The sequence below is a fragment of the Klebsiella sp. RIT-PI-d genome (assembly GCF_001187865.1).
GTDB lineage: Bacteria > Pseudomonadota > Gammaproteobacteria > Enterobacterales > Enterobacteriaceae > Superficieibacter.
This window is the reverse complement of record NZ_LGIT01000009.1, coordinates 1,556,881-1,613,050: the sequence shown is the minus strand read 5'-3', so window position 1 is coordinate 1,613,050 and position 56,170 is coordinate 1,556,881. Positions and strand designations below refer to the sequence as shown.

The 56,170-nt window shown below is 52.2% G+C and carries 62 protein-coding genes, 3 tRNA genes and 1 pseudogene (2 of these 66 running past the window's edge); 35 read left to right on the top strand and 31 right to left on the bottom strand.

The genetic code is table 11. From position 1 onward, the window contains the following. Positions 1-114 carry the 3' portion of a cellulose biosynthesis regulator diguanylate cyclase DgcQ gene (gene dgcQ, locus AC791_RS14075; RefSeq protein ID WP_049841041.1) on the top strand. Its footprint begins 1,548 nt before the window's first position, so only the last 114 of its 1,662 coding nucleotides appear in the window; its start codon lies beyond the left edge, outside the window; it ends in the stop codon at positions 112-114. On the opposite strand, the gene AC791_RS14070 is transcribed toward dgcQ, so the two are convergent. Further along, positions 99-926 carry a mannosyl-3-phosphoglycerate phosphatase-related protein gene (locus AC791_RS14070; RefSeq protein ID WP_049841040.1) on the bottom strand — a complete coding sequence of 276 codons (828 nt, stop codon included), beginning with the start codon at positions 924-926 and terminating at the stop codon, positions 99-101. The two genes, dgcQ and AC791_RS14070, sit on opposite strands and share 16 nt — an antisense overlap. 303 nt (positions 927-1,229) lie before the next feature. Further along, positions 1,230-1,460 (bottom strand): YodD family peroxide/acid resistance protein, encoded by a 231-nt coding sequence (yodD, locus tag AC791_RS14065; RefSeq protein ID WP_049841039.1) that lies wholly within the window; start codon positions 1,458-1,460, stop codon positions 1,230-1,232. A 131-nt stretch (positions 1,461-1,591) separates the two neighbouring features. Here yodD and dsrB point away from each other — a divergent pair, with 131 nt between their 5' ends. After that, positions 1,592-1,783 carry a protein DsrB gene (dsrB, locus tag AC791_RS14060; protein WP_049841038.1) on the top strand — a complete coding sequence of 64 codons (192 nt, stop codon included), beginning with the start codon at positions 1,592-1,594 and terminating at the stop codon, positions 1,781-1,783. 39 nt (positions 1,784-1,822) lie between these two features. Here dsrB and rcsA read toward each other — a convergent pair whose 3' ends face one another. From rcsA to fliF, 14 genes are all read right to left on the bottom strand, one after another. Next, positions 1,823-2,446, bottom strand: a complete 624-nt coding sequence (rcsA, locus tag AC791_RS14055; RefSeq protein ID WP_049841037.1) for a transcriptional regulator RcsA — start codon at positions 2,444-2,446, stop codon at positions 1,823-1,825. 277 nt (positions 2,447-2,723) lie between these two features. After that, positions 2,724-3,518 carry a flagellar biosynthetic protein FliR gene (gene fliR, locus AC791_RS14050; protein ID WP_049841036.1) on the bottom strand — a complete coding sequence of 265 codons (795 nt, stop codon included), beginning with the start codon at positions 3,516-3,518 and terminating at the stop codon, positions 2,724-2,726. A 7-nt stretch (positions 3,519-3,525) separates the two neighbouring features. Then, positions 3,526-3,795, bottom strand: coding sequence for a flagellar biosynthesis protein FliQ (gene fliQ, locus AC791_RS14045; RefSeq protein ID WP_049841035.1), 270 nt, complete (start codon positions 3,793-3,795; stop codon positions 3,526-3,528). 9 nt (positions 3,796-3,804) lie between these two features. After that, positions 3,805-4,542, bottom strand: a complete 738-nt coding sequence (fliP, locus tag AC791_RS14040) for a flagellar type III secretion system pore protein FliP (protein WP_049841034.1) — start codon at positions 4,540-4,542, stop codon at positions 3,805-3,807. Further along, positions 4,542-4,916, bottom strand: coding sequence for a flagellar biosynthetic protein FliO (fliO, locus tag AC791_RS14035; protein WP_049841033.1), 375 nt, complete (start codon positions 4,914-4,916; stop codon positions 4,542-4,544). The genes fliP and fliO overlap by 1 nt, the downstream gene beginning before the upstream one ends. After that, positions 4,917-5,330 (bottom strand): flagellar motor switch protein FliN, encoded by a 414-nt coding sequence (gene fliN, locus AC791_RS14030; protein ID WP_049841032.1) that lies wholly within the window; start codon positions 5,328-5,330, stop codon positions 4,917-4,919. Further along, the gene (gene fliM / locus AC791_RS14025) at positions 5,330-6,331 is read right to left on the bottom strand and encodes a flagellar motor switch protein FliM (protein WP_049841031.1); all 1,002 of its coding nucleotides are present in this window, start codon (positions 6,329-6,331) and stop codon (positions 5,330-5,332) included. The genes fliN and fliM overlap by 1 nt, the downstream gene beginning before the upstream one ends. Positions 6,332-6,335: 4 nt before the next feature. After that, positions 6,336-6,806, bottom strand: a complete 471-nt coding sequence (fliL, locus tag AC791_RS14020) for a flagellar basal body-associated protein FliL (RefSeq protein WP_049841030.1) — start codon at positions 6,804-6,806, stop codon at positions 6,336-6,338. 105 nt (positions 6,807-6,911) lie between these two features. Further along, on the bottom strand, positions 6,912-8,045 hold the full coding sequence (locus tag AC791_RS14015) for a flagellar hook-length control protein FliK (RefSeq protein ID WP_049841029.1): 1,134 nt from the start codon (positions 8,043-8,045) through the stop codon (positions 6,912-6,914). Then, positions 8,042-8,485 (bottom strand): flagellar export protein FliJ, encoded by a 444-nt coding sequence (gene fliJ / locus AC791_RS14010; protein WP_049841028.1) that lies wholly within the window; start codon positions 8,483-8,485, stop codon positions 8,042-8,044. Before fliJ ends, AC791_RS14015 begins: the two co-directional genes overlap by 4 nt. Positions 8,486-8,503: 18 nt before the next feature. Then, on the bottom strand, positions 8,504-9,874 hold the full coding sequence (fliI, locus tag AC791_RS14005) for a flagellar protein export ATPase FliI (RefSeq protein ID WP_049841027.1): 1,371 nt from the start codon (positions 9,872-9,874) through the stop codon (positions 8,504-8,506). Further along, entirely contained in the window at positions 9,874-10,575 is a 702-nt protein-coding gene (fliH, locus tag AC791_RS14000) for a flagellar assembly protein FliH (RefSeq protein ID WP_049841026.1), read from the bottom strand. Before fliH ends, fliI begins: the two co-directional genes overlap by 1 nt. After that, positions 10,568-11,563, bottom strand: a complete 996-nt coding sequence (fliG, locus tag AC791_RS13995; protein WP_049841025.1) for a flagellar motor switch protein FliG — start codon at positions 11,561-11,563, stop codon at positions 10,568-10,570. Before fliG ends, fliH begins: the two co-directional genes overlap by 8 nt. Then, on the bottom strand, positions 11,556-13,253 hold the full coding sequence (fliF, locus tag AC791_RS13990) for a flagellar basal-body MS-ring/collar protein FliF (RefSeq protein WP_049841024.1): 1,698 nt from the start codon (positions 13,251-13,253) through the stop codon (positions 11,556-11,558). Before fliF ends, fliG begins: the two co-directional genes overlap by 8 nt. Positions 13,254-13,467: 214 nt before the next feature. Between fliF and fliE the strand changes: the two genes are divergently transcribed. Beyond that, positions 13,468-13,779, top strand: a complete 312-nt coding sequence (gene fliE / locus AC791_RS13985; protein ID WP_049841023.1) for a flagellar hook-basal body complex protein FliE — start codon at positions 13,468-13,470, stop codon at positions 13,777-13,779. Between the two features lie 62 nt (positions 13,780-13,841). Here the strand turns inward: fliE and yedF are convergent, their stop codons facing one another. Both yedF and yedE read right to left on the bottom strand, forming a co-directional pair. Continuing rightward, the gene (gene yedF / locus AC791_RS13980) at positions 13,842-14,075 is read right to left on the bottom strand and encodes a sulfurtransferase-like selenium metabolism protein YedF (RefSeq protein ID WP_049841022.1); all 234 of its coding nucleotides are present in this window, start codon (positions 14,073-14,075) and stop codon (positions 13,842-13,844) included. Next, a complete protein-coding gene (gene yedE, locus AC791_RS13975) occupies positions 14,072-15,283 on the bottom strand; it encodes a selenium metabolism membrane protein YedE/FdhT (protein WP_049841021.1) in 1,212 nt (403 codons plus the stop codon). Before yedE ends, yedF begins: the two co-directional genes overlap by 4 nt. Positions 15,284-15,486: 203 nt before the next feature. Here yedE and yedD point away from each other — a divergent pair. Next, positions 15,487-15,882, top strand: a pseudogene (gene yedD / locus AC791_RS13970) (lipoprotein YedD); the annotation flags it as partial. A gap of 252 nt (positions 15,883-16,134) precedes the next feature. Here yedD and amyA read toward each other — a convergent pair. From amyA to fliD, 4 genes are all read right to left on the bottom strand, one after another. After that, positions 16,135-17,622 (bottom strand): alpha-amylase, encoded by a 1,488-nt coding sequence (amyA, locus tag AC791_RS13965; RefSeq protein ID WP_049841020.1) that lies wholly within the window; start codon positions 17,620-17,622, stop codon positions 16,135-16,137. A 110-nt stretch (positions 17,623-17,732) separates the two neighbouring features. After that, the gene (gene fliT, locus AC791_RS13960; RefSeq protein ID WP_049841019.1) at positions 17,733-18,107 is read right to left on the bottom strand and encodes a flagella biosynthesis regulatory protein FliT; all 375 of its coding nucleotides are present in this window, start codon (positions 18,105-18,107) and stop codon (positions 17,733-17,735) included. Further along, a complete protein-coding gene (fliS, locus tag AC791_RS13955) occupies positions 18,107-18,517 on the bottom strand; it encodes a flagellar export chaperone FliS (RefSeq protein ID WP_049841018.1) in 411 nt (136 codons plus the stop codon). The genes fliT and fliS overlap by 1 nt, the downstream gene beginning before the upstream one ends. 17 nt (positions 18,518-18,534) lie before the next feature. After that, entirely contained in the window at positions 18,535-19,944 is a 1,410-nt protein-coding gene (gene fliD, locus AC791_RS13950; RefSeq protein ID WP_049841017.1) for a flagellar filament capping protein FliD, read from the bottom strand. 267 nt (positions 19,945-20,211) lie between these two features. On the opposite strand from fliD, the gene AC791_RS13945 reads away from it, so the two are divergent. The 8 genes from AC791_RS13945 (at position 20,212) to sdiA (ending at position 27,407) form a co-directional block, all read left to right on the top strand. Then, complete coding sequence (locus tag AC791_RS13945) at positions 20,212-21,492, top strand: FliC/FljB family flagellin (RefSeq protein ID WP_049841016.1); 1,281 nt, start codon at positions 20,212-20,214, stop codon at positions 21,490-21,492. Between the two features lie 164 nt (positions 21,493-21,656). Next, entirely contained in the window at positions 21,657-22,376 is a 720-nt protein-coding gene (locus AC791_RS13940) for an RNA polymerase sigma factor FliA (RefSeq protein ID WP_049841015.1), read from the top strand. A 62-nt stretch (positions 22,377-22,438) separates the two neighbouring features. Continuing rightward, on the top strand, positions 22,439-22,990 hold the full coding sequence (gene fliZ / locus AC791_RS13935) for a flagella biosynthesis regulatory protein FliZ (RefSeq protein WP_049841014.1): 552 nt from the start codon (positions 22,439-22,441) through the stop codon (positions 22,988-22,990). An 85-nt stretch (positions 22,991-23,075) separates the two neighbouring features. Further along, positions 23,076-23,876 carry a cystine ABC transporter substrate-binding protein gene (gene tcyJ / locus AC791_RS13930; protein WP_049841013.1) on the top strand — a complete coding sequence of 267 codons (801 nt, stop codon included), beginning with the start codon at positions 23,076-23,078 and terminating at the stop codon, positions 23,874-23,876. A gap of 94 nt (positions 23,877-23,970) precedes the next feature. Further along, positions 23,971-24,957, top strand: coding sequence for a D-cysteine desulfhydrase (dcyD, locus tag AC791_RS13925; RefSeq protein ID WP_049841012.1), 987 nt, complete (start codon positions 23,971-23,973; stop codon positions 24,955-24,957). Between the two features lie 18 nt (positions 24,958-24,975). After that, a complete protein-coding gene (gene tcyL, locus AC791_RS13920) occupies positions 24,976-25,644 on the top strand; it encodes a cystine ABC transporter permease (RefSeq protein WP_049841011.1) in 669 nt (222 codons plus the stop codon). Further along, entirely contained in the window at positions 25,641-26,393 is a 753-nt protein-coding gene (gene tcyN, locus AC791_RS13915) for an L-cystine ABC transporter ATP-binding protein TcyN (RefSeq protein ID WP_049841010.1), read from the top strand. Before tcyL ends, tcyN begins: the two co-directional genes overlap by 4 nt. A 291-nt stretch (positions 26,394-26,684) precedes the next feature. Next, entirely contained in the window at positions 26,685-27,407 is a 723-nt protein-coding gene (sdiA, locus tag AC791_RS13910; protein ID WP_049841009.1) for a transcriptional regulator SdiA, read from the top strand. A gap of 67 nt (positions 27,408-27,474) precedes the next feature. Here sdiA and AC791_RS13905 read toward each other — a convergent pair whose 3' ends face one another. Continuing rightward, positions 27,475-27,699, bottom strand: a complete 225-nt coding sequence (locus AC791_RS13905) for a DUF2594 family protein (RefSeq protein WP_049841008.1) — start codon at positions 27,697-27,699, stop codon at positions 27,475-27,477. A 432-nt stretch (positions 27,700-28,131) separates the two neighbouring features. On the opposite strand from AC791_RS13905, the gene uvrY reads away from it, so the two are divergent. The 8 genes from uvrY (at position 28,132) to AC791_RS13865 (ending at position 33,296) form a co-directional block, all read left to right on the top strand. Continuing rightward, complete coding sequence (gene uvrY, locus AC791_RS13900; protein WP_049841007.1) at positions 28,132-28,788, top strand: UvrY/SirA/GacA family response regulator transcription factor; 657 nt, start codon at positions 28,132-28,134, stop codon at positions 28,786-28,788. Further along, positions 28,785-30,617, top strand: coding sequence for an excinuclease ABC subunit UvrC (gene uvrC, locus AC791_RS13895; protein WP_049841006.1), 1,833 nt, complete (start codon positions 28,785-28,787; stop codon positions 30,615-30,617). The genes uvrY and uvrC overlap by 4 nt, the downstream gene beginning before the upstream one ends. 57 nt (positions 30,618-30,674) lie before the next feature. Beyond that, positions 30,675-31,223, top strand: coding sequence for a CDP-diacylglycerol--glycerol-3-phosphate 3-phosphatidyltransferase (gene pgsA / locus AC791_RS13890; RefSeq protein ID WP_049841005.1), 549 nt, complete (start codon positions 30,675-30,677; stop codon positions 31,221-31,223). 146 nt (positions 31,224-31,369) lie between these two features. After that, positions 31,370-31,445: transfer RNA gene (locus tag AC791_RS13885), tRNA-Gly, on the top strand. A gap of 40 nt (positions 31,446-31,485) precedes the next feature. Beyond that, a tRNA-Cys gene (locus AC791_RS13880) sits at positions 31,486-31,559 on the top strand. A 12-nt stretch (positions 31,560-31,571) separates the two neighbouring features. Continuing rightward, positions 31,572-31,658, top strand: a tRNA-Leu gene (locus AC791_RS13875). A 369-nt stretch (positions 31,659-32,027) separates the two neighbouring features. Then, positions 32,028-32,561, top strand: coding sequence for an NUDIX hydrolase (locus AC791_RS13870; protein WP_322842784.1), 534 nt, complete (start codon positions 32,028-32,030; stop codon positions 32,559-32,561). 60 nt (positions 32,562-32,621) lie between these two features. Beyond that, positions 32,622-33,296: a YecA family protein gene (locus AC791_RS13865; RefSeq protein WP_049841003.1), complete on the top strand. Its 675-nt coding sequence runs from the start codon at positions 32,622-32,624 to the stop codon at positions 33,294-33,296. A 124-nt stretch (positions 33,297-33,420) separates the two neighbouring features. On the opposite strand, the gene tyrP is transcribed toward AC791_RS13865, so the two are convergent. Further along, positions 33,421-34,632: a tyrosine transporter TyrP gene (tyrP, locus tag AC791_RS13860; protein ID WP_049841002.1), complete on the bottom strand. Its 1,212-nt coding sequence runs from the start codon at positions 34,630-34,632 to the stop codon at positions 33,421-33,423. Between the two features lie 199 nt (positions 34,633-34,831). Between tyrP and AC791_RS13855 the strand changes: the two genes are divergently transcribed. Further along, positions 34,832-35,071, top strand: a complete 240-nt coding sequence (locus AC791_RS13855; RefSeq protein ID WP_049841641.1) for a YecH family metal-binding protein — start codon at positions 34,832-34,834, stop codon at positions 35,069-35,071. A gap of 32 nt (positions 35,072-35,103) precedes the next feature. On the opposite strand, the gene ftnA is transcribed toward AC791_RS13855, so the two are convergent. The 3 genes from ftnA to AC791_RS13840 all read right to left on the bottom strand — a co-directional run bounded on the left by ftnA (position 35,104) and on the right by AC791_RS13840 (position 38,452). Beyond that, positions 35,104-35,601 (bottom strand): non-heme ferritin, encoded by a 498-nt coding sequence (gene ftnA, locus AC791_RS13850; protein WP_049841001.1) that lies wholly within the window; start codon positions 35,599-35,601, stop codon positions 35,104-35,106. A 216-nt stretch (positions 35,602-35,817) separates the two neighbouring features. Further along, positions 35,818-36,156: a YecR family lipoprotein gene (yecR, locus tag AC791_RS13845; protein ID WP_049841000.1), complete on the bottom strand. Its 339-nt coding sequence runs from the start codon at positions 36,154-36,156 to the stop codon at positions 35,818-35,820. Between the two features lie 106 nt (positions 36,157-36,262). Continuing rightward, positions 36,263-38,452, bottom strand: a complete 2,190-nt coding sequence (locus AC791_RS13840) for an HD domain-containing phosphohydrolase (RefSeq protein WP_228136900.1) — start codon at positions 38,450-38,452, stop codon at positions 36,263-36,265. Between the two features lie 243 nt (positions 38,453-38,695). Between AC791_RS13840 and AC791_RS13835 the strand changes: the two genes are divergently transcribed. After that, positions 38,696-39,334, top strand: a complete 639-nt coding sequence (locus AC791_RS13835) for an RpiB/LacA/LacB family sugar-phosphate isomerase (protein WP_049840999.1) — start codon at positions 38,696-38,698, stop codon at positions 39,332-39,334. A 75-nt stretch (positions 39,335-39,409) separates the two neighbouring features. On the opposite strand, the gene AC791_RS13830 is transcribed toward AC791_RS13835, so the two are convergent. Then, positions 39,410-40,831 carry an MFS transporter gene (locus AC791_RS13830; protein ID WP_049840998.1) on the bottom strand — a complete coding sequence of 474 codons (1,422 nt, stop codon included), beginning with the start codon at positions 40,829-40,831 and terminating at the stop codon, positions 39,410-39,412. 199 nt (positions 40,832-41,030) lie between these two features. Here AC791_RS13830 and azuC point away from each other — a divergent pair, with 199 nt between their 5' ends. Continuing rightward, on the top strand, positions 41,031-41,114 hold the full coding sequence (gene azuC, locus AC791_RS20415) for a stress response protein AzuC (RefSeq protein ID WP_103676150.1): 84 nt from the start codon (positions 41,031-41,033) through the stop codon (positions 41,112-41,114). 101 nt (positions 41,115-41,215) lie between these two features. Then, positions 41,216-41,467, top strand: a complete 252-nt coding sequence (locus AC791_RS13825; protein ID WP_049840997.1) for a DUF2766 family protein — start codon at positions 41,216-41,218, stop codon at positions 41,465-41,467. Positions 41,468-41,513: 46 nt separating this feature from the next. Here the strand turns inward: AC791_RS13825 and AC791_RS13820 are convergent, their stop codons facing one another. Continuing rightward, positions 41,514-42,857, bottom strand: a complete 1,344-nt coding sequence (locus tag AC791_RS13820) for an anaerobic C4-dicarboxylate transporter (protein WP_049840996.1) — start codon at positions 42,855-42,857, stop codon at positions 41,514-41,516. A 208-nt stretch (positions 42,858-43,065) separates the two neighbouring features. After that, a complete protein-coding gene (locus tag AC791_RS13815; RefSeq protein WP_049840995.1) occupies positions 43,066-43,569 on the bottom strand; it encodes a non-heme ferritin-like protein in 504 nt (167 codons plus the stop codon). Between the two features lie 546 nt (positions 43,570-44,115). On the opposite strand from AC791_RS13815, the gene AC791_RS13810 reads away from it, so the two are divergent. The 6 genes from AC791_RS13810 (at position 44,116) to otsA (ending at position 50,928) form a co-directional block, all read left to right on the top strand. Then, positions 44,116-44,673 (top strand): DJ-1/PfpI family protein, encoded by a 558-nt coding sequence (locus tag AC791_RS13810; RefSeq protein ID WP_049840994.1) that lies wholly within the window; start codon positions 44,116-44,118, stop codon positions 44,671-44,673. A 313-nt stretch (positions 44,674-44,986) separates the two neighbouring features. Beyond that, the gene (locus AC791_RS13805) at positions 44,987-45,967 is read left to right on the top strand and encodes an arabinose ABC transporter substrate-binding protein (protein WP_049840993.1); all 981 of its coding nucleotides are present in this window, start codon (positions 44,987-44,989) and stop codon (positions 45,965-45,967) included. Between the two features lie 81 nt (positions 45,968-46,048). Then, positions 46,049-47,563 (top strand): L-arabinose ABC transporter ATP-binding protein AraG, encoded by a 1,515-nt coding sequence (araG, locus tag AC791_RS13800; protein ID WP_049840992.1) that lies wholly within the window; start codon positions 46,049-46,051, stop codon positions 47,561-47,563. Between the two features lie 13 nt (positions 47,564-47,576). Further along, the gene (gene araH, locus AC791_RS13795; protein WP_049840991.1) at positions 47,577-48,557 is read left to right on the top strand and encodes an L-arabinose ABC transporter permease AraH; all 981 of its coding nucleotides are present in this window, start codon (positions 47,577-47,579) and stop codon (positions 48,555-48,557) included. Positions 48,558-48,722: 165 nt separating this feature from the next. Further along, on the top strand, positions 48,723-49,529 hold the full coding sequence (gene otsB / locus AC791_RS13790; protein ID WP_049840990.1) for a trehalose-phosphatase: 807 nt from the start codon (positions 48,723-48,725) through the stop codon (positions 49,527-49,529). Beyond that, positions 49,504-50,928, top strand: a complete 1,425-nt coding sequence (gene otsA, locus AC791_RS13785; RefSeq protein WP_049840989.1) for an alpha,alpha-trehalose-phosphate synthase — start codon at positions 49,504-49,506, stop codon at positions 50,926-50,928. Before otsB ends, otsA begins: the two co-directional genes overlap by 26 nt. A gap of 47 nt (positions 50,929-50,975) precedes the next feature. Here the strand turns inward: otsA and uspC are convergent, their stop codons facing one another. Beyond that, entirely contained in the window at positions 50,976-51,398 is a 423-nt protein-coding gene (gene uspC / locus AC791_RS13780; RefSeq protein WP_049840988.1) for a universal stress protein UspC, read from the bottom strand. Between the two features lie 876 nt (positions 51,399-52,274). Between uspC and flhD the strand changes: the two genes are divergently transcribed. The 5 genes from flhD to cheA form a co-directional block, all read left to right on the top strand. Beyond that, positions 52,275-52,622 carry a flagellar transcriptional regulator FlhD gene (flhD, locus tag AC791_RS13775; RefSeq protein WP_049840987.1) on the top strand — a complete coding sequence of 116 codons (348 nt, stop codon included), beginning with the start codon at positions 52,275-52,277 and terminating at the stop codon, positions 52,620-52,622. Continuing rightward, positions 52,619-53,206 (top strand): flagellar transcriptional regulator FlhC, encoded by a 588-nt coding sequence (gene flhC / locus AC791_RS13770; protein WP_148677801.1) that lies wholly within the window; start codon positions 52,619-52,621, stop codon positions 53,204-53,206. Before flhD ends, flhC begins: the two co-directional genes overlap by 4 nt. 121 nt (positions 53,207-53,327) lie before the next feature. Next, entirely contained in the window at positions 53,328-54,218 is an 891-nt protein-coding gene (motA, locus tag AC791_RS13765) for a flagellar motor stator protein MotA (RefSeq protein ID WP_049840985.1), read from the top strand. Beyond that, positions 54,215-55,147: a flagellar motor protein MotB gene (motB, locus tag AC791_RS13760; protein WP_049840984.1), complete on the top strand. Its 933-nt coding sequence runs from the start codon at positions 54,215-54,217 to the stop codon at positions 55,145-55,147. Before motA ends, motB begins: the two co-directional genes overlap by 4 nt. A gap of 4 nt (positions 55,148-55,151) precedes the next feature. Further along, positions 55,152-56,170, top strand: partial view of a chemotaxis protein CheA gene (gene cheA, locus AC791_RS13755; RefSeq protein ID WP_049840983.1) — the 5' portion only. The gene runs 979 nt beyond the window's last position; only the first 1,019 of its 1,998 coding nucleotides appear in the window; the start codon lies at positions 55,152-55,154; its stop codon lies off the right edge, out of view.

Genomic DNA, 56,170 nt, shown 5'->3' with positions numbered 1-56,170 from the left:
AGCAGCACAGAGGAAGACGGACGCTATGAGTTTGAATATCTGCAATCCATTGCCGATCGCCGCCTGTACCTGGCAAAACAGAACGGACGTAATCGCGTTTATTCAGAGGGCTGATGAGAGGGAAAGAAATGCGCCATTCCTTCGCTCCAGCCTGCCGGGCCTTCCTGAACCGTCCGGTACACTCGCTGCGGGTCGTTACGCCTGAGCCTGACGCCTTCACGGTTTAAACCTTTCACCACTATCGCGTAGTCAACCACATCCAGAAGCGGAGCATCGTTCGGCCCGTCACCCAGTCCCAGAGTGGTACGTCGCTTACCTTCGCGTTGCTGATACTTATTCAGTAAAAAAATCGCCGCCTGCGCCTTATCACCACGCTGGTCGAGAACGTGCCAGAAGCGTGCGCCCTGTATAAAGAGTAAACCCTGAGCACCTAACCTGGCCGCGAAGTCGGACATGCGAGCGTCGCTGTCGCGCCAGATTAATGTTTCAGACGCTTCCTGCTGGCGGGCAAGAGTGGCGTGGGCGTTGTTAAGCCCGGTCCAGTCGCTGATTGTATGTTCATCAACGTCAGAAAAAGTCGTAAATTTAAATCCCTCAGCTTCCCGCAGCTGGGCCAGAATCTGCATGATTTCCTGCTGAGGCGTGCCGGCAATCAGCCGGGGGAAATGCGCATCATCCTGCCAGGCAGCATCAAGCTGGATGACCGCGCCGTTCTCAGCAATAAACGGCAGCCCTTCCAGACCAATTTCCTTCTGAATTTGCACCATTTCGGCCGCTGTTTTACTGCTGCATAAGATAACAGGTGCGCCGGCTTCATTAAGTCGCTCAAGCCAGGGTATTGCAGGCTGCCAGTCGTAAGTATGACTTTCGAGCAGCGTACCTTCGAGGTCAGTCAATATCAGCAGCGGTTCGCGCAGGTCTGGCATGATTTTCTCCTGTTAAGTGGCAATGGCGGGTCTGAGATAATTCTTAAATAACAGGTTTTCTCCTGCCGATTTTCCTCGGCAATAAACCCGAAAAGCGAGACGTGATGCCAGCTGACATAACGTCAACGTCTTTAACAACACTTTTTCATAATATTCATATAACTAATACACCTTGTCAGACAAAAAAATTGCGGATATGTTTAGTCCCGCATCAGATTTCCTGGTGTAACGAATTTTAAAGTGCTTCTTGCATTCGCAAGTTTCAACCCGACCCTGATAAGGGCCGGGTTTTTTTTATACCTGCTAACGGTTGATCTCCGATACGCTGAAATCGTGGATATCCAGCTCAAACGCTTCGGCCAGTTCGCGCCAGGTATGATAGTCATGCCCATTAACGCTGGCATGATGTGGGTCGCCGTTCTCCGCCCGGGTGACCTCACTCTCACAGATTTCATTAATAGCCGCCAGGAGAGCATCTACATCAATACTGACGTCCGGGGGCACTGTATCGTCATCCTGTTTTGCGGTTTTCATCATCAACTCCTCATAAAGTTGCCGCGTCCCCTAAGTATAGACCGTCCACAAAAGCAGCATTCGTCATACCAGACGCAGCCAGCACGCGCGTTTTGATCTACACTGGCACAAAAACATGAGGAGGTGACACTATGCAAATTAACGATCGCGTAACGGTTAAAACGGATGGTGGACCGCGTCGGCCGGGCGTTGTCCTGGCGATTGAAGCGTTTAGTGAGGGCACAATGTATCTGGTGTCGCTGGAGGATTATCCGCTGGGGATCTGGTTTTTTAATGAACTGGGCCACGATGATGGCATTTTCGTCGAAAAGGTCGAAGCCTGATTCAGACTGACTGGCGGAGCGTTCCGCCAGTCATGTTTTCTAACGCATATTGACATAAATTCCGCTAGTAACGTTGTCTGTCAATCGGACAACATGATAAATAACTTGTTTATTATGCGTTTTAATCTTTCTTTTTATATTACCCTTGTGCGACGAAACGGTCTTGGCTTTGATATTCATCCGATCTGAAATTTGAATCGTACCTTGTCCTGACATCCACATTCGCAGCATAAAAGATTCAGTCCGACTTAATGATAACGTCGGCATATTAATTGCGCTAAAATGTTCACTACCTTTTTTCAGACAATCACCCAAAATATCATCCAGTGATTCGGGTTTAATCGATTTAGAACTAATTAACAGATTTTTCCGTACCAGTAAATATTCATCAAAATGGAGGTTAGCAATCGCCATAAAAACGATGAATAATGTGTCGGGGTGTTGATTAATGATCTGCCTGATTTGTTGACTACTTTCAGGGTCGTGGATGAAACAGTCTTCATTAATAAACACCACGTCAGGATGGCCTTCTCTGCAGGCCACCTCCAGGGCTGCTGCATCCTTTGCATCCCCTATATCACGTCGCTTAACCCCCCGACTTGCCAGGTATCCGATTAATCCTAATCGGGTATAGCTGCACAAGTCCATAATAATCGTTGACATGGCGTACCCTCACTCAACGCATAATGATAATTAACCCATTGCCTTGCTGATTTAACAGTGTCTTGTGGTAGTAATTTTTTAGATTAATAAGACAGACAGAGTTTTTAGGCCTCAGCACTATCCCGTAAACTTACGTATAAGTTGCCAGGAATCTTCTTAAACTAAATTGCAGATAAGTTTATGTGATGGGAATTAAAACAACGATTGGCCATTATATATATCATTGCGAGCCTGCGGCGTGATTTATTTTAGGATTATCCTCAGGAGCAGGAATTAATTATTTTGCGGTTATTTTGGGTAATTCACTCATTATGTCAGCGAGTAAATTAAAAATTTCACTGAATAAATGTTCACAAAAAGGCGCAATCAGTGGCATGAGTACTGACATCAATAGAATGCCCACGCTCAGGGTTAACGGAAAGCCAATAACAAAGACAGAAAGCTGGGGGGCCATCCTGTTGAGCATCCCGAGCGCCAGATTAAGGGTGAGCAGCAGCGTGATCACCGGTAGCGCCAGCATCAGGCCATTCAGGAAAATGAGACCTCCCGCGCGGGCGAGCGCCAGGAACGCATTACTGTTAATCGGCTCGCCGCCAACAGGCAGGGTATGAAAAGTATCGACCAGCATCGAAATAAGCCATAAATGGCCGTTGAAGGTCAGGAACAGCAGCAGGGCCAGCAGATCCATCAGTCGCGCCAGCACGGGCATATTTAAATTGCTGCCGGGATCAAAGAAGGTTGCGAATGACAGGCCCATCTGCAAACCAATCACCTCCCCGGCGGTACGTATCGCCGCAAAGGCGAACTGCATGGTAAACCCAAGGGCAATGCCGATAAGAATTTGCTCCAGCGCCAGCCACAGGGCATTAAGGGAAAACAGCGGAATGTTGGTAGCAGGTAGCGTCGGGGCGACGATCAGCGTAATCAATATACCCAGCCCGAGCTTAACCCGCTTTGGCACGCTTTTTTCGCTTAAAATGGGGGCTGTAGAGATCAACGCCAATACACGCAGCAGCGGCCAGAAATAAAGACTCAGCCAGTATAACCATTGATCGCTTGTTACCTGCACCATTTGACCGTTACCCGATGATATACGGAATATTGCTGAACAGCGTGCGCATGTAGTCCAGCAGCAAATTCAGCATCCACGGTCCGGCGATGATCATGGTGATAAATACCGCAACAATCTTCGGAATAAAGGAGAGTGTCATCTCGTTAATCTGGGTGGCAGCCTGCAAAATACTGATGATAAGGCCGGTGACCAGCGCCACCAGCAGCAGCGGCGCGGCGAGCGCGAGCGCGACTTTCATCGCCTCGGTGCCCATCATCATGACCGATTCAGGAGTCATTCGCACGCCTTAACTGTAAAAGCTCTGGGCCAGTGAACCGACCAGCAGCTGCCAGCCATCCACCAGCACAAACAGCATGAGTTTAAAGGGCAGGGCAATGGTTGCCGGGGGCACCATCATCATCCCCAGAGCCATAAGCACGCTGGCAATAACCAGATCGATAATCAGGAACGGAATAAAGATAGTGAAGCCAATCTGAAAAGCGGTTTTCAGTTCGCTGGTCACGTAAGCCGGCAGCAAAATTCGCAGCGGGACGGCTTCTGGCCCGTCAATAGGGCCGCTGTTTGCCAGGCGAGCAAACAGCGCCAGATCGGCTTCACGCGTCTGGCGCAGCATAAATTCGCGCAGCGGCTGAGCGCCTTTTTCCATGGCGACGTCCAGCGAGATTTTATTTTCGCTAAACGGCTGATAGGCGTCGGTATAAATCTTATCGATAACCGGCGACATAATAAAAAAGGTCAAAAATAAGGCCAGACCCAGCATCACCTGATTGGGTGGCGCAGAGGGCGTACCGAGGGCGTTACGCAGCAGGCCAAAAACGATGATAATACGGGTAAAGCTGGTGGTCATTAACAACAGCGCAGGCAAAAAGGTTAACGAGGTAAGAAACACCAGCGTCTGTACCGGCAGGGACCAGCTCTGGCCGCCGTTGGCGAGCGGCTGAGTAACCAGACCGGGAAGCTGTGCCATAGCCGCAGGCGCAGCCAGCCACAGACCGGCAAGAATAAAGGGGACAACGCGGCGCATCAGGATCTCCCGGAACGCTTGAGAAGGTTTTTCATCATTGATGCAAAATCGGGGGCGACGGGTGCGGCGGGTACCGTGTCGGCAGCCGCAGGGGGTAGCGTATGCAACAGTGAAATCTGTCCAGCCGTTACGCCGAGGACCAGACGTGCGTCTTCTACCTCAACAATCACGATACGTTCACGCGGGCCAAGCGTGGCGCCTGCGCTAACTTTCAGACCGCGCGCCGGAGCGCTTTTACCGCCGAATCCCACGCGCTTTAATACCCATGCGGCCATCAGGATTAGAAATATAATGCCCAGTAGCGCGCCGCTGACCTGCATGAGCGACGAGACGGGGGAAACGGCCGGCTGAACGACCGTGGCCTGAGTTTTCATTTATTTACTCAAACGACGCATACGTTCTGACGGGGTGATGATATCAGTAATGCGTACGCCATATTTGTCGGCGACCACCACCACTTCACCCTGAGCAATCAGATAGCCGTTAATCAGGATGTCCAGCGGTTCGCCCGCCAGTCCGTCGAGTGAGACCACCGATCCCTGCGTCAGGCGCAGCAGTTCTTTAATGGTCATCCGGGTGCGGCCCAGCTCAACGGTCAGTTTGACCGGAATATCCATAATTAAATCGATATCCTGTAGCGTCCCGCTGACATCGCCGCCGCCCAACTGCTGGAAAACAGCGCTGGCAGCGCTTTTCCCGGCCGGGTTTTGTTGTTCATTCAACGCTTCAGCCCACAGATCGTCCATTGCCCCGTTGTTGTCATCGGACGGGTTATTTATGTCACTCATTAGGGCTGTTCCTCATTCAACGAATTCAAAATCGGGTTGATCAAATGCTCAACCCGCAGCGCATATTGTCCATTAACCGTGCCGTACTGGCTGGTCAGCACGGGAACGCCGTCCACATGCGCAATAATGCGATCGGGTTTTTCAATAGGCAGTACATCGCCCGGTTTCAGTTTCAGGATCTGCGACAGACGCAGCGAAATATCAGCAAAATTGGCGATAAGCTCCAGCTCGGAATGCTGGACCTGGCGCACCAGATTTTCACGCCAGTTCTGGTCCTCACTGCGTGAGTTTTCCAGCGGCGGGTTAACCAGCACTTCGCGCAGCGGTTCAATCATGCTGAACGGCAGGCAGATATTAAACTCGCCGGTCAGGTTGCCGATTTCCACATGAAAAGGGGTATTGACCACGATGTCGTTCGGTGACGTTGTGATGTTGGTAAACTTCACCTGCATCTCTGAACGTACATACTCAACATCCAGCGGATGAATGGCTTTCCACGCATCGCTATACGACTCAAGAGCCAGCTTGAGCATCCGGTTTATCACCCGCTGCTCGGTATTGGTGAACTCGCGACCTTCCACTTTGGTCGGAAAACGACCGTCGCCGCCGAACAGGTTATCAACAGCGATAAACACCAGCCCCGGCGAAAAGACAAACAGCCCGGTACCGCGCAGCGGTTTCAGGTGGATCAAGTTTAGGTTGGTCGGCACCGGCAGGTTGCGCGCAAATTCGTGATACGGCTGAATGCGGATGGCACCAACGGTAATATCCGGGCTACGACGCAGCAGGTTAAACAGCCCCATACGGAACTGGCGGGCAAAACGTTCGTTAATGATCTCCAGCGCCTGCAAGCGTTCGCGAACGACGCGACGTTGGGTATTGGGATCGTAGGGACGAATGTCGCTGTCGCTCGATTTACCCTTTTGTGGTTCATCGGTTTTGTCGCTGTCGCCGTTGAGCAGCGCGTCAATTTCGGCCTGAGAAAGAATGCTATCGCCCATGCCGCTACCGCAAAATAAAGGCTGTATAGAGAACGTCGGTCACGTCCTGGCGCGGTTGCCCGGCGACCAGCGGCTGTCCCAGCGTCTCTTTAATTGCCGCAACCAGTGCCTGCTTACCTTCATTCGTTGATAGCTGGCTGGCATCCTGACGGGAGAACAGCAGCAGCAGACGGCTGCGGACTTCCGGCAGGTATTCATTCAGGCGGGCGCGAGTAGCCTCATCCTTCAGGCGCAGGGTAATGCCCACGTACAGTACGCGATCCGCATCGCCCAGGTTGACGGTAAAGGTATCCAGCGCAAAAAAGACCGGCGCGGCAGGCGGCGGAGCTTCTGCTTTCGCGTGCGCAGCCGGCTGCTGCTGCATACGCCAGTAGCTGTAGCCTGCGGTGGCGCACGCGACGAGGGTGATTAACACCAGCAGCGGGAGCCAAATGGCGCGTTTGCTTTTTTTAGTGGTGATGGCGGAGTCGGTCATCTGATACGTGCTTCCTGTTTCGGTACTGCTTATGGGGTGATTATCCCGTGTCCGCTGTCGGTCAAAGCGTGGAACAAACGAGAATAATCACGCTACCTCTGGCGTTTAAGCAAAGATGTCTACCGCACGGTTGCCCGAAACCCGCGATTGCAGGCTGGCAGGAACGGCCAGCAATTCATCTTCTGGCTCTGCCTGACCGCCTGTTGGGGTCTGACGGGCTGACTGTTGCTGTGAGGACGACTGCTGTTGTCCGGCGAAGTTTTCGCTACTAATACTGCTTTGCCCAAGCTGGATGCCACTTTCGGCCAGCTGGGTGCGCAGCATCGGCAGTGCGGCTTCCAGCGCGGCACGGACATGGCTGTGCGCAGAGACCATCTGCAGCTGTGCCTGGTTATCATCCATTTTGAGAGTGATTTGCACCTGGCCCAAATTCTCCGGGTTCAGACGCAGCTCTGCCGTTTGCTGCCCCTGACGCGTAAACATCGTAATGTGCTGACTGACGGTTTGTTGCCAGTCCGGGGTACCCAGCGGAGCATTAACGGTCGCGATGGCGGCGGCGTGCGCGGCGGTCGGCGTCGGCGTTGCGGCCATCAATGGCATCGCGTGAGAAGGTGTCGCCACCGGCGATGGCGTGCTTTCTGTTTCTACCCGCAGCGCGGCCGGCGCCTGGGCTATCGTGAATGGCTGCGCAGGAATAGTAGCCTGCGGACGTGCAGACGTATCCGCAGGTGCCTCTTTTAATGAAAGCGCCGGTTTATCGTTGCCGGAGCCGCTCTGCAACTGAACGCCAGTTGGCAGAACGGCGCTGCTCTCACTCAGCGCTCGCGGTGCCGGCGTAGCCGCTGGCGTGGACGGCGGCGGTAGCATTGCCATTAAGGCGCTGATGTCGGCCAGCTCATCCTCATCAGGGGTGGCCACCGGACGTTCGCTTTTTGCAGCGTTGCCCTCTGTTTTCGGCGTCTGATTCAGCGCCAGGCCGTTCAGCAGCGTATGGATGTCGCTAAGATCGGTCAGGGCAGTGTGCTCAGTGATATCCTGGAGCAGTGCATCCTGTCCGACTGGCTGAAGATCGGCGCGCAGGTCGCGATGAACAGCGACGTCTGCCGGTGCATTATCGCTGACCAGCGCCCCCGCCAGCAGGTTAAGAAAATCCTGCGCGCCGCCCTCTGTACTGTTAACAGACAGGCCGCCCGGGGTGGCGTCGGTATCGCTGACGCTAAGAGGAGGTAATGTGATCACTCGTATTTCCTTTGGGTTGCGCGCTGGGCAAACTCATCCATTTTTTTCTGATCGAGGCGGTTTTCCGCCAGCAGGGCCGCGCTGGCCTGACGGTCAGACAAGGTCTGCCACGCCTGCAAACGCTGTTTTTTCTCGCGCCAGACATTCATCGCCTGATCGACTTTATGATTCCACTGCATCAACTGCTGGCGATGCTGATCGATAGCTTTCTCCAGCGTTTGAATAAATTGCTGATAATTTTGCCAGCGCTGGCTGCCAATACCCTGGCTCATATCGGTATTCAGGCTGGACTGATACTCATCCTGATAGTTCATTAGCATCTGAAGTTGTTCCTGCGCCTGCTGACAGCCGCGGCGCATTTCGCCGAGGCGCAGCGCGGCGTTATCAACATCCTTTTCCGCCAGATCCTTCAGAGTGGATAATGCGTTATTCTGCGTCACCTTGGTTCTCCCGGGTCATCACGCCGTGGGGAAAATCAGTTCCAGTGCCTGGAGCGACTCTTCCCAGCCTGCTTTTTCAAAAATGCCCTGCTGTAAAAACGCCTCCAGTTGCGGCCACAGCACAATGGCCCGATCGAGTAGCGGATCGCTACCGCGGGCGTACGCGCCGACGCTGACTAAATCGCGGTTGCGCTGAAAACTGGAAAGTAACTGTTTGAAATTACGAACCCGCGCGTAATGACGCTCATCAATAAGCGCGGTCATCGCACGGCTGATTGAGGCTTCGATGTCAATGGCCGGATAGTGCCCGGCTTCAGCCAGACGGCGCGAGAGCACAATATGACCGTCAAGAATAGCGCGTGCAGAGTCGGCAATCGGATCCTGCTGATCGTCACCCTCGGTAAGCACGGTGTAAAACGCGGTCACCGAGCCGCCGCCGGTAATGCCGTTTCCGGCGCGTTCAACCAGCGCGGGCAGTTTGGCAAAAACCGATGGTGGATAGCCTTTGGTCGCCGGAGGTTCACCGATAGCCAGCGCAATCTCACGCTGCGCCATCGCATAACGGGTCAGGGAGTCCATAATCAGCAGCACGTGCTGGCCGCGATCGCGAAAATCTTCGGCAATGCGCGTGGCGTAGGCGGCCCCCTGCATACGCAGAAGAGGGGAGACGTCTGCCGGTGCCGCAATGACCACCGAGCGGGCGCGCCCCTCGGTACCTAAAATGTTTTCGATAAAATCTTTTACTTCACGTCCGCGCTCGCCGATGAGCCCGACGACAATCACGTCGGCTTCGGTATATCGCGCCATCATGCCGAGCAGGACGCTTTTACCGACGCCGGAGCCGGCAAACAGCCCCATACGCTGTCCGCGTCCCACGGTGAGCAGCGCGTTAATCGGGCGCACACCGGTGTCGAGCACGTGCTCAATGGGCGTTCGCTGAAGCGGGTTGAATGGCTGGGTGATCAGCGCGCCGGTTTCGGTCGTCTCCGGTGCCGGTAATCCGTCCAGCGGTTTACCGGCACCGTCAAGGACGCGACCCAACAGCGCCGGACCGAGCGGCAGCTGCTTACTGCTGTGCAGACCGTCACCGCTACCGTTTCGGGCGTATACCCGTGCGCCAGGCAGAATGCCTTCGACTTCTTCCAGGGGCATTAAAAACAGACGCTGGCCGTTAAAACCGACCACTTCACTTTCAACTTCCTGTGTTTCACCCCGATCCTGACGCTCAATAATGCAGGTTGCGCCCAGCGGCAGCTGTAGCCCGGTGGCTTCAAGTACCAGACCGGTGGCGCGCGTTAAGCGACCGTAACGGCGCACGGCGGGTAGCTGCGCCATTTTCGCTTCGAAATGATCGAGCGTGTGCAGCCAGCGGCTCAGGCGGGCGGTCATTAACAGGCTCCCGGTGCGGCCAGACGGCACAGTTCCTGCCAGCGCGTGGCAACGCTGGCGTCCAGATCGCCCTCATCGGCAGAGACTTTACATCCGCCAGGGTGCAGCGTGTTATCGCCGCGCAGCCGCCAGCCGTGCAGACTCAAAGTGGCACCGAGCACCTCTTCAACGCGCTGTAAATCATCCGGATGGACTCGTAACTGCGGCTTACCGCTGAACAGCGGCTCCTGCTGAAGCAGCTGCTGAATTTGTTTAATCAGCCCGTTATGATCCACGGTTGGCATTTCGCCAATAATTTGGCGTGCGGCTTCCAGGGCCATTTGCATCAGACGCGAGGCTATCACGCTGTCCAGCGCATCGAGCGTGTTCTGGAACTCGCTGGTCAGCTGCTGCATCCGCGCATGGAGCGGCTCCTGAAGCTGACGCGCCTGGTGCTGACCCTGTTCCAGTCCCTGCGTCAGACCTTCCTGATATCCCTGGGCGTGTCCTGCCTCGCGGCCTTCGGCTATTCCGGCGGCATAGCCCTGTTCATGGGCCTGAATTTGCAATTGCGCCAGCTGCTGCTGAAGCTGTTGTTCAGCAGAAACTTCTTCCTGTGGCGCTGAGGGTGGAGCATCGTTAACCTCAAACGGCGCGGCCTCGGTCAGCGGGGCAAACAGGCTGTCAGGCTGCCAGATTTTCCACAGCAGTTGATCAGACATAGGTATCCTCGCCGCTGCCAATCACCATTTCGCCGGTTTCTGCCAGACGCCGGACAATCAACAGAATCGCTTTCTGTTCGTTTTCCACCTGCGACAAACGGACCGGACCCCGGTTGGCGAGATCGTCGCGCAGGATATCGGCGGCGCGCTGCGACATATTGCGCAGGAACTTCTCGCGCAACGGCTGCTCGGCACCTTTGAGGGCCACCAGCAGGGACTCGGAGTCCACTTCCTGCAACAACCGCTGAATGCTGCGGTCGTCGACTTCCACCAGATTTTCGAACAGGAACATCTCGTCGATGATTTTTTGCGCCAGCTCGCCGTCGAATTCGCGTACGGCAGAGATGACCGCTTCTTCCTGCTGGGTCTTCATCAGGTTGATAATCTCGGCTGCGGTTCTCACGCCGCCCATTTTGCTGCGCTTGAGATTCTGCCCGTCGAGCAGATTGTTGAGCACTTCCGTCAGTTCTGCCAGCGCGGCGGGCTGTACGCCGCCGAAGGTGGCAATACGCAGCATAACGTCATGGCGCAGACGTTCATCGAACAGCGCCAGAATATCGGCTGCCTGTCCACGTTTAAGATGCACAAGGATGGTGGCGATGATCTGTGGATGCTCGTCGCGAATAAGATCCGCTGCACTTTGCGGCTCCATAAAGTTGAGCGTCTCGATCCCGCTGGAGGTCTCGCGGGTTTCGAGAATATCTTCCAGCAGACTGGCAGCGCGTTCTTCGCCCAGCGCTTTGACCAGCACGGAACGCAGGTAGTCGCTGGCATTGACGTTGAGCGCGGCAAACTGCTCCGCTTCCTGCTCAAATTCGCCCAGCACTTCCGTTAACTGCTTGTTGGAGATTTGCCGGACGTTGGCCATTGCCGCACTAAGATGCTGGACCTCGCGATTGGAGAGATGCTTAAACACCTCGGCAGCGCGATCCTCGCCAATGGTCATTAACAGAATGACGCTTTTTTCCGTTCCGGTAAGATTACTCATGTTCGTTATTCATCCACTGGCGAATGACCAGCGCGACGACGCGCGGATCGTTATCTGACATTTCACGAATACGCTGGCTCATCACCTCAGCGCCCATGCGCTGGTTGGCGCGACGCTGTTGGGTAAGCTCATCTTTGCTCAGGCGAACCTCAACCCCATCGACGGTACTGGTTTCCTGACGCGCCTGCGCCTCTTCCTGTACGGCTTTGATCTCTTCCTGACGACGCACCAGCTGCGGCCGTACGGCTTTACGCCACAGCAGCCACGCCACCAGCAGAACCAGCAGCCAGCGTCCGGCACTCATCAACTGATCGATAAACGACTGCTGTTGCCAGAACGGCAATTCACCGCCGGTTTCATCCACGGTGCTGAACGGCGAGTTCACCACGTTCAGAGTATCGCCACGATTGGTGGAGTAGCCCATTGCCTCGCGGGTCAGATCTTCAATTTGCTTCATCTGATCGGCGGTCAGCGGCAGCGGCTTACCGTCCGTCAGCGTGCGGTAGTTCACCACCACGGCCACCGAAAGACGCTGCACGTCGCCCACGTTTAATTTGGTATGACGGATCGTGCGATCAACTTCATAGTTGGTGGTTTCATTACGCTGAGAATTACGCGGACCGGCACTATTGTTGCTGCCGGTCGACGTTGAGGCCGCCTGCGCATTCTGCTGGCCGTTTTGCGCGGTGGTGGTCGGCGGATTAGCAATCGGCGCGGTATTGGCCGGGGCAGGCTGATTCGAGAGTGCGCCCGGTACGCCGCCCACGATCCCGCCACCGTTTTGCTCGCTGATATTAAGCTGGCGGGAGCGCATCACCGCCTTGCTGCTGTCGCCGTTGGGATGATATTGCTCTTCGGTTTGTTCTTTATCGGCAAAGTCGATCTGCGCGGTGACCTGCGCATGGACATTGCCGTTACCCACGATGGGCGCAAGAATAGACTCAATCCGGTGCTGAACACGGCCTTCTACGTCGGACGCATATTTCAGTTGCGCATCGTTAAGCGCCCGATCGCCGGTACTGGACTGGGTCAACAAATGCCCGCCCTGATCGACCAGCGTTACGTTACCGGTAGGCAGCCCGGCGACGGCACTGGAGACCAGATGGACCACCGCGCTGATTTGTCCCTCATCCAGCGCGCGTCCCGGCTCAAGATTGACCGTGACCGAGGCGGAAGGAGATTTCTGCTCGCGCACGAACAGCGAGGGTTTTGGCATCGCCAGGTGAACGCGGGCGGTTTTCACCGGACCCAGCGTTTCGATAGTGCGGGCCAGTTCGCCTTCCAGCGCCCGCTGATAATTCACCTGCTCGCTGAACTGGCTGATACCAAACTTTTCCTGATCCAGCAGTTCAAAGCCAACGGAACCGCCTTTAGGCAGTCCCTGTTGCGCCAGACGCAGGCGCAGTTCATGCACTTTGTCCGCCGGGACTTCAAGCGCGCCGCCGTTATCGGCAAAGCGATAGGGGATATTCATCTGCGTCAGCTGCGAAACAATAGCCCCGCCATCCTGATCGGACAGATTGCTGAATAACGTTCGGTATTCCGGGCTTTTTGCCCACAGCACCATGGCGACGACCACAGCCACGGCAGCGGCGCTTATTACCATCAGCGGAATTTTAGGGTTAGCGCGCAGGCGATTTATCCACTCAGCGGTTTTCGCTTGTGACGTAGTCGTTGTAGCCGCGCTCATTGCGCACCTCGTAAATCCTGGTGAATGGCGGTAAACGTGTAGTGAAACAAAACTGACTCCCGGGTCGGCAAACGCATACTGTTAGCCCCGCTATTATTTGATGATTTTCAATTTTCGATGGGTGAAATAACCTGTTTTTTCTACGTTATTTAACGCCTTTATCCCATTGACAAGCTGGTAATCTCATCGCGTCAAATTCCACCAGGGGTAAAGAATGGCTGTTCAGGGTATTGAAGGCGTACTGAGCACACTGCAGGCAACCGCCAGCGTGGCGCGTAATCAGAGTGTGCAGAACGAACCGACCGTCGGCTTTGCCGGACAGTTGCACGCTGCCATTGACCGTATCAGCGATACGCAGAATGCGGCCCGCGTGCAGGCGGAGAAATTTACGCTGGGCGAGCCGGGCGTGGCGCTAAATGACGTGATGACCGATCTACAAAAATCGTCCGTCTCCCTGCAAATGGGGATTCAGGTGCGTAATAAGCTAATTTCTGCCTATCAGGACATTATGTCGATGAGCGTGTAGGGCAGGGTGTCTGACAAGAGGCGATTGCCGGAGATGCGCAATCGCCCGATGTGCCGCAGAATTTACTTCTGAATTAAATAGCGGATTGTCGGTCCGTCCTGCTGGATATCCAGCACCGTATAGCCGTGGTTCTGCGCATCCAGCGGAATATTGTTAATGGATTGCGGACAGTCGCTGACCACTTCCAGAATCTCTCCCTTCTTTAACTGCGGCAGCGCTTCAAGCGTCGCTACTGCCGGGTAAGGGCAGGGTTCACCGACCATATCAAGACGGTAATCCGGAACAATTGTTTTCATATACACTCCTTAACAGCGGTAGTGGCAAGCGCTTTACGGCGGAAAAAGCGTTTTTCCCAGCCGATAATTAACATCAGGGCGATAAACAGCATCGCGTAAGTCATCAACAGCCCGCCGAGCGGACCAAAGGTGTTAAGTAAATTGACTTTATCCCACGAGGTGGCAAGCGAAGGGGCGAGATCGTCCCAGTAGTAAGCGAGGATCGTCGACCCGATTACGTTGCCAAGACCCACCCACCAGTAGTGCACCTGTCCTTCAACGGCACGGTACATCCAGCCGGTTTCGCAGCCCCCGGCAAGGACAATGCCGAAGCCAAACAGTAAGCCGCCGAGCACCGCGTTGGGACCGGCCCACATGATTTTCGGCTCTACGCCCAGTTGTACGTAGCTGAAGATACCGATGGCGCTCACCGCCATCCCGAAGATAATGGCCTTCGCCATATGCGTCCGCCCGGTGATCCACATGTCGCGGAACGCCGAGGTGAAACAAATTTGCGCGCGTTCGATCAGTAAACCAAAGCCCACGCCAAACAGCATCGCCAGACCCAGTTTGGGTTTGTCCATCGCGGTGAAGAGCGCCCAGCCCAGCATCCCGATAAATACCAGCATCCCAAGACGAAAGCGGCGGCGCGCCTGCTCGGGCTTCTGCGTCAGCGGTGAGGCGGCAGATACTTTCTGCATCTTAACCGGGATACGAAATACGGGCAGCAGCGTAAAGCGCGCGCCAAACCACGAGCCGAGAGCGGTGGCGAGCGCGAAAAACCAGGCGTGCAGTGAAAACTGAGGAATACCGGTAAAGAAGGCCGCCAGGTTACAGCCCATCGCCAGGCGAGCACCAAAACCGGCAATAATCCCGCCGGCGATGGCCTGAAAGATGCGAATACGGCTGCGCGGTAAGCGTAATTTGACGTTGTTAGCCCACAGCGCTGCCGCAAAGCAGCCACCAAACATGCCAATGATCATCATTCCGTCGATCCGCGTCAGCGGCGAACCCTCCAGGTGGATCAGTTTATAATATCCCCACTCTTCGCTGTGCACCCCGACCAGCTGAAGCAGCTGCCCGCCCCAGCGCGTAAATTCGCCGGTCACCGCCCAGAACGTGCCGGTAATACCAAAATAATAAGTGGAGAGAATACCGGCCGCGATAACGGCGGGAGCAGGTGCCCAGAATTTAATTAAATAAGTCTGTTTGAAGTGTTGCCACGTCATTATAAAGTGCCTCTGAACTCAGAAGGATGAATACACACAATGAAAGCATGCTGAAGAGGGGCGAATATTACGCGAAACGATAAATATCACTAATGAAAAAAGGGGGAAACCTCGACCGGATCAATTTCTGGCGGCCGAGTGAAGGGCTGGCAGGCTTAAGGCTTTAATGCCACAATGAATTTTTGCTCGTTGCGGAAGAGATGATGAAAAAAGTAGCGTTTGCTGGCCTGATGCTGGCTCTGACAGGATGTGCGCAGATAGAAAGCTATGATGAGGTGGTAAAAACGCCTGCGCCCGGCGAGCTGGTCGGTTACTGGCAATCTACCGGGCCACAAAGTGAGCTGGTCAGCCCTGAGGCAATCGCCAGCCTGATTATCACCCGCGAAGGCGACACGCTGGATTGCCGCCAGTGGCAACGTGTTATTGCCCTGCCGGGCAAATTGATGAAGCGTTCTGATGATTATTACAATGTCACCAGCAAGCTCGAAATTTACAGTATGGAGCGTGACGGAGCCGAACTGGAGTATGCCGGTATGACGTTGCATCGTGTTGATCGTCCGACGCAGGCGTGTGCGGATTATCTGGCAGCAAATCCGTTGTCCGCTCAGCCGGTAAAGGCTAAACCTGCGGTGAAAAAGGCCGCGAGCGTAAAACCGAAAGAGAAGCCGAAAAAAGTGTATCGATGAGGCGAGAATGTCCGGTGGCGCAACGCTTACCGGGCCTGGAGAAAACCGCGTACCCGATATTTTTCACCTGTTCACAAACGTAGCCAGTCTGAAACGGCAGGCCGGGCAAGCACAGTGCCGCCCGGCATAATGTTATACAGCGTATCAGTCCGGTGTGGTTTACCGTTAAAGCACGTCCTCCAGTACCCACACGCTCACGCTGCCGCCGTTGCACAGGAACGTCGCCGTACCCTGTTCGTCCGTTTCGACAATTTCCTCTCGATTGCCGAGGAAATCACGCCAGCGTTTGTTGCCGTAATTATCGCCAAGCTCAATGGTCTTCTCACCATCATCACCGTTGGACATCACCACCACACAACCCGGCGCTTCATCAGTACCGCTGCGGCTGAAGGCGATGCAGTTCGGATGATCAAAGTACAGCGTCTGAATACCGTGCGCAAAGCGTTGACGGGCCATAATCAGTTCGCTTAGCTGATGGATAATCGGCATCTCAATTTGGTAGGTATTGCCATCACCGCCAGCATCTTCATAGCTGGCACCGAACAGATCCGGATAAAATACCGACGGAACGCCATTTTCCCGCAGCAGGATCAGGGCGTATGCCAGCGGCTTAAACCATGCCTCAACCGGCGCTTCAAGGGCCTGAAGCGGCTGAGTATCGTGGTTGGCCACCAGCGTGACGGCATGAAACGGATCGGCCTCCACCAGCGTACCGGTGAAGATCTGCGTCATGTCGTATTCGCGACCCTGAAGCGAAGCTTCATGGAATTTCATGTGCAGCGGGGCGTCGAACAGCATGGTTTTACCTTCGACCTGGTCGATATACTGTTGAAGCTTATCCACTTCATGCGACCAGTATTCTGCCACGATAAACAGCGGCTTCGGTGCCACTTCCTGCACGTGATCGATCCACTCTTTATAGAACCACGCCGGAATATGTTTAACGGCATCCAGACGGAAACCGTCGCACTGGGTTTCATCCATCACCCAGCGCGCCCAGTATTTTATCTCCTCGGTTACCGCGTGGTTACGAAAATCAATATTTTCGCCCATCAGATAATCGAAGTTGCCCATTTCATTATCGACCTGCTGATTCCAGCCTTCGCCGGTATAGTCATTGACGATTTTGAAAATACTGTCTTCATCCGGGTTTTCGATATGATCGACCCCGCTAAAGCACTTATAATCCCAAATAAATTTGGAATATTTCCCCTCACGAGCCGGAAAGGTATAACGCGTCCAGGCTTCGCAATCGATGACTTCATCATCAATCTGGGTGCGATCCTGTTCGTTTACCCGCTGAACCTGAACCGGCTCCTTCTCGTCCGCCCCCATTTTATGGTTAACCACGACATCAAGTAATACTGCGATGTCGTTTTGTCGCAATGCATTAATGGCAGACAACAACTGCTGTTTGTCGCCATATTTTGTTGCAACTGACCCCTTCTGATCGAACTCGCCCAGATCGAATAAATCGTATGAATCGTATCCGACCGAATGCTCGCCCGACGCCGCTTTATACGCCGGGGGCAGCCAAATCATGTTGATGCCAATATCGTTGAGCGTGGCGGCACGTTCTTCTATCTCAGGCCAAAGCTTGCCGCCTTCGGGGTAATACCAGTGAAAGCATTGCAACAACGTGGGGTTGCGCATACGTTATCTCCATGTGAGCAGGAGTCACAAGTATGGAGTAAACGTTTGAAAAGCGCCTGGCACGAGTCAGATTATTTTTCTCGCGCCATTCGGCAGGGTGATAAGCAAATCTAATGGCTGGTATCGTGGTTATCCTGAGGGACCAGCACCTGCCCGCCCTGACGAGAGTAGGCGTTCAGCACAGACTTCTGAATGGAGGACTGGCCCACCAGTTTTGCCAGCTCATCCATCCTGGCTTGCAGCAGCCGTTTTACCTCACTCTCATTACTCAGGATCAGCCGCAGCAACGGACGCAGCTGCTCCTGCATCACCGGGGAGGGGCCTGTCTGTTGCGTAAGCTGAGTGATATTTTGCACCGCACTGACATAATCCATTTCAGTCGCGATTAATTCCTCCCACAATCCTTCGGTGGCAAGGCGCAGCATAACGTGGCTTTTCTCAAGCAGCTGCTGATACGAGGTGTACAGTTGCGGTGCATGGTTCATTAGAGAGGATCCTGAATTAAAGTCGGCGTAAGTAATGATTCCTTCCAGGCATCTGCGATATTACGTAACAGACCCTCAACCTCTTCGACAGCACTCACGTCATTACGAAGATTGGCCTGTAGCAGGCGTCGTACCATATAGGCGTAGAGCGCCAGCAGATTTTGCGTAAGCTCATCATCACTGTCGTCATCAAGACCCACTTTCAGGCCATTTTCGATAATGTTGATTGCCTTTGAGAGAGAAGCCCCTTTCCCTTCGATATTCTCGTCCTGCATAAATAAACGCGCGCGCACTAATGCGCTTAGCGCGCCGTCAAAAAGCATGGTCACCAGCTGCTGCTGGCTGGCGCTCATTACCGCGCTTTCGACTCCAATTTTTGCGTAGGTTTGCGTGCCTTTTGCGCCGTACATGACGTCTCCTGCGATAGTTATTTTTTGCTGCTACTGGACGTATCAAACTGCTGCGTCAAATAGCTGCTGGTTGAGTTCAATGAGTTCATCAGAACATCAAGCTGAGTGAACTGCGCTTTATAGCGAGTGACCAGAGAATCAATGCGCGTGCTGGCGGAGTTATATTGCTGAGTCAAATGATTCAGCGTTTTACTCACGCCGTCTTTTGCCGCCTGAATAATGCCTTTTTTGGACAGCCACTCGGTCAGGTTACCGCCAACAACGGTGGTGATCCCGGTCTTCTTGCCGTCGCCAACAATCATCTCCTGCACGCCGGTCGGATCGGTTTTCAGCGCCGCTTTCAGTTTGTCATCATCGGTTTTTAACTTGCCGGTACTCGGATCGGAGGTAATGCCAATCTGCGACAACGTTTTAAACGTGGAGGTACTGAGCGTATTGGTCAGCTTACTTTTTAACTGGGTCTGAATGGTACGCAAGGTCGAATCACCCAGCAGCGCGCCATTGCTGGTGTTCTGGCTGGCCGCACCGGCATCGACGGCGGTGTATTTAGTCAGGCTGCTGAAGGTATCCTGCAGCGCGTTATAGGCGGTCACCCAGTCTTTGATCGCCGTTTCCGCTTTGGTGGTATCTTTGGTGATGGTTAAGGTCTGATTACCGGTAGTCACATCGCTCAAATTCAGCGTGATGTCTTCCAGCGCATTGCTGATGGTATTACTGCTGTTCGTAATTTTTACGTTATTCACAAACAGTTCGGCGTCCTGGGCGGTAACGCTTTCTTCCATTCCTTTACTGTTCGCGCTGCCGTCGTAGCCTAAAAAGTCGGCTAACGCGCTGTCACCGCTAACGCTGAGGGTCATCGCGTTGTCCGCGCCGGTATCATTAGCGGTAATAGAAAGACGGTACTCTCCGCCGCCGACATTAATCACGCTGGCGCTGACCCCGGCTTTGGCGTTATTAATGGCGTCGCGAATACCTGTTAATGATGAGTTTGCCGCGCTGAGGTCAATGGTTATAGGCTTTTTATCGCTGCCCTGTTGGATCGTTAGCTTGCTGTCTGTGGTAGCAATTGCCGCTTTACTGTCGAGCTGGGTCTGGCGGCTGGTCAACGTCTGCGCCTGAGCAAGCTGGGTCACTTTAACCGTGTATTTGCCTGCAATTGCGCTACCGGAGGTAGTGGCGGTAAAAGCCGTACTGCTGCTGGCCGTGGTGGGCGCAGTAAATAAGTCGGCTTTACCCAGCGCGGGATTGGCGGTCTGAAATTTTTCCAGCGCGCTGCTCAGTGAGCCATAAGCGCTTAATTTGGCGGTATACGAGGTTTGCTGAGCCGAAATGGGCTTTAAGGTTGCTTTTTCTGCCGCTTCCAGACTGTCCAGAATGCTGCTCAGATCCAGGCCCGAACCGACTCCCAGCGTTGAAATACTTGCCATAGTAATTCCTTAATGTACCGACATATAGAACGAATACCGGGGTTATCGGCCTGAATGAAGCAAAGTTTACGATTAATTGCGTTTATTTAATGGCGGGAATAAGGGGGAAAGAAAAGGGTAATTCGCCTGCGAAGAAAAATATCGGTGCCGTGAAAAAAAAGTCTAAAGGTTATCAGCGACCAGACGATAACAGGTTTGACGGCGACGAAGCCGACGGGTGGAAACCCAACACGTTAATCGTAGACTTGAAAAACAGGAAAAAACATCATGGCACAAGTCATCAATACCAACAGCCTCTCGCTGATCACTCAGAACAACATCAACAAAAACCAGTCTGCACTGTCCAGCTCTATTGAGCGTCTGTCTTCTGGTCTGCGTATCAACAGCGCGAAAGACGATGCAGCGGGTCAGGCGATTGCCAACCGCTTCACCTCTAACATCAAAGGCCTGACTCAGGCAGCGCGTAACGCTAACGACGGTATTTCTCTGGCGCAGACCACTGAAGGCGCACTGTCTGAAATCAACAACAACTTACAGCGTGTGCGTGAACTGACCGTTCAGGCAACTACCGGTACCAACTCTGATTCTGACCTGTCTTCAATCCAGGACGAAATCAAATCCCGTCTGGACGAAATTGACCGTGTATCCGGTCAGACTCAGTTCAACGGCGTGAACGTGCTGGCTAAAGATGCCAAAATGAACATCCAGGTTGGCGCTAATGATGGGCAGACCATCACCATTGACCTTAAGCAGATCGACTCTTCCACCCTGAAACTGAAAGATTTTAGCGTATCTAACCAAGCTGCGACTACCACTGCTAATGTAACTAATATTGGTGGTACGCCAGCCGTTATGGATGATATTACCTTTGCTGATGACAATGGCGCGAGTACTGCAGGTGCCAAGTTGATGGCAAATGCTGATAAAAGCGCTTACATCGTTACTACCAGTGATGGCAAATCTTATGACGCAACCGTTTCTACTGGTGGTGTAGCGACTTACGATTCAACTACAGAAACTACTGCAACGGTAGCTGATTTCGCTACTGCAGTAACGCAGTATGAAAAAACAGCTGCTACAGGCGGTAATGCACCGAGTATCACTAATGGCGCAACCGGTGATACGCTGGTTGAAGCACAGAAAGATGGTAAAGGTACCGGTGAATTTTTCGTTAAAGATGCTGCGGGTAAATTCTTTGCTGCCACCGTTAATGAAACTGACGGTACGGTAGTTAAAGGTGATGCAGCCGATCTGTCTGCTAAAACTAAAACCACCGATCCGCTGAAAGCACTGGATGACGCAATTTCCAATGTTGATAAACTGCGTTCTTCTCTGGGTGCGGTGCAGAACCGTCTGGACTCTGCGGTGACCAACCTGAACAACACTACCACCAACCTGTCTGAAGCGCAGTCCCGTATTCAGGACGCCGACTATGCGACCGAAGTGTCGAACATGTCTAAAGCGCAGATCATCCAGCAGGCCGGTAACTCCGTGCTGTCTAAAGCAAACCAGGTTCCACAGCAGATCATGTCTCTGCTGCAGGGCTAATCGCCCCTCTGACCTGTCTAACCCCGCCTCGGCGGGGTTTTTTATTTGCCTGAACTAACGTAATTGCTAAATAACCCCCCATTTCACCCACTATTCATCCGATTAAAAGTCCTCCAGAAACGGATAATCATGCCGATAACTCACTTAACGCAGGGCTGTTTATCGTGAACACACTCTATACCGCTGAAGGTGTAATGGATAAACACTCGCTATGGCAGCGTTATGTCCCTCTTGTGCGTCATGAAGCATTGCGCCTTCAGGTGCGTCTGCCGGCGAGCGTGGAACTGGACGATCTGCTTCAGGCGGGTGGCATTGGGTTATTAAATGCCGTTGATCGATACGATGCTCTGCAAGGAACGGCATTTACTACTTACGCAGTGCAACGCATTCGCGGGGCGATGCTGGACGAATTGCGCAGTCGCGACTGGGTGCCGCGCAGCGTTCGCCGCAACGCGCGTGAAGTGGCGCAGGCAATGGGACAACTGGAACAGCGGCTGGGACGTCACGCAACGGAAACGGAAGTTGCGCAGCATCTTGGCATTCCTGTGGAAGATTATCGGCAGATGCTGCTGGATACCAATAATAGCCAGATTTTTTCGTGGGACGAATATCACGAAGAGCACGGCGACGGTATCGAGATGGTATCAGACGAACATCAACGGGAAAATCCGCTGCAACATTTGCTGGACAGCAATTTGCGCCAGCGCGTGATGGAGGCCATCGACGCCTTACCGGAACGCGAACAGCTGGTGCTGACGCTGTACTACCAGGAGGAGCTGAATCTCAAAGAGATTGGCGCGGTTCTGGAAGTCGGCGAGTCCCGGGTCAGCCAGTTGCACAGTCAGGCGATCAAACGTCTGAAGGGGAAACTGGGTAAGTTATAGGTTGGCGGTGAATTCACCGCCCCTGAAAAGTGCCGCACAAGCAATGACAACCAGGAGTTATCATGACGGTGCAGCAAGTAAAAAGACGGCCACTAAGCCGCTATTTAAAAGATTTTAAACACAGCCAGACCCATTGTGCCCACTGCCAGAAATTGCTCGATCGCATTACGCTGGTCAGGCAGGGCGAAATCGTCAATAAAATTGCTATCTCCCGCCTTGATACGCTGATTGATGATGAAACGTGGCAACAAGAACAGCCGCACTGGATCGCACTCTGTCGATTCTGCGGCGATCTGCACTGTAAAACGCAGAATGACTACTTTGATATCGTCGGTTTCAAACAATACCTCTTCGATCATACTGAAATGAGCCACGGCACCGTACGCGAGTATGTGGTGCGCCTGCGCCGCCTCGGTACGCATCTGGCAGAGCAGAACGTCTCACGCACGCTGCTGGACGACGGATTCGCTGACGAGAATCTTGAGCCATGGCTGCCCACGACCAGCACCAATAACTATCGCATTGCGTTACGCAAATATGTTCAGTACCGGATGCGTCATACGTTAGCGGGCGCGGATAATCTCGTGCAGATTAATGTTTGTGATATATATTAAAAGTGAATAAGTTGTAGCGCACAGGTCTTGGTGAAATGGCGCTAACGCCTTACATTACAATCAAATTTCTTCATTCGGGGCAATTATGAAAATAGCACTTCTGGGCCGTCAGGCGCTGATGGGTATGATGGCTGTAGCATTAATGGCGGGCGTAAGCGCGAAGACCTTCGCGGATGAAGGCCTGCTGAATAAAGTAAAAGAGCGCGGCACGCTGCTGGTCGGACTGGAAGGGACCTATCCCCCGTTCAGTTTCCAGGGTGATGACGGCAAGCTCACCGGCTTTGAAGTCGAGTTTGCCGAGCAGCTGGCGCAGCATCTCGGCCTGAAAGCCTCGCTTAAGCCGACTAAGTGGGACGGAATGCTGGCCTCGCTGGATTCTAAACGTATCGACGTGGTTATCAACCAGGTCACTATCTCTGACGAGCGTAAGAAGAAATACGATTTCTCTACGCCGTACACCGTTTCCGGTATTCAGGCGCTGGTGAAAAAGGGGAATGAAGGCGACATTAAATCCGCCGCTGACCTGAAAGGTAAAAAAGTGGGCGTTGGTCTGGGCACCAACTATGAAGAGTGGCTGCGCCAGAATGTTCAGGGCGTGGATATTCGTACCTATGATGACGATCCGACCAAATATCAGGATCTGCGCGTAGGCCGTATTAACGCCATTCTGGTTGATCGTCTGGCGGCGCTGGATCTGGTGAAGAAAACCAATAACACACTGGCGGTCGCGGGCGATGCATTCTCCCGTCAGGAAGCCGGCGTTGCAGTACGTAAAGGTAACGAAGATCTACTGAAAGCCATTGATAGCGCGATTGCCGACATGCAAAAAGACGGCAGCCTGAAAGCCCTGTCTGAAAAATGGTTTGGCGCAGACGTCACGAAATAAGTCTGTTAGCACCGGAGAAGGCGCTGATCACAGCGCCTTTTTTTATTTCTCGCCCTGAGCGTGCATAATAAAAAGAACTTTATCAGGAGGTGCCATGTCATTGCATAACTTAACCCGTTTCCCGCGTCTTGAATTGATTGGCGCCCCGACGCCGCTGGAGTATCTGCCGCGCTTTTCCGATTATCTCGGTCGGGAGATTTTTATTAAGCGCGACGACGTGACGCCGATGGCGCTCGGCGGCAATAAACTGCGCAAGCTGGAGTTTCTGGCGGCTGACGCGCTGCGCGAAGGCGCCGATACGCTGGTCACTGCGGGTGCAATCCAGTCCAATCACGTTCGTCAGACGGCGGCGGTGGCCGCGAAGCTGGGTTTGCACTGCGTGGCGCTGCTGGAAAATCCGTTTGGCACTCGCGCAGAAAACTATCTGACCAACGGCAACCGGCTGTTGCTGGATTTGTTCAACGTTCAGGTGGAAATGTGCGACGGGCTGGTCGATCCTGACCGTCAACTGGGCGAAGTGGCTACCCGACTTGAGGCGCAGGGCTTTCGCCCGTATGTCGTGCCGGTTGGCGGATCAAACGCCCTTGGCGCGCTCGGATACGTTGAAAGCGCGCTGGAGATCGCCCAGCAGTGTGAAGGCGCAGTTGATATCTCATCAGTGGTTGTCGCATCAGGAAGTGCAGGAACTCACGCCGGGCTGGCCGTAGGGCTGGAACAATTGATGCCGCAGGCTGAATTAATCGGCGTGACGGTGTCACGAAAAGTAGCGGAACAGCGCCCTAAAGTGGTGGCATTGCAACAGGCGGTAGCGCAGCAGCTTGAGTTAACTGCCAGGGCAGATATTCAGCTGTGGGACGATTATTTTGCCCCCGGCTATGGGATCCCGAGCGATGAAGGTCAGGAAGCGGTTCAGCTTCTGGCAAAGCTTGAAGGTATTTTACTCGACCCGGTTTACACCGGAAAAGCCATGGCTGGCCTGATTGACGGGATTACGCGTCAACGTTTTAAGGATGACGGTCCAATTCTGTTTATTCATACGGGTGGCGCACCTGCGCTGTTCGCTTATCATCCGCACGTTTAACCTGGCAGAATAACGATAATGCAAGAGAGCTTACAACTGGTCATCGACTCCATGCCGTTTCTGCTGCGCGGGGCCGTATTTACGCTACAGCTAAGTATTGGCGGCATGTTTTTTGGTCTGCTGCTGGGCTTTGTTCTGGCGCTGATGCGCATGTCGGCCGTCACGCCCGTACGCTGGCTGGCACGCATCTATATTTCGGTGTTCCGCGGCACCCCGCTGATCGCCCAGCTATTTATGATCTATTACGGTTTGCCGCAGTTTGGCATTGAACTTGATCCTGTCCCTGCGGCCATGATTGGGCTGTCATTAAATACCGCTGCCTATACTTCAGAAACGCTGCGCGCCGCTATTTCGTCCATTGATAAAGGTCAATGGGAGGCCGCCGCCAGTATTGGCATGACGCCGGGGCAGACACTACGTCGGGCTATTCTGCCGCAGGCGGCCCGGGTCGCGCTTCCGCCGTTGAGCAACAGTTTTATTAGTCTGGTAAAAGATACATCGCTTGCGGCCACTATCCAGGTGCCGGAACTGTTTCGTCAGGCGCAGCTTATTACCTCGCGCACGCTGGAGGTGTTCACCCTGTATCTGGCGGCCTCGCTGATTTACTGGATCATGGCAACCGCGCTTTCTGCCTTACAAAACCACTTTGAATATCGGTTAAACCGTCAGGAGCGAGATCCGAAATGAGTGCCATTGACGTTAAACAGGTAGTAAAAAAATTTCACGGGCAGACGGTGCTGCACGGGATCGATCTTGAAGTGGAAGAGGGCGAGATCGTGGCGATTATCGGCCCGAGCGGGTCAGGGAAAACGACGCTGCTGCGCAGTATTAACTTGCTGGAACAGCCGGAGGGCGGCACGATCCGGGTGGGTAATATTACTATTGATACCGCGCGCTCGCTCAGTCAGCAGAAAGAAAATATCCGGATGCTGCGCCAGCATGTGGGATTTGTCTTCCAGAGCTTTAACTTGTTTCCCCACCGCACCGTGCTGGAAAACATCATCGAAGGCCCGGTCATTGTTAAAGGGGAAGATAAACAGGAGGCCAGCGCGCGCGCGCGGCAGCTACTGGAAAAAGTCGGGCTGAACGGCAAAGAGAACAGCTTTCCAAAGCGTCTCTCCGGTGGACAGCAGCAGCGGGTTGCTATTGCCCGCGCGCTGGCGATGCGCCCGGATGTAATCCTCTTCGATGAGCCGACCTCGGCGCTGGACCCCGAGCTGGTCGGTGAGGTTTTAAACACCATCCGTCAGCTGGCGCTGGAGAAGCGTACGATGGTGATCGTCACCCATGAGATGAGTTTTGCCCGCGACGTAGCCGACCGGGCGATTTTTATGGATCAGGGCCGCATTGTGGAGCAGGGGCCTGCAAAAGCGCTGTTTACGGCACCGCAACATCCGCGGACAAAACAGTTTCTTGAGAAGTTTCTCACGCAGTAAGCCGGGCGGGCGCATGCTGCTTCAGCAGATGCGCCCGCCATTGGTTTTGTATATTAATTTTACTTAAGTTTCATGTCTGTTTTAACGCTTCTCCACAACGGTGCCCTGAGTTTCATTTAAATCAAAAAAAGCGAAGAAGAGCGAGATTTTCCCTGGTTTTAGTACTGCCAATGCCTGCATGAGTACTGTTTATTTGTGCAGAATGCATATTTTATATTAATAAATAAGTTTTATGTGTTAGCTTGATGCATTCATAATAGTTATTGAAGTGCAGGGGAATTATTGGCAGTTATGAGGGAGAATGACTTTTTCGCGTGGCGGCGGGAGATGCTGTACCGTTTTCAATCAACGGCAACGGCAGATGAGATTTATAATCTGCTACAGCAGCAAATTCAGTGGCTTGAATATGATTTTTTTTCGCTTTGTATCCGGCACCCGGTGCCCTTTACTCGCCCTAAAATAACGCTCTACGCAACTTACCCGGCATCCTGGCTGAAGCATTATCAGTCTGAGAACTATTTTGCTATCGATCCAGTGTTAAATATGGACAATTATCAGCAAAGTTGTATCAACTGGAACGACGAGCTATTTTGCGAGGCGGGAACGCTCTGGGATGCTGCTCGTGACCACGGTTTGCGCGGTGGACTCACCCATTGTGCGGTGTTACCTAACCGGGCTACCGGTTTTTTGTCAGTGGCGAACCAGCTTGCGCGTAATAAAAAGGTAAGTGATGATGAAACCGATATGCGCCTGCGAACGTTAATTGAGTTCACTACTGAGGCATTATTACGACTCAATGACGAGCTTGTCGCCTCGCCAGAGATGAAATTCAGTAAGCGCGAGCTGGAAATTTTGAAATGGACAGCCGAGGGCAAAACATCCGCAGAGATCGCCATCATTTTGTCTATTTCAGAGAATACGGTGAACTTTCACCAGAAGAATATGCAGCGTAAATTCAATGCACCTAATAAAACGCAAATAGCGTGTTATGCGGTGGCGATTGGTTTGATCTGAAAAGGTTCTCGTTCTGCGTGCCAGACGCAAAACCGGCTTTGAGTCTTACTCTTAGCCGGTCATCCTGCTACTGACGGTAAGCCTGTTTAATTTGCTTAACCGTACTGGAATAGACGGCAGCCAGATTTTCATTGTCGATTTGGGCAATTTGCCTTTCCATCTTAATGATTACGCGGCCTGCATCGGCCTGTCCCATCGCCTGTAGCATCAACGTCATCATAGCCTTCAGGCAGGAGACTTCCTGAGCCAGTTGCTGAGTATCATCAGACGTCGAAAAGTCGGGTGCGCTCATTTTTTTTCCTCATGTAATTCTTGCGCGCTGGCGCGATGTAAAAAGTAAAGGCGGCGGAGTATATCACAAGCTGAAGCAAAAAAAGGAGTGGTTGTTTTTTGTTCTATAGATTTGATGAATATTCAATAAGTAAAATTGAACGGAAAATTAAAACCCGGCCGCTGATAATAAATTTATGTTCTCAATACGTTAAATATTGTTACATCCAGAGTTAAATATGTTCACGTTATAACGCGTAGGGTGAAAAAAGCTCAGTGACTGGCGAACGGGGGGCGCTGCCTTACCAGTGCCGTTTGCGACCCTGAATTTAAGGTATCGCGAGCGAGATCCGTTTTCTGGTGTTTTTTTGCATTTTAAAATTCCAGCAAAAACCGTTAATATACCTCCCGATAAGTTGTCAGTAGCGTTATCCCTTTTCAGGAGATTATTCCTTTGATCAGCGTTTTTCTTGTTGATGATCACGAGCTGGTGCGCGCAGGGATACGACGCATTCTTGAAGATATTAAGGGCATCAAGGTTGTCGGCGAAGCCTGCTGTGGTGAGGACGCTGTCAAATGGTGCCGGGCAAATTCCGTTGATGTCGTATTGATGGATATGAATATGCCCGGTATCGGTGGCCTGGAGGCGACCCGCAAAATTGCACGCGCGGCACCCGATATCAAAATTATTATGCTTACCGTACATACTGAAAATCCACTGCCTGCCAGAGTAATGCAGGCAGGTGCAGCAGGTTATCTGAGTAAAGGCGCGGCGCCACAGGAAGTTGTCAGCGCGATCCGTTCTGTGGACTCCGGTCAGCGCTATATCGCGTCTGATATCGCTCAGCAGATGGCGCTTAGCCAAATCAAACCGGAAAAGACAGATTCTCCGTTTGCCAGTTTGTCTGAACGCGAATTGCAGATTATGCTGATGATTACCAAAGGTCAAAAGGTCAATGAGATTTCAGAGCAGTTGAGTCTCAGTCCTAAAACGGTGAACAGCTATCGCTATCGAATGTTTAGTAAACTGAATATTCACGGCGATGTCGAGCTGACTCATCTGGCAATCCGCCATGGCCTGTGCAATGCGGAGTCGTTAGCAAATCAGTGAGTGATGTATTTGATTCGAAAGTCTTTCTAAAAACGGTCACCAGTCAGCCCGGTGTTTATCGTATGTATGATGCTGGCGGTACCGTTATCTATGTCGGTAAAGCCAAAGATCTGAAGAAGCGCTTGTCCAGCTACTTTCGCGGCAACCTGGCTTCCCGTAAAACGGAAGCGCTGGTGGCGCTGATCGCGCAAATAGACGTGACGGTAACCCATACTGAAACGGAAGCGCTTCTGCTTGAGCATAATTACATCAAACTTTATCAGCCGCGCTATAACGTTCTGTTACGTGATGACAAGTCGTATCCGTTTATCTTTTTAAGCGGCGATCGGCATCCACGTCTGGCGACCCACCGCGGGGCTAAACATGCCAAGGGTGAATACTTCGGCCCGTTTCCCAACGGCTATGCCGTACGTGAAACGCTGGCATTGCTGCAAAAAATCTTCCCCATTCGCCAGTGCGAGAATAGCGTGTATCGCAACCGCTCGCGGCCCTGTCTGCAATATCAGATCGGTCGCTGTCTGGGCCCCTGTGTTGCCGGGCTGGTCAGCGAGGAGGATTACGCCCAGCAGGTCGACTATGTTCGCTTGTTCCTGGCGGGGAAAGACGATCAGGTGTTAACCCAGTTGATTGCCCGCATGGAAAACGCCAGTCAGGATCTCGACTTTGAAGAAGCCGCACGTATTCGCGATCAGATCCAGGCCGTACGCCGCGTTACCGAAAAACAGTTTGTCTCAAACAACGGTGACGATCTTGACGTTATTGGTGTCTCTTTCGATGCCGGAATGGCCTGTATTCACGTACTGTTTATTCGTCAGGGCAAAGTGCTCGGCAGCCGAAGCTATTTCCCGAAAGTCCCCGGTGGTACGGATCTGAGCGAAGTGGTAGAAACCTTCGTCGGGCAGTTTTATCTTCAGGGCAGCCAGATGCGCACTCTGCCGGGCGAGATCCTGCTGGACTTTACTCTTAGCGATAAAACGCTGCTGGAAGAGTCACTCACCACGCTGGCCGGTCGGCGCATTCACGTGCAGACTAAACCGCGCGGCGATCGCGCACGCTATCTGAAACTCGCCCGTACCAATGCGGCAACGGCGTTGTCGACTAAGCTGTCGCAGCAGTCAACGGTACATCAGCGGCTGTTAGCCCTGGCCTCGGTGCTTAAACTGCCGGAAGTAAAGCGTATGGAGTGCTTTGACATCAGTCATACGATGGGCGAGCAGACCGTCGCGTCCTGTGTGGTATTTGACAGCAATGGTCCGCTACGGGCGGAATACCGTCGTTATAATATTACCGGCATTACTCCCGGCGATGACTATGCCGCCATGAATCAGGTGCTGCGACGTCGTTATGGCAAAGCCATTGAAGAGAGCAAAATTCCTGACGTTATTCTGATCGACGGGGGGAAAGGGCAGCTTGGGCAGGCTAAAGCCGTTTTCGCTGAACTGGAGGTGACGTGGGATAAGCACCATCCGATCCTGCTGGGTGTCGCGAAGGGCACCGATCGTAAAGCCGGGCTGGAAACGCTGTTTTTTGAACCTGAAGGTGAGGGATTTAATCTTCCCCCGGACTCACCTGCGCTGCATGTCATCCAGCATATCCGCGATGAATCTCACGATCATGCGATAAGCGGTCATCGTAAAAAACGGGCAAAAGTGAAAAACACCAGTTCGCTGGAAACGATTGAAGGGATTGGCCCCAAGCGGCGGCAGATGCTGCTAAAATACATGGGCGGTTTGCAGGGTTTGCAGAATGCAAGTGTCGAAGAGCTCGCAAAAGTACCGGGTATTTCGCAAGGTCTGGCAGAAAAGATCTACTACTCGTTGAAACATTAGGTGCTCTGTAGCAACATAGAGCTAATTCTCACTGACAACAGATAGTTACCCGTCACTATGCAATTTAATATCCCTACGTTGCTTACCCTGTTTCGCGTTATTTTGATCCCGTTTTTCGTGTTGGCATTTTATATGCCGTTCGCCTGGGGGCCCTTTGTCTGTGCGCTGATTTTTCTTGTCGCGGCGGTGACCGACTGGTTTGATGGATTTCTGGCCCGCCGCTGGAATCAAAGCACGCGTTTTGGGGCTTTTCTCGATCCGGTTGCCGATAAGGTACTGGTAGCGATCGCCATGGTGCTGGTGGCTGAGCATTATCACAGCTGGTGGGTAACCTTACCGGCCGCGACGATGATCGCGCGTGAAATTATTATCTCCGCCCTGCGCGAGTGGATGGCGGAGCTGGGTAAACGCAGCAACGTAGCGGTATCCTGGATCGGCAAAGTAAAAACGACGGCGCAAATGGCGGCGTTGACCTGGCTTTTATGGCGCCCTAACGAGTGGGTGACGTGGGCAGGCATCGTCCTGTTTTTCGTCGCCGCGGTACTTACCCTGTGGTCAATGCTGCAATATCTGAATGCAGCGCGCGGCGATTTGCTTGAACCGTGATCGTTTCGGCTTAAATTTCAGCAAACGAGCGGTAGTTGCGAAAAATATCGTTGACTCATCTGCACAGGTAAGTAGAATGCAACGCATCGAACGGCGGTACTGATTGCCAGACGATAGTAAAATCAAGTGATTATCTTCTTGATTATGCGGGAATAGCTCAGTTGGTAGAGCACGACCTTGCCAAGGTCGGGGTCGCGAGTTCGAGTCTCGTTTCCCGCTCCAGTTTTAAGCATCGGCAGTTGCGGGTGTAAAAAGTAATATTGGCGCGTTAGCAAAGCGGTTATGTAGCGGATTGCAAATCCGTCTAGTCCGGTTCGACTCCGGAACGCGCCTCCAATTTTTTCCTGCGCCCGGGTGGTGAAATCGGTAGACACAAGGGATTTAAAATCCCTCGGCGTTCGCGCTGTGCGGGTTCAAGTCCCGCCCCGGGCACCATGGAAAATAGCAGAATAATCAAAGCAATAAGCAGTGTCGTGAAACCACCTTCGGGTGGTTTTTTTGTTTCCGCGGTTTCTCTTTTTCAGGCTGTAGTTTTTATGCATTGAAAGCGTAATTTCAATGTACATCATCATGGGTATATTTATTGCCAGGCTGCGCCACATGACTATTTGCCTTCGGTCACGTTCCGATGCGGTTAGCGCCTGACCGCAAAATATTCTTTTATCGTGAAACGCAAGATGTAACGGTAGTCAATATCAGCATGTTAGGGGTAAATGAGCCTGTCGGTAAAACGCTTCATACTCTGCGTCACAACAGGTATGCTGAAAACCGGTGTTTTGTATGGAGGTCAGGGTGACGGCAGAAATGACAACGCTCGCATCTGAAGAGATTTATCGTAATAAGTGGATGGCGCTGCGTGAGGATCGTATTCAGCGGGCAGATGGCAGCGAGGGAATTTATTCCGTTATTGAAAAGCCTGATTTTGTAGTGATCCTGCCGCTTGAAGATGACGCCATATATGTGGTCGAGCAGTTTCGGTATCCGCTGGGGGAGAGAACGCTGGAGCTTGTACAGGGGGCCTGGGAGCATACGTTAACGGCGACGCCAGAGCAGGTTGCTGCCGGTGAGTTACGCGAAGAAACGGGTTTAGTCGCCACAAAGATGACCCGGATAGGGTATCAAAAGTTAGCGCAGGGCTATTCTGCACAGGGATATCATATTTACCTGGCGACCGGACTTACGCATCACGCGCCCTCTTTAGAGCCTGAAGAGTATGGTTTAACCGCGCGCAAAATAAAAATTCACGATTTTATGCAGCTTATACTCGATGGGAAGGTGACGGATGCCACGTCGGTGACCGCGTTTCTGCTGGCTAAAGCTAAGGGTCTGATCGCCTGAGGCTGACATTCTCCTTTCAACTACTCTTCTTTATACCGCACGTCGCAGAGGAAATATTTTATGAATAGCGGACCACTAAACGAAAGCGAGCTGGAATGGCTTGATGATGTGCTGGTGAAATATGGCAATGATGATAGCGTTCTTGACGTTGCTGAACTTGACGGGCTGCTGACGGCAGTGCTGTCGGCACCGTATGAAATTGAGCCGACTGACTGGCTACTGGCTATTTGGGGTGGCGCGCATAATGTGCCAGCCTGGCAGTCGGAGCGGGAGATGGAGCGGTTCATGGCGCTTTGTTTTCAGCATATGGCTGATATTGCCGAGCGGCTAGAGAGTTATCCTGAACAGTTCGAGCCGGTGTTTGGGACGCGTGAAGTTGAAGGGTGTGAGTTCACTATTGTTGAAGAGTGGTGTTTTGGCTATATGCGCGGTGTGACGCTCGCTGACTGGTCGACATTGCCTGAGGCGCTTCAACCTGAACTGGATGCGATTGCACTGCATGGGCTGGAAGCTAATTTCGATAAACTGGATACGCTGACGCCGCAGGAGCGCGATCGCAGTATTGATAAGCTGGAACCAGCCGCGTTAACGTTATACGCGTACTGGTCCAAAAATCAGCTGCCAGTGCCGGTAAAGCCGGTACAACAGCCTCTGCGAGTAGAAAAAGCGGTCGGTCGTAACGATCCCTGCCCGTGTGGCAGCGGCAAAAAATTCAAACAGTGCTGCCTGCACTAAATAGGGTTAGCTATATGCAGGCTGGCGGCCTGTGATCGACGATTAGCCCTCAGTCATCGGGTCGACCGCCGGGCTGGGCGTCCCTGCGGTTATCCGGTCCCGCAGAAACCGATAAACGCGCTATTTAACTTACCGCGGTAAGCCAGCCTGCAACAATAGAGAATTGCACGGCAATAACGGCCACACCACAGCTAAACACCAGCCAAAGTACTGGCTGGCCACCCGCGACGCGATAGCCTTGCTGTGGGTTATGCTTGCGGCTTTGCATCGTCAGCAGCGAAGGAATGATCAACGCCAGTACTGCCAGAGCAACGCCGGCATAACCCAGTGCCATCACAAAACCACGCGGATAAAACAGGGCAAATGCCAGCGGCGGCAGGAAAGTCAGGAGGCCCGTTTGCAGGCGTCCTGCCGGGGTGTTTGTACGCTGAAAAAGATCGGCCAGATAATCGAATAGCCCCAGCGCCACGCCGAGAAACGATGTCGCCAGCGCCAGGTCAGCAAATAAATGCACTGCCAGCTCGACATGGGGGGATGCCACCACGTCACGAATGGCCTGTAACAATCCGTTCAAACCGGCGTGTTGAGCAAGCAGGGCGGCAAAAGCGGAAGAGCCAATGCTACCCAGGGTTACCAGCTGCCAGAAAATATAGGCCACCAGGGGAATAAAGCTGCCGATCATAAATATCCGCCGCAGCTTTTTAACATCGCCACTCATATAGCTAATAATACTGGGCACGCTGCCGTGAAAGCCAAAAGAGGTAAAAATAACCGGAATGGCCGACAACGCCAGCCCTTTCTCCAGCGGCAGTGTAAGCAGGTTAACTTTATGGATATGCGGTAGCAGCAGTGCCAGCATGATAAGAAGAAAAAGCGTTTTGGCAGCAAACAGAAAGCGGTTAAAAAGATCGACCAGTGAAGTGCCGATACACACTACTGCGCCACCAACCAGCGTGAACAGCAATACACCCGCTGCCGGCGGAAGAGAAATATCAAACCAGCCGCTGAGACTGGACGCCAGTAATTCACCGGCTCCGCTTATATAGGCTGCCGTTAGCGCATACATCAAAAACAGCATACTAAAACCGGTAAGCCACTGACCGTAGCGTCCGAGGTAGCGTTGTGCCAGCGATCCGAGGCCCGTATCGGCCGGAACATGCTGATAGACTTCAAGCAACAATAAGGCGGTGTAACACATCAGCACCCATAGCCCGAAGAGTAACACCAGTGTTACAGGAAAGCCGGTACCTGCGGCCGCCAGCGGCATCGCCAGCATTCCGGCCCCTATCGTGGTACCTGCAACAATTAAAATACTACCCAGCGCGCGGTTTCTCACAAAATCCTCTACAAAATACGGTTTGCTAAGGTTAAATATGCCGCGCAGAGTATGTTAATTCATGGTGGTCGTCAAATCACTGTTACACGCTGTGTATTTAAATGTTTACGGTAGGTGTGGCAGGCAAGTGATGAAACCTGTCCTGGCGCAAAACAGTACCCGTTCGCTTTTATTATGCTGGATCTTTTCAGGAGAGGTTATGCCATCAGTCCACGGTCACGACGTACTCAATATGATGATTGAGTCTGGCGAGCGCTACAGTGCGGGGAGTCTTGAAGCCGCAATCATTACCCGTTTTGGAGAAACTACACGGTTTCATACCTGCTCGGCCAAGAATTTGACGGCCGGTGAGCTGGTAGCTTTTTTACAGCAAAAAGGCAAATTTATTGCGCTGCCGGAAGGATTTACTACCAACGAAAGTAAAATGTGCCGTCATTAATTCAGGGCCAGCATTCATGCTGGCCCTGACAATTAGTTTTGTGCATCAAGGGTGGAGAGTTCTTTATCAATAATATAAAGACCTTCACCGCTTTTGCCCGCCAGCGATAATTTATCGATTACCGATTTAAACAGTTTTTCTTCTTCATGCTGCTCAGCAACATACCATTGCAGGAAATTGAATGTAGGGTAATCCTGGCTGGTCATTGCCGCATGGGCGAGTTCGTTAATCCTGCTGCTGATAAGCTGTTCATGTTCATATGTGGCATGGAACAGATGATCCAGCGATTCATATTCAGCATAAGGAGAGGCAATATTATTAATGTGCGGCAGGCTGCCGGTGTCGGCAAGATAGTCAAATAACCGCTGCATATGGCCCATTTCTTCTTGTGCATGGCGACGCAGGAATGCGGCCGCACCTTCGAAGCTGTGGTAGCTGCACCACGCGCTCATCTGCTGATAAAGCAGAGAAGAATAAAGCTCAAGGTTCATTTGTTCATTTAGTTTTTCGATCATATCGGCTTTAAGCATGATTAGCTCCGTAATACACCCTGGATTATTAAGCCGCCACTATAATTTGTTATTTAATTATTTGCAAAAGGTTAAATAAAAAATAAATAAGTAAAATGCGAGCAAGAATAATACGCATTTGCGTTATTTAATATGCTGCGAAAAATAAGGGCCTGCTATAACAGGCCCTGAAAATACGGTATTTTTATTTATACCTGGCGACCGGGTTCAGGTGAATTACCAGTAGCTGACAACGGAATTTTGCGTGATGGCGACACCCCGGCAGAGGTACTGCAACGTGACTTTTTCATTCAGGCACAACGAACCGCTGGTAATGGTACAGGTCGTAATGGGCTGGCCATAAGCAACAGCCGTAGCGTATCCGGCCTGCTGGCACTGGCGCGTTGCCGTTCCCTGAGCAAGATAGAGATCGGTGGTCGCGGACTGAAGCATGGCCTGTCCGTAGGTTAAACGCACAATGCCGGTAGTCGTATCAACGGCGCTGACGTCAGCCTGTCGGTTTACCGAACAGCCCGCAAGCGTCAGCAGGGAAAAGATAAAGACGGCTTTATTCATTACGCGGTTCTGCTTAAGAGGGAGTCCGCCTATCCTAACGCGGGTACTCAGCGACAATCCGCGGAATAACCAGCGGATTTACGCCTAGTTGTGCCAACGGCGGCCATCAATCGGCCTGACTATCAAAAATTGCCTGGAAGCGGGTATGCTGTTGACGAAATAAGGCGACCAGTTGTGGGTCGAAATGATGACCGGCACCCTGAAATATCATTTCGCACGCGCGTTCGTGAGAGTAGCCCGGCTTATAAACGCGTTTTTGCCGCAGCGCATCATAAACATCCGCCAGTGCCAGAATACGTGCCTCAATGGGGATTTGTTCGCCGCGAAGACCTTCGGGATAGCCGCTGCCGTCCCACTTCTCATGGTGGAAATGGATGATGTTTTCAGCAACTGGCCCCAGGGCCAGTCCCTGAATAATGCGCCAGCCTTTCAGCGTATGCAGTTTCATTTCGCTAAACTCTTCCGTTGAGAGCGGTCCTTGCTTACGCAGAATCCGTTCCGGGACGGCGATTTTCCCGACGTCGTGCAGGGAGGCAAAATGGCCGATTTCACGTACTGTCCGCTTTGGTAACTTCAACTCCCGCGCCATCAGGGCGCAATACTGCGCAACACGATGAATATGGCTGCCGGTTTCATCATCATGAGCACGATTGACCTTTTCCATCGCCTCCACAATACTGCGGTTAACCGCCCGGTTTTGTTTCATCTGCCGCCACATCATAATAAGCAGACACAGGCTGAATAGCGCAGTAATTAACAGTACGATACTGATCATTTTGAAGGTGTTTTTCGTCAGTTCCGGCATCAGGGCTGGCTCTACATGCCGTTCAATCTGACTGCGAAAACTGGAGATACGGTGGATCTGCGCCAGTAAATGCTGCATGGGATGAACAGGATCGACCCACGGTCCAATCTCATAGTTATTACGTGTCAGACCGGCCACTTTAAGCACGCCGCGAAAAAGTTCATTACCGCGCAGTGAAAGCTCCAGCGAGCTGAGGTCGCCAAGGATATAATCTATTCGGTGATTTTCTATGGCATCCAGTAACTCTTCGACGGAAGCCGCATTAACAATAAAAATTTCATTACCAAAGCGCTGTCTGAGATAGAGTGCCGAGAATGAGCCGCGCAACACCCCCACACGCTGGTGACGAATCTGTTCTTCATCCCATAAGAAGGGCTGCCCGATACGGTTGTAATAGACATTATGCCAGGCCATCACCGGGCCGATCATACCGTCAGACTGACGATTGTCATTCGCGTTAAACAAATTGACCAGGCGAATCGGCCACTGCTGCTGCTGCATGTGCTGGACGTAATTATCAACGTAGTGAACATCGACCTCAACGTGCAGTAAATCGCGTATATCGTTGATCATGTCAACCACTGAGCCATGATATCCCTGCGCATCTTTCCAGATTAAAGGCGCAAAATTTTCACTTTTCGGCAGCCAGACGGTCAGTTTATTTTTTGCAAGCCACTGCTTTTCGTCAGCACTGAGTACGATTCGACTGAGTAAAAAATCGCGCCGCGTTTGATCTTCGAGCTGTTTAAGTTTCCCGTTACGTTGCCATTCACTGATAAGCTGATTGATATTATTGCGCAGACCGCGCAGTTCAGGACTGAATGCCAGTACTGCAGCAATACGTAAATCCGGGAAGGGACGCGAGATGGTGTAATAACGTAGCGTATCGTCCATTTCAGTGGCGTCATTAATATAAAAATCGGCCTTATTCTCACTCAGCAGGCGAAACGCGTCTTCGCTGGTGGTAACAAACTGCAGCTGGCTAAAATGCAGATCGGGATAGCGAATATGGACCTGATCCCAGGTAGCGTCGTTGCGGCGAAACACCACTCTCGTCTGGTTCAGCTCGTTGGCAGATGTCACGGTACGACTCAGGCTGGCAGCCAGCACTTCGTTGTCAAACAGGCGGGCAGACAGAATTTTAGTGCGCGCCCGGGCTTCAGTGCGGATCACTCCGGCATACAGACCGTAACGGTCGTGATTAAAATCCTGACTGATTTGATTCCCGCCGACAGGACGAATTTGCAGCTGGTAATGATATTTATCATTGATAGCCTGAATAAGTTGCGGATAAAACCCACGGTAATTGCCCTGACTATCGCGCCAAAACTCGTAGCTTGGAGCATCATAAATCCACACTGGGATGATCTCCTGTGCGGCGGCGGGCGGAGTCGGAACGGCTGCAAAAAGCGGCCCGATGCACAGCAGCGCCAGAAATAACCAGGTTCCGGGAAACAGAATATGTCGCAAAGGCGGGCTGTGCTGATCCACTCGGAGAGTCCTTGTTATCATTTTGTTGAATTTAAAGTCTAACCAACCCTTAAGCTGGCGAATAGAAATTTTTTGAATAAGTCAAAATCAGGCGTGGTAAAGCGCAGATGAGAAAAATGTGATGTCGTCTGTGAATTTTAAAACAATTTTTCATTAAATTTGAAAGTATGTTTATCTGCGAGTAGAGTTTAGAGCATATGACATCCACGCGGGGCGACTCGCGCAGCACTCAGGAGAGAACCAATGAAAATTGCACTGATGATGGAAAACAGCCAGGCGAGCAAAAACGCCGTCATCCTCAATGAATTAAACGCTGTTGCCGACGAGAAAAATTTCCCGGTTTATAACGTCGGAATGAGCGATGAGAACGACCATCATCTGACCTATATCCATCTGGGCATCATGGCCAGTATCCTGCTTAATGCAAAAGCCGTTGATTTCGTGGTTACCGGTTGTGGCACCGGGCAGGGCGCGCTGATGTCCCTGAATATTCATCCGGGTGTGGTTTGCGGTTACTGTATCGATCCTGCTGATGCGTTCCTGTTCGCACAAATCAACAACGGTAACGCGCTGGCGCTGCCTTTCGCCAAAGGTTTTGGCTGGGGTGCTGAACTGAACGTACGCTTTATTTTCGAAAAAGCGTTTACCGGGCGTACCGGAGAAGGCTATCCGCCGGAGCGTAAAGAGCCGCAGGTCCGTAACGCAGGCATTCTGAACCAGGTCAAAGCTGCCGTGGTGAAAGAAAATTATCTGGATACTCTGCGCGCTATCGATCCGGAACTGGTTAAAACGGCGGTTTCCGGCCCACGTTTCCAGCAGTGCTTCTTTGAAAACTGCCAGAACAAAGAGATTGAAGCGTTCGTACGCGGGATTATTGGTTAAGCCGGTAAGCTATTCTGCGCAGGGTACTGCACTGCGCGTTATTCAATACCCTGAGGCCAGCTTCAGCTGGCCTTATTAATTTCCTTTCTTCGAAACCGAACTCCCCGCCTCACGCGTTAGCCTCAACGTATCAACCATGCCTGCCAGACAAATCAGAGCGATAAAGACAAATGCCAGCCGGAAACTGATACCCGGCACTGCCGAGAGCGCCAGCCAGTCGCTGACGCGTTCACCCAGGCGAATACCAATCGCGCCGAGCGTGATGCCCAGCCCTACAGCCAGCTGCGTGGCGGTACTAAAAAGCGTATTTGCATAGCTCATCTGGCTGGAGGGCACATCAGCAAAAGCCAGCGTGCTGATGCCGGTAAACTGTATCGAACGGAAAACGCCGCCAAGATACAGGATTAGCAGAACCAACCAGATGGGGGTATCTGGGGTTAAAAAGGCGCAGGCAAGCAAAGCCAGCACATTCAGTATGCCGTTAAGCAGCAGCAGACGACGAAACCCGAGCCAGCGGATCAGCGGCGTGGTTGCCGGTTTTATTGTCAGGTTGCCGACAAACACGGCCAGCACCAGCGACCCGGCATGAAAGGGGTCCATGCCAAATCCGACCTGGAAAAGCAGCGGTAATAGAAAAGGAACGGTGCTGATAGAAGAGCGAAAAAGCGAGCCGCCATACATCGTGACGCGAAAGGTCGGGATCTGCAACGCATCGAGGCGGATCATCGGCCATGCGGCACGCCGAAAATGGCGCAGCGCATAAAAAGACGCTAGCGCGCCTGGTACCAACAGGGCAATGATGATTTCGGTCTGAATATGTTCTGCACCCAGCGCCTCCATAGCGTAAACAAGGCTGACCATCGCAATTGAGGTGGCGAGAAAGCCCGGCATATCGAAAGGCCGTCGTTCATCATCGCGAATGTCAGGAATAATCCGCAGCGAAAGGAAAATGGCGAGCAGGCCAATTGGCAGATTAATAAAGAAGATCCAGCGCCAGTCCGCATAGCTGGTGATAAAGCCTCCCAGCGGCGGGCCAATAATCGGCGCAACCAGCGCAGGCCAGGTCAGGGTGGCGATAGCGGTGATTAACTGGTGTTTTGGGGTGGTGCGCAGCACTGCCAGGCGACCGACCGGCACCATTAGCGCCCCGCCTGCGCCCTGAAAAATGCGCATGGCGACAAAGCTCTCTACGCTGGTCGCCAGTCCACATAATACCGATGCCAGCGTGAAGATAGCCAGCGCCACAGTGAACACCTTGCGTGCGCCAAAGCGATCGGCAATCCAGCCGCTGGCGGGGATCAATACGGCCAGGGTGATAAGATAGGCGCTGATACCAATATTCAGATCAACCGCGTCTACGCCGAATGATTTCCCCATATCAGGCAGGGCGGTTGCGATTACCGTGCCATCAAGGAACTCCATAAAAAATGCGCCAGCCACCAGCAGCGCAGCGGGGGATAAGCCACGTTTTTCCCTGTCGGTAAGAGATCCACTCATCGTATACCTGCCACCCTTAAAATAAATAATGCTGCGCTGCGGCGTTAACTTACCGTTTAAGCACAACTTTTTTTTAAAATTTTACCGATTCCGATAAAATTTATGTGATTTTTATCACGTTGTAGTTGATTTTTGTGACGCAGGTCATATTATAGGTATCAGAAAGTAACACCTGCATAACAAAAACCGGAGTCTATCAATGAAATTTCGCAAAATTCTGAAAAGCATGTTTGAAAACTACTGCAAAACCTTCAAAGACGTACCGCCTGGCGCTATGTTCTGATAAAAAAACCTGCCGCGGCAGGTTTTTTTATGTCCTGATTTCCCCTCTGACATTTCCGGACCTGTAAGGTACTATTACGTCCCTTAAATAAGGAGCGCAATATGTCCAATAATCTGAGTGCCGACCAGGAACTGGTCTCTGATATCGTAGCCTGCCAGCTGGTCATTAAACAAATTCTTGATGTCATCGAAATTATCGCTCCGGCAGAGGTGCGTGAAAAGATGTCCGCCCAGCTAAAAGCGATTGATTTCACCAGCCACCCTGCCGCCGCCGATCCGGTGACGTTGCGGGGTATTCAAAAAGCCATCGCGCTGATTGAGATGAAATTTACGCCGCAGGATGAAGCACATTGAGACAGGCCCGGCAGCGTATTGCCAGGCCATCAATGCATAAAGGATATCAGAAGAAAGTCTGCACCAGCAGATAGCTTGCGGCACAGGCACAGCTGACGCCGATTAATCCCGGCAGAATAAAGCTGTGGTTGATGATGAATTTACCAATTCGCGTCGTACCCGAGCGGTCAAATCCAATACAGGCGAGATCGCTTGGGTAGGTGGGTAGCACAAAGTAGCCGTAAGATGCCGGGAAGAAAGCAACCAGCATTTTCGGCTCTACGCCCAGCATTAGCCCCATCGGAGCCACCGCGGTTAGCGCAGCCGCCTGACTGTTCACCAGTTTTGATACCAGAAAAAGCACAATCGCATAGGTCCACGGATGCGTCTTAACGACTCCCTCAAGCGCCATTTTTAACTCCGTCAGGTGAGCCTGGAAGAAAGTGTCGCTCATCCACGCCACGCCAAAGACCGAGAAAATCGCTACCATCCCTGCCTTAAACACCGCGCCGTTGGAAATGGTGGTGGCATTTACGTTGCACACCATCAGCATAATGGCCCCGGCGATCAGCATCATCATCTGGATAGTCAGGTTCATTGACAGCGGGGTCAGCGTTCCTTTCAGGTCAAATGACGGACGCAGGCCGGGGATCGCGCCCAGAACCACGACGACAAGAATGCCGGTGAAAAAAATCCAGGTAGACCAGTATGCCTGGGGGGCGAACTGCTGATCCATCAGGGTATCGCTACTGCCGTAAATAAACTCGCGTTGCTTCGGATCTTTCAGCTTCTTCTGGAATTCTTCATCATCTTCAAGGTTTTTACCGCGACGAAGGCTCCACAGGGCAGCAATCGCCACGCCAAACAGCGAAGCGGGTACTGAGATAGCGAGGATTTGCAGAATGCCCCATGCCTGACCTACACCGTGATGCGCGCCAATGATAGACACCAGGGAAACCACCGCTACCGAGACCGGCGAAGCGGTAATGGCCATTTGCGATGCAATTGATGCTACCGCCATTGGGCGCTCAGGACGAATCCCCTTTTTTAACGCGATGTCCGCAATAATGGGAAACATGGTGTAAACCACGTGTCCAGTGCCGCATAAAAACGTCAGCGACCAGGTGGTGAAGGGGGCCAGCAGAGTAATATGCTGGGGATGTTTACGCAGCAAACGCTCCGCAAATTGCATCATGACGTTAAGCCCACCCGCCGTTTGCAGCGTGGCGGCGCAGCCGATCACCGCAAGGATGGTCAGCATAACGTCAACCGGCGGTTTACCCGGCTGCAGGCCAAAAACAAATGTCAGGATAAAAAGGCCAATCCCGCTAATTAAACCCAGTCCCATCCCACCAAAACGCGTGCCGACCAGCAGGCAAAGAATAATGACTATGAACTCAAGGGTAATCATGTCGCACCTTTTGCAAATTCATCAGATGCATTAAATCATTGCATTTTGTAAGCCTACTCAATGAGAGGTAGATCTAATTTATAAAATGTTAACAAAAACAGAATATTACAAACATATTATTAACATTTTAGTGATGGGATGCGGCTTACGCCAGAAAAAGGGTGCCTGAAAGTAGGTGCCCCGAGACTGATGCACGGGGCGGGAGCGATCAGCGCTGCTGAAAATTAACCACGTTTAATAAATGACCGTCCGTCTGCTCCATTTTCAGGCCCGCATGCGCGGCATTGCGCACCTCCTCAGATATAGTACGCAGCAACAAACCGTGTTCTTCACGTTCGCTTTCAATCTGGACTAAAAAGGCCAGCGTAGTGTCATCATTAAGCGCCCGGACCTCGCAGAGTAATTGTGCCAGCGTTTCACTACGATGCTGAAAATCGTTGATCGTCTGGGAGAACAGATCGTCGAGATTAGCACACGGCACTTCAATCAATGGCGGGGGAGCGACGACCGGATTTGCGCCCGCCTTTTTCATAAAATCGAAAATGCGCATCATGCGGGTCACGTTGATCTGCGCCTGCGAGCGCAGGAAAATGGCGGTGCCGGTCAGATGACGTTTTGCACACCACTCACTCAGGCGCAGGTAGCGATTCGACGCGGTATATTCGAGATTCATCTGGGCGTTGAGTTGTTGAACCATTGCTGAAGCAGTCATACCAATGTCCTTATTACCAGAGAAGAGAGTCATGCACCCATCACATTCGCATCACTCATATAAGCAATGTCTGCATATCAGGCATGTGCCACCACTACACACACCACCATAATAAATTTCTGTTAGCGATGTATGTGATCGTGGGTTAATTTTCCGTAATTACGGCAAAAATAATATAACCCGCATGAATGCAAGGAAAGGCTAAATATCATCTGTTCATTATTGGTTACAACTTCTTTAAAAGGATGAGATATCAAATTAAAATATTATCCATTCTAGTAAGTATCTGTTTTTGATAATAAAAACGGTATTTCGATATGGTTGAAATTAAATTCCACGGCGCGTACTATTCTGTTGAGAATGAGCGCTAATACTATTGGCTATACATATCATCCCGGCAGCAAAGGGAATGAGAGGACATTTTAAGCATAAATTGCGCCAGATCATTTTTATTCTTCCAGAGCATTCGTCTTCAGACGTGAATCATTGTACCGAAACGTCTGATGCGCGTTTAAGCATTCGCAGATGTATTTAATGGAGTAAATAATGAAGAAAGTTGCTGTACTGTTGGCTCACGGTTTCGAAGAAGCGGAAGCCATTGTTACCATCGATATTTTGCGCCGTCTGAATATTGAGGTAGAAACTCTGGCCTGCGCCGAATCCCGGGCCGTCGTCAGTTATCACGCTATTCCGATGGTCGCCGACGCGACACTCGCAGAGCGTCTGAATGTGCGTTATGACGCCGTGGTATTACCCGGTGGTCCACAAGGCAGCGTTAATCTGGCGGCCAGCGAAGAGGTAGTGGCATTTGTTATCGCCCACGATGACGCCGGAAAACTGATTTGTCCTGTGTGTTCTGCCGCCGCCCGGGTGCTCGGCAAACATGGCCTGCTTAAAGGCCGCCGTTATGTCTGCTCCGGTGATTTATGGCAATCGATATCCGATGGCGAGTATATCGATGCACCCGTCGTTGAAGATGGCAATCTCATTAGCGGTAAAGGGCTGGGCCTGATTTTCGACTTTGCGTTTACGGTTGCCGCTCGTTTGCAGGGTGATGACGCCCCCGCACGCGAGCACGCTGACCATATTTACTACTGCTGGTAGTTGTAGCCCCGGATGTTTCAGCATCCGGGATAAGGATAAGTACGCCGGGGATATAGACTATCCTGTCACTCTCACCGCCAATTGTCTGACAAACCCACGCCGCTTTATGTCATTACCTGCTGAATATATGTACGCAATAACTGTAATTCTGCGATGTGATGGCGCTCTCCTATGGAGAATTAATTTCCCGCTATTAATGTTCCAGCCAATGCATCATTCACGTCCTGAATGCTAATGCGTTGTTTTATGTCCGATAAAAAATGTCGAATCCGAATCAAACCTACATAAAAGAATGTTGACGCTGGAGTTTAACATGCACAAATTCACCAAAGCACTGGCGGCCATTGGACTGGCTGCGATTATGTCACAATCGGCTATTGCAGAATCCATGAAGCTGGGTTTCCTGGTGAAACAGCCAGAAGAGCCGTGGTTTCAGACCGAGTGGAAGTTTGCCGATAAAGCCGGAAAAGAGTTGGGATTTGAAGTAATTAAAATTGCCGTTCCCGACGGTGAGAAAACCCTTAATGCCATCGACAGTCTGGCGGCAAGCGGCGTAAAAGGCTTTGTGATTTGTACCCCCGATCCCAAACTTGGCTCTGCTATCGTGGCCAAAGCCCGTGGCTATGACATGAAAGTCATTGCGGTGGACGATCAGTTTGTCACGGCCAAAGGCAAGCCCATGGAAAGCGTACCGCTGGTAATGATGGCGGCGAGCGAGATTGGTGCCCGTCAGGGGCAGGAGCTGTTTAAAGAGATGCAAAAACGCGGCTGGGATGTGAAAGAAACCGGCGTTATGGCTATCACCGCTAACGAGCTGGATACCGCCCGTCGCCGCACGTCAGGCTCCATGGATGCCCTGAAAGCCGCAGGGTTCCCGGAAAAGCAAATTTATCAGGTTCCTACCAAATCGAACGATATCCCCGGCGCGTTTGATGCGGGCAACTCCCTGCTGGTGCAGCACCCGGAAGTTAAACACTGGCTGATTGTTGGCATGAATGATAACACCGTCCTCGGCGGCGTACGGGCAACAGAAGGTCAGGGATTCAAAGCGCCTGATGTCATCGGTATCGGCATTAATGGTGTGGATGCGGTGAGCGAACTGTCTAAAAATCAGCAAACCGGCTTCTTTGGATCGCTGCTGCCAAGCCCGGATATTCACGGTTATAAAACCAGCGAAATGCTCTACAACTGGGTAGAGAAGGGCGTGGAGCCGCCGAAATTTACCGCCGTCACTGACGTTGTACTGATTACCCGCGACAACTTCAAAGAAGAGCTGGCGAAGAAAGGTCTTTAATCGATTTCAGTCAACCATGATTATGCCCCTCTTTTCTGACGGAGGGGCTGTTGACGTACCACTATGAATGGCGGAGTCGTTATGCAGCAGTCTACCCCTTATCTCTCCTTTCGCGGCATCAGTAAAACCTTTCCCGGCGTTAAGGCACTCTCTGACATTAGCTTTGATTGCTATGCCGGACAGATCCACGCTCTGATGGGGGAAAATGGCGCCGGGAAATCCACCCTGCTGAAAATTCTGAGCGGAAACTATGCCCCAACCGGCGGCACGCTGGCGCTGCAGGGAAAGGATGTCACCTTTGCCGATACGCCTGCTGCGCTCAATGCTGGCGTGGCCATTATTTACCAGGAGCTGCATTTGATCCCGGAAATGACCGTGGCAGAAAATATCTACCTTGGACAGCTTCCGCATAAAGGCGGCATCGTAAATCGTTCATTACTTAATTATGAAGCCCGTCTGCAACTGGAACATTTAGGTCTGGATATCGATCCGCAAACGCCGCTCAAGTATCTGTCTATTGGCCAGTGGCAAATGGTGGAAATTGCCAAGGCGCTGGCACGCAATGCCAAAGTGATTGCATTTGATGAGCCGACCAGCTCGCTGTCGGCACGTGAAATCGACAATCTGTTTCGGGTGATCCGCGAATTACGTAAAGAAGGTCGGGTCATCATCTATGTCTCGCACCGTATGGAGGAGATTTTTGCCCTCAGCGATGCGATTACCGTATTTAAAGACGGCCGCTACGTTTGTACGTTCACCGACATGCAAGAGGTGAATCACGATGCGCTGGTTCAGGCGATGGTAGGGCGTAATCTGGGCGATATCTACGGCTGGCAGCCACGTGAATATGGTCCCGAACGTTTACGTCTGGAGGCGGTAAAAGCGCCGGGCGTAAGAATGCCGATCAGCCTGTCGGTGCGCAGCGGAGAAATTGTAGGTTTATTTGGGCTGGTGGGGGCCGGGCGCAGTGAATTAATGAAGGGGTTATTTGGCGGTACCCGCATTACCGGCGGTCAGGTGTATATTGATGGTCAACCGCTTTCCATCGAAAAACCGTCGCAGGCCATTCAGGCAGGCATGATGCTCTGCCCGGAGGATCGTAAGGCCGAAGGGATTATTCCGGTTCACTCGGTACGCGACAATATCAATATCAGCGCGCGACGTAAGCATATTCGCGCGGGCTGCGTTATCAACAATGCCTGGGAAGCGCGCAACGCTGAACACCATATCCAGTCTCTGAATATCAAAACGCCCGGTGCCGAACAGTTGATCATGAACCTCTCCGGGGGAAATCAGCAGAAAGCGATCCTTGGACGCTGGCTGTCCGAAGAGATGAAGGTCATTCTGCTCGACGAGCCAACGCGCGGTATTGATGTTGGCGCGAAGCATGAAATCTATAACGTGATCTATGCCCTGGCTGCCTCCGGCGTGGCAGTTCTCTTTGCCTCAAGCGATCTCCCTGAAGTGCTGGGCGTTGCGGATCGCATTGTCGTCATGCGGGAAGGGGAGATAGCTGGCGAGCTGTTACATCATGAAGCCAAAGAACAGCAGGCTCTCAGCCTTGCAATGCCTAAAGTTAGCCAGGCCGTGGCCTGAGAAGGAGTAGAACATGTCATCTTTTACCACTACTGGCGCATCTAAGTCGTCAATGAGTATCGGGCGGATTTGGGATCAGTACGGCATGTTGGTTGTGTTTGCCGTGGTATTTCTGGCCTGCGCCATTTTTGTACCTAATTTTGCCTCCTTTATTAATATGAAAGGGCTGGGACTGGCTATCTCCATGTCCGGGATGGTGGCCTGCGGGATGCTATTCTGCCTGGCGTCCGGCGACTTCGATCTCTCCGTCGCTTCAGTCATTGCCTGCGCGGGCGTCACCACGGCGGTGGTCATCAACATGACCGAAAGTCTGTGGATGGGCGTATTTGCCGGTCTGATGCTCGGAGTTATCTGCGGTCTGGTAAACGGTTTTGTCATCGCGAAACTGAAAATCAACGCCCTGATCACCACCCTGGCGACCATGCAAATTGTCCGCGGCCTGGCCTACATTATTTCTGACGGTAAAGCGGTGGGTATTGAGGACGAGCGTTTTTTTGCCCTGGGCTACGCTAACTGGCTGGGTCTGCCTGCACCAATCTGGTTAACCGTCGGCTGTCTGATTATCTTTGGCCTGCTGCTCAACAAAACCACGTTTGGGCGTAATACGCTGGCTATCGGGGGTAATGAAGAAGCTGCGCGTCTGGCCGGGGTGCCGGTAGTGCGCACCAAAATCATCATCTTTATACTCTCAGGTCTGGTCTCTGCCGCCGCAGGGATTATTCTCGCATCGCGTATGACCAGCGGACAGCCGATGACCTCTATCGGTTATGAACTCATTGTTATCTCTGCCTGCGTGCTGGGAGGGGTATCGTTGAAGGGGGGGATCGGCAAAATCTCTTATGTCGTAGCGGGAATACTGATCCTCGGTACGGTGGAGAACGCCATGAACCTGCTGAACATCTCGCCATTTTCGCAATACGTCGTCCGCGGGCTAATTCTACTGGCAGCGGTTATCTTTGACCGCTACAAACAGAAAGCTAAGCGTAGCGTGTGATAAAAATTCACTAACTTTTAAGTCTATCTCTAACCTGACGCCAGCGGCCACTCCCGCTGGCGTTTTCAATTCAAAATGGCGAGGCTGGTCACACTGTCTATACTTACATGGCTAACGTTTGATTAATTACCCGTATTGGGATGTAAATGTAAGGAGGAAATCAGGGTGGCTGACCAGTTATCTTTACCGCCTGTACTTAAAGGAAATCACGCCTGGTTCTTTGACCTCGATGGTACTCTCGCTGAAATCAAACCGCATCCGGACCAGGTTATGCTTATCCCTGCAATCCGTAATACCCTGCAACGACTCGCCGTGCAGACTGACGGTGCTGTGGCTCTCGTATCCGGACGCGCTATGGACGAGCTGGATGCGCTGGCCAGTCCGTTACATTTTCCACTGGCGGGCGTTCACGGTGCCCAGCGACGCGATTTTCAGGGCAAAACGCATACGGTCGAACTGCCGGCTGATTTAGTGCGGACATTACACGATCAATTAACCACCGCGCTGGCCGTCATGCCGGGCTGTGAGCTGGAAGCGAAAGGCATGGCCTTTGCGCTGCATTATCGTCAGGCGCCACAATACGAAGAACGTATTATGGCGCTGGCGCAGGGTATCGTCGGGCTTTATCCGCAGCTGGGGCTTCAGCCGGGTAAGTGCGTCGTCGAACTCAAACCGCAGGGGATCAGTAAAGGTGAAGCAATTGCTGCCTTTATGCAGGAAGCACCCTTTCGCGGCAGAACGCCGGTATTTATTGGTGACGATCTCACTGACGAAGCCGGATTTCGGGTGGTTAACCAGCTAAACGGGGTTTCCATCAAAGTAGGTCCGGGGGCAACCCAGGCGCAGTGGCGTCTGGCGACGGTCCCCGATGTTCATCGGTGGCTTCAAACGAATGCTGATAACCAACAATTACAAGAAAAAGCGCTAACAGACAGGAGAGATGGCCATGAGTCGCTTAGTCGTAGTATCTAATCGTATTGCCCCACCTGATGATAAGAAAGCCAGCGCCGGTGGCCTGGCGGTAGGGGTGCTCGGTGCATTAAAAGCCGCAGGCGGCCTGTGGTTTGGCTGGAGTGGTGAGGTCGGTAATGAAGAAGAGCCTGTTAAGACCGTCAGTAAGGGCAATATTACCTGGGCCTCTTTTAATCTGAGCGAACAAGATTATGAGCACTATTACAGCCAGTTCTCTAATGCGGTTCTGTGGCCGGCGTTTCACTATCGTCTCGATCTGGTCAGTTTCCAGCGGGAAGCCTGGGAAGGATACCAGCGCGTCAACTCTCTGCTCGCTGACAAGCTGGTGCCGCTGGTGAAAAAGGACGATACCCTATGGGTCCATGATTATCATCTGCTGCCTTTTGCCAGCGAGCTGCGTAAAAGAAACGTCCACAATCTGGTCGGTTTCTTCCTGCACATTCCGTTCCCGACGCCGGAAATTTTTAATGCGTTGCCGCCCAATGCTGAACTGCTGGAACAGCTGTGCGATTACGACCTGCTGGGTTTCCAGACGGAAAACGATCGTCTCGCATTTCTGGAAAGCGTAGCGGCACAGACGCGTCTGACGACCCGTGACGGCAAGTTTCATACGGCGTGGGGCAAAAACTTCCGTACCGAAGTGTACCCGATTGGTATTGAGCCTGAAGAGATTGCCCGTCAGGCCACCGGTCCGCTTCCGCCAAAACTGGCGCAGCTCAAAAGTGAACTGAAGAGTGTTAAAAACATTTTTTCCGTTGAGCGTCTGGACTATTCCAAAGGCTTGCCGGAGCGCTTCATGGCCTATGAAACGTTACTGGAAAAGTACCCGGAGCATCATGGCAAAATACGCTATACCCAAATCGCGCCCACGTCGCGCGGTGAAGTGCAGGCGTATCAGGATATTCGGCATCAGCTTGAGAGTCTGGCCGGGCGCATCAATGGTCAGTACGGGCAACTGGGCTGGACGCCGCTGTTCTACCTGAACCAGCATTTTGACCGCAAATTATTGATGAAAATTTTCCGCTATTCAGATGTAGGACTGGTCACGCCGCTGCGTGACGGGATGAACCTGGTGGCAAAAGAGTACGTTGCGGCTCAGGACCCGCAGGATCCGGGGGTTCTGGTTCTGTCACAGTTTGCCGGGGCGGCGAATGAACTGACCTCAGCGCTGATCGTGAATCCTTACGATCGTGATGATGTGGCAACAGCGCTTAACCGGGCGCTCACCATGCCGCTGGCCGAGCGTATTTCACGCCATGCCGAAATGATGGATGTTATTCGTGACAATGATATCAACCACTGGCAGGAGAGGTTTATCCGCGACCTAAAGCAGATAGCGCCACGCAGTGACGCGAGTCAACTTCAGCATAAAGTGGCGACTTTCCCGAAACTGGCCTGATCCCTGGCGCGCACATCGTGCCCGGCCGCATAAGCAGCCGGGCTTTTTTATGGCAGCGCCACCAGTAATACATCGGCCCCGGTATTGCCGATGACATTTTTGGCCGAACAGGTCGCCCGGGAGAAAAAACTGTGATTATGATTACCGCATAACACCAGATCCACCTTTCGGGTTCGGCAAAAATGATTGATATGCTCACTTAACTCACCGGATGCAATGACAGTTTCAGCGATCGGGTACCCGGCATGCTGAACAATGTCACGTAAAAATTGCCGGGTCTCTTCATGCGCTATCTCCCGCAGATTTTCCAGCATGGGGGCGGCGAAACAGGTATACATTTCCGGGTCAGTGGCGAGGGTAATAAGACTGATGCTGGCATTAAGCGGTCGCGCAATGGACACGGCTTTGGCAACCAGACGATGACTTTCCGGCGTGGCAGCAACGGCCACCAGAAGATGTTGATAACGCATCGGACCTCCTTTCAGACGCATAAATAATGTTATAGCAGACGGGTGAAACCCTCTCATTCAGGCGCTAAGCGTCGTCCTTGCACTATTGATGACGATTTCATTCATCTGACTAACTATCCTTACGCCCATTAAACAACGCCTGCAATAGGCCTGAATACTGTTTTGCACACCGATTCAAATTATTCATTAATTATTCTTATGAAATAATTGAGGCAGCAGCCAGCGTGTGCTGACCATGACTAAATGGATCAATTTTGAAAACTATTATCATTCATTGTTAATTAAATGATCATGTGATTAACAATATGAGAATGATTACGTATAGCAATTATTTTTGTTACATTAAATTATAAGCGTATGTATCTATGAATTTTTTTAATAAACAGTTTCTACAATAGAGACGAAAAATATTTTTCATCCGCAATGTGGCAGCTTCGGGAAAACTAACATAATGTTACTCCGCTTTAAGATAAGGCTGATTGTACTGCGGAATAGGTAAACAGCAGGTTTGCATAAAAATACACCAACAAATCACCAAGATTGATGGATTTATGTTTAATATTTGCGTACATTATGTGATGTCGATCACATAGTTCCTAAAATCAAGGCAGCACATCGTTGTATGTGGTAGGGCTGACGAGTAGAGTTGCGGCGCATTAGGAAAAGTCTTAGTAATTTGTAAGAATTCTTTAAAGTGTTTCTAAGAAATCTGATGATCGAGTTCTCCCGAAGCACGTTTCAGAACGCAAATCGCTAAGTACAACTAAGTACAACTATGCATTTTGACCTTTTCTTTTTTACCGGGACTTTCCCGGCGACATCACGGGGTGCGGTTACACCGCATAAGACAATAGTGAGTTATTCTGGATGGGAAAAATGCATACATCCGAGTTGCTGAAACATATTTACGACATCAATCTGTCATATCTACTCCTTGCGCAGCGCCTGATCGGTCAGGACAAACCATCAGCGATGTTCCGTCTCGGTATCAACGAAGAGATGGCAACTACGCTGGTAGAACTAACACTGCCGCAAATGGTGAAACTGGCTGAGACCAATCAGCTTATTTGTGAATTCCGTTTTGACAGTCATGAGACAATCAACCGTCTGACGCAGGATTCACGCGTTGACGATCTGCAACAAATTCACACCGGGATACTCCTTTCTACTCGCCTGCTTTCAGACGCGGGCCAGGCTGCCGCTGCGCGCAAGAAAAGGGCCTGAGGATGAGCGAAAAAAGCATTGTTCAGGAAGCCCGTGATATTCAGCTGGCAATGGAGCTGATTACGCTGGGCGCTCGCTTACAGATGCTGGAAAGCGAGACACAGCTGAGCCGTGGTCGTCTTATCAAACTGTATAAAGAGCTTCGCGGTAGCCCGCCACCGAAAGGTATGCTGCCGTTTTCCACCGACTGGTTTATGACCTGGGAGCAGAACATACACTCGTCAATGTTCTGCAATGCCTGGCAGTATTTGTTAAAAACGGGGCTGTGCAGTGGCGTTGATGCGGTTATTAAAGCGTATCGCCTGTATCTTGAGCAGTGCCCGCAGCTGGACGGTGAAGCACCATTGCTGGCGCTAACGCGAGCCTGGACACTGGTGCGCTTTGTTGAAAGCGGGATGCTTCAATTGTCACATTGCAGCTGCTGCGACGGCAATTTCATTACCCATGCGCATCAGCCTGTAGGTAGTTTTGTGTGCAGTTTATGCCAGCCGCCGTCCAGGGCCGTAAAAAGACGTAAACTTTCCCGCGATGTTGCCGATATAACACCACAACTGCTGGATGAACAGATCGAACAGGCTGTTTAACCGATACGGTGTGGTCAACACTCCAGCAGCGGTAAGCAATTACCGCTGCTTTTTTTTGCCTCCCTGACGCGTTAATTGTCGATTTGCGCATCCTGCTCTGGTCAACAGAAAGGATGATGTCGTGCTTATCTTATTGGGTTACCTGGTTGTTCTCGGTACAGTTTTCGGCGGTTACATGATGACCGGCGGACACCTTGGAGCACTCTATCAACCGGCTGAACTTATTATTATCGGCGGGGCTGGCGTAGGTGCGTTTATCGTTGGTAATAACGGTAAGTCCATCAAGGGAACGCTTAAAGCGATCCCGCTGCTTTTTCGGCGCTCAAAATATACCAAAGGCATGTACATGGACCTGCTGGCGCTGCTGTATCGTCTGATGGCAAAATCACGCCAGCAGGGGATGTTCTCGCTTGAAAGGGACATTGAGAATCCGCAAGAGAGTGAAATCTTCGCCAGCTATCCACGGATACTGGCCGATGGCGTAATGCTGGATTTCATCATTGATTACCTGCGCCTTATTATCAGCGGCAATATGAACACCTTCGAAATCGAAGCGCTGATGGATGAAGAGATCGAAACCCACGAAAGCGAATCAGAGGTTCCGGCCAACGCGCTGGCCTCCGTGGGCGATTCTTTACCGGCGTTCGGTATCGTGGCGGCGGTTATGGGCGTTGTTCATGCCCTGGCTTCGGCGGATCGTCCGGCAGCGGAACTGGGAGCGCTCATCGCTCACGCGATGGTCGGCACCTTCCTCGGGATTTTACTGGCCTACGGATTTATCTCCCCGCTCGCCAGCGTACTGCGGCAAAAAAGTGCTGAGACCAGCAAGATGATGCAGTGCGTTAAGATAACGCTACTGTCGAATCTTAATGGCTATGCGCCGCCGATTGCCGTCGAATTTGGGCGTAAAACACTGTACTCCAGCGAACGTCCTTCCTTTGTTGAACTGGAAGAGCATGTCCGCGCCGTCAGAAATCCGTCTGCCCAGCAAACCACGACTGAGGACGCATGAAAAATCAGGCGCACCCCATTGTCGTCGTTAAGCGGCGGAAACATAAAAGTCACGGTGGCGGCGCTCACGGATCGTGGAAAATTGCTTACGCCGATTTTATGACCGCGATGATGGCATTTTTTCTGGTGATGTGGCTGATTTCCATTTCCAGCCCGAAAGAACTGATTCAGATTGCCGAGTACTTTCGTACGCCGCTGGCCACAGCGGTGGCGGGCGGTCCGCGGGTTTCTAACAGCGACAGCCCGATCCCCGGCGGTGGTGACGACTATACCCAGCAGCAGGGTGAAGTTCACAAACAGCAGCCCAACATCGAACAGCTCCGTGAGCGGATGGAAATGAGCCGGTTGAAAAAGATCCGCGGTGAACTTGATCAGTTGATTGAGGCCGATCCCAAACTTAAGGCGCTCAGACCGCATCTTAAAATCGACCTGGTACAGGAAGGATTGCGTATCCAGATAATCGACAGTCAGAATCGCCCGATGTTTAAGACCGGCAGTGCTGAAGTCGAGCCGTACATGCGCGATATCCTGCGCGCTATTGCCCCGGTGCTCAACGAAATCCCCAATAAAATTAGTCTCTCCGGGCATACTGACGATTACCCATACGCCGGTGGTGATAAGGGTTACAGCAACTGGGAACTCTCCGCAGACCGCGCTAACGCTTCGCGTCGCGAGCTGGTGGCCGGCAGTCTGGACAGCGATAAAGTTCTGCGCGTCGTTGGCATGGCCGCAACCATGCGGCTGTCTGACCGTGGGGGAAATGACGCTATCAACCGCCGTATTAGCCTGGTAGTGCTGAACAAGCGCACCGAACAGGCCATTCTTAATGAGAATGCCGAAAGTCAGAACGTCCCGTTTAGTGAATTAACGCCATCTGCGGCAGCACCGCAGGCGGGCAGTCCCACATCGCCACAAGCCGATCCGAGGTGATAGCGTGAGCATGGATATTAGTGATTTTTATCAGACTTTTTTTGATGAAGCCGATGAATTACTGGCTGACATGGAACAGCATCTGCTGGACCTGGTGCCCGAGTCGCCGGATGGAGAACAGCTGAATGCAATTTTCCGCGCGGCCCACTCGATTAAAGGCGGTGCGGGTACCTTTGGATTCTCAATTTTGCAGGAAACCACGCATTTAATGGAGAACCTGCTGGACGAGGCCCGACGTGGAGAGATGCACCTTAACACTGACATTATCAACCTGTTTTTGGAAACTAAAGATATTATGCAGGAACAGCTCGATGCTTATAAAAGCTCTCAGGAGCCGGACGCTGCCAGCTTTGAATATATCTGTCACGCGCTGCGCCAGTTAGCGCTAGAAGCAAAAGGCGAGGTTGCATCGCCGCCTGCCGCCAAACTGACCGTTGTTGCCCCCGACGAACCGCAGGAGACTGCCAGCGGACAGACGCGTATTGTGCTCTCGCGCCTGAAGGCGGGGGAGCCCGATCTGCTGGAAGAGGAACTGGGCAATCTGGCAACGCTTGCGGGCGTGGTGAAAACCGCGGACTCACTGTCGGCCATTCTTGATGGTAGCGTCGAAGAAGACGACATTGTTGCGGTACTGTGTTTCGTTATCGAAGCCGATCAGATTGCGTTTGAAGCCGTGGTCGCCGATGAGTCTGACGCCGAATCAGAAGAACAACCGTCTATTGACGCTCCCGCACCCGCAGCACCCGTGCTGGTCGCCGTGCCAAAAGAGGCGCCGGCCAGCCGCAGCAGCGCCGAAAAGCCGACCCGCGTCAGCGAGTCTTCCAGCATTCGCGTGGCCGTTGAAAAAGTCGATCAGCTTATTAACCTGGTCGGCGAACTGGTGATCACCCAGTCGATGCTGGCCCAGCGCTCTAATGAACTCGATCCGGTCGCTCATGGCGATCTGATTACCAGCATGGGGCAGCTGCAGCGTAACGCCCGCGATCTTCAGGAATCGGTAATGTCCATCCGCATGATGCCGAT

Bases quoted from the DNA above. Each gene is read 5' to 3' on its own strand.
- AC791_RS14070 (WP_049841040.1), bottom strand. From the start codon at position 926: ATGCCAGACCTGCGCGAACCGCTGCTGATATTGACTGACCTCGAAGGT.
- yodD (WP_049841039.1), bottom strand. From the start codon at position 1,460: ATGAAAACCGCAAAACAGGATGACGATACAGTGCCCCCGGACGTCAGT.
- dsrB (WP_049841038.1), top strand. From the start codon at position 1,592: ATGCAAATTAACGATCGCGTAACGGTTAAAACGGATGGTGGACCGCGT.
- rcsA (WP_049841037.1), bottom strand. From the start codon at position 2,446: ATGTCAACGATTATTATGGACTTGTGCAGCTATACCCGATTAGGATTA.
- fliR (WP_049841036.1), bottom strand. From the start codon at position 3,518: ATGGTGCAGGTAACAAGCGATCAATGGTTATACTGGCTGAGTCTTTAT.
- fliQ (WP_049841035.1), bottom strand. From the start codon at position 3,795: ATGACTCCTGAATCGGTCATGATGATGGGCACCGAGGCGATGAAAGTC.
- fliP (WP_049841034.1), bottom strand. From the start codon at position 4,542: ATGCGCCGCGTTGTCCCCTTTATTCTTGCCGGTCTGTGGCTGGCTGCG.
- fliO (WP_049841033.1), bottom strand. From the start codon at position 4,916: ATGAAAACTCAGGCCACGGTCGTTCAGCCGGCCGTTTCCCCCGTCTCG.
- fliN (WP_049841032.1), bottom strand. From the start codon at position 5,330: ATGAGTGACATAAATAACCCGTCCGATGACAACAACGGGGCAATGGAC.
- fliM (WP_049841031.1), bottom strand. From the start codon at position 6,331: ATGGGCGATAGCATTCTTTCTCAGGCCGAAATTGACGCGCTGCTCAAC.
- fliL (WP_049841030.1), bottom strand. From the start codon at position 6,806: ATGACCGACTCCGCCATCACCACTAAAAAAAGCAAACGCGCCATTTGG.
- fliI (WP_049841027.1), bottom strand. From the start codon at position 9,874: ATGACCGCCCGCCTGAGCCGCTGGCTGCACACGCTCGATCATTTCGAA.
- fliH (WP_049841026.1), bottom strand. From the start codon at position 10,575: ATGTCTGATCAACTGCTGTGGAAAATCTGGCAGCCTGACAGCCTGTTT.
- fliG (WP_049841025.1), bottom strand. From the start codon at position 11,563: ATGAGTAATCTTACCGGAACGGAAAAAAGCGTCATTCTGTTAATGACC.
- fliF (WP_049841024.1), bottom strand. From the start codon at position 13,253: ATGAGCGCGGCTACAACGACTACGTCACAAGCGAAAACCGCTGAGTGG.
- fliE (WP_049841023.1), top strand. From the start codon at position 13,468: ATGGCTGTTCAGGGTATTGAAGGCGTACTGAGCACACTGCAGGCAACC.
- yedF (WP_049841022.1), bottom strand. From the start codon at position 14,075: ATGAAAACAATTGTTCCGGATTACCGTCTTGATATGGTCGGTGAACCC.
- yedE (WP_049841021.1), bottom strand. From the start codon at position 15,283: ATGACGTGGCAACACTTCAAACAGACTTATTTAATTAAATTCTGGGCA.
- amyA (WP_049841020.1), bottom strand. From the start codon at position 17,622: ATGCGCAACCCCACGTTGTTGCAATGCTTTCACTGGTATTACCCCGAA.
- fliT (WP_049841019.1), bottom strand. From the start codon at position 18,107: ATGAACCATGCACCGCAACTGTACACCTCGTATCAGCAGCTGCTTGAG.
- fliS (WP_049841018.1), bottom strand. From the start codon at position 18,517: ATGTACGGCGCAAAAGGCACGCAAACCTACGCAAAAATTGGAGTCGAA.
- fliD (WP_049841017.1), bottom strand. From the start codon at position 19,944: ATGGCAAGTATTTCAACGCTGGGAGTCGGTTCGGGCCTGGATCTGAGC.
- AC791_RS13945 (WP_049841016.1), top strand. From the start codon at position 20,212: ATGGCACAAGTCATCAATACCAACAGCCTCTCGCTGATCACTCAGAAC.
- fliZ (WP_049841014.1), top strand. From the start codon at position 22,439: ATGACGGTGCAGCAAGTAAAAAGACGGCCACTAAGCCGCTATTTAAAA.
- tcyJ (WP_049841013.1), top strand. From the start codon at position 23,076: ATGAAAATAGCACTTCTGGGCCGTCAGGCGCTGATGGGTATGATGGCT.
- dcyD (WP_049841012.1), top strand. From the start codon at position 23,971: ATGTCATTGCATAACTTAACCCGTTTCCCGCGTCTTGAATTGATTGGC.
- tcyL (WP_049841011.1), top strand. From the start codon at position 24,976: ATGCAAGAGAGCTTACAACTGGTCATCGACTCCATGCCGTTTCTGCTG.
- tcyN (WP_049841010.1), top strand. From the start codon at position 25,641: ATGAGTGCCATTGACGTTAAACAGGTAGTAAAAAAATTTCACGGGCAG.
- sdiA (WP_049841009.1), top strand. From the start codon at position 26,685: ATGAGGGAGAATGACTTTTTCGCGTGGCGGCGGGAGATGCTGTACCGT.
- AC791_RS13905 (WP_049841008.1), bottom strand. From the start codon at position 27,699: ATGAGCGCACCCGACTTTTCGACGTCTGATGATACTCAGCAACTGGCT.
- pgsA (WP_049841005.1), top strand. From the start codon at position 30,675: ATGCAATTTAATATCCCTACGTTGCTTACCCTGTTTCGCGTTATTTTG.
- AC791_RS13870 (WP_322842784.1), top strand. From the start codon at position 32,028: ATGACAACGCTCGCATCTGAAGAGATTTATCGTAATAAGTGGATGGCG.
- AC791_RS13865 (WP_049841003.1), top strand. From the start codon at position 32,622: ATGAATAGCGGACCACTAAACGAAAGCGAGCTGGAATGGCTTGATGAT.
- AC791_RS13855 (WP_049841641.1), top strand. From the start codon at position 34,832: ATGCCATCAGTCCACGGTCACGACGTACTCAATATGATGATTGAGTCT.
- ftnA (WP_049841001.1), bottom strand. From the start codon at position 35,601: ATGCTTAAAGCCGATATGATCGAAAAACTAAATGAACAAATGAACCTT.
- yecR (WP_049841000.1), bottom strand. From the start codon at position 36,156: ATGAATAAAGCCGTCTTTATCTTTTCCCTGCTGACGCTTGCGGGCTGT.
- AC791_RS13835 (WP_049840999.1), top strand. From the start codon at position 38,696: ATGAAAATTGCACTGATGATGGAAAACAGCCAGGCGAGCAAAAACGCC.
- AC791_RS13830 (WP_049840998.1), bottom strand. From the start codon at position 40,831: ATGAGTGGATCTCTTACCGACAGGGAAAAACGTGGCTTATCCCCCGCT.
- azuC (WP_103676150.1), top strand. From the start codon at position 41,031: ATGAAATTTCGCAAAATTCTGAAAAGCATGTTTGAAAACTACTGCAAA.
- AC791_RS13825 (WP_049840997.1), top strand. From the start codon at position 41,216: ATGTCCAATAATCTGAGTGCCGACCAGGAACTGGTCTCTGATATCGTA.
- AC791_RS13820 (WP_049840996.1), bottom strand. From the start codon at position 42,857: ATGATTACCCTTGAGTTCATAGTCATTATTCTTTGCCTGCTGGTCGGC.
- AC791_RS13815 (WP_049840995.1), bottom strand. From the start codon at position 43,569: ATGACTGCTTCAGCAATGGTTCAACAACTCAACGCCCAGATGAATCTC.
- AC791_RS13810 (WP_049840994.1), top strand. From the start codon at position 44,116: ATGAAGAAAGTTGCTGTACTGTTGGCTCACGGTTTCGAAGAAGCGGAA.
- AC791_RS13805 (WP_049840993.1), top strand. From the start codon at position 44,987: ATGCACAAATTCACCAAAGCACTGGCGGCCATTGGACTGGCTGCGATT.
- araG (WP_049840992.1), top strand. From the start codon at position 46,049: ATGCAGCAGTCTACCCCTTATCTCTCCTTTCGCGGCATCAGTAAAACC.
- araH (WP_049840991.1), top strand. From the start codon at position 47,577: ATGTCATCTTTTACCACTACTGGCGCATCTAAGTCGTCAATGAGTATC.
- otsA (WP_049840989.1), top strand. From the start codon at position 49,504: ATGAGTCGCTTAGTCGTAGTATCTAATCGTATTGCCCCACCTGATGAT.
- uspC (WP_049840988.1), bottom strand. From the start codon at position 51,398: ATGCGTTATCAACATCTTCTGGTGGCCGTTGCTGCCACGCCGGAAAGT.
- flhD (WP_049840987.1), top strand. From the start codon at position 52,275: ATGCATACATCCGAGTTGCTGAAACATATTTACGACATCAATCTGTCA.
- motB (WP_049840984.1), top strand. From the start codon at position 54,215: ATGAAAAATCAGGCGCACCCCATTGTCGTCGTTAAGCGGCGGAAACAT.